General features: G+C 70.2%; 47 protein-coding genes (1 of these 47 cut by a window edge). 28 read left to right on the forward strand and 19 right to left on the reverse strand.

Translation table 11 applies throughout. The features are described 5' to 3' along the window. Positions 1-628, forward strand: the 3' end of a protein-coding gene (locus tag CLV68_RS11225; RefSeq protein ID WP_170224213.1) for a type I glutamate--ammonia ligase. The gene continues 725 nt to the left of window position 1, outside the view; only the last 628 of its 1,353 coding nucleotides appear in the window; its start codon lies off the left edge, out of view; its stop codon occupies positions 626-628. On the opposite strand, the gene CLV68_RS11230 is transcribed toward CLV68_RS11225, so the two are convergent. The 3 genes from CLV68_RS11230 to CLV68_RS11240 all read right to left on the reverse strand — a co-directional run bounded on the left by CLV68_RS11230 (position 625) and on the right by CLV68_RS11240 (position 3,290). Continuing rightward, complete coding sequence (locus CLV68_RS11230; protein ID WP_121390286.1) at positions 625-1,101, reverse strand: GtrA family protein; 477 nt, start codon at positions 1,099-1,101, stop codon at positions 625-627. The genes CLV68_RS11225 and CLV68_RS11230 overlap by 4 nt on opposite strands. Positions 1,102-1,168: 67 nt before the next feature. Further along, the gene (locus CLV68_RS11235) at positions 1,169-2,449 is read right to left on the reverse strand and encodes a hypothetical protein (RefSeq protein WP_147459939.1); all 1,281 of its coding nucleotides are present in this window, start codon (positions 2,447-2,449) and stop codon (positions 1,169-1,171) included. Next, entirely contained in the window at positions 2,436-3,290 is an 855-nt protein-coding gene (locus CLV68_RS11240) for an alpha/beta fold hydrolase (RefSeq protein WP_121390288.1), read from the reverse strand. The genes CLV68_RS11235 and CLV68_RS11240 overlap by 14 nt, the downstream gene beginning before the upstream one ends. A gap of 150 nt (positions 3,291-3,440) precedes the next feature. Here CLV68_RS11240 and CLV68_RS11245 point away from each other — a divergent pair, with 150 nt between their 5' ends. From CLV68_RS11245 to CLV68_RS11295, 11 genes are all read left to right on the forward strand, one after another. Then, entirely contained in the window at positions 3,441-4,205 is a 765-nt protein-coding gene (locus tag CLV68_RS11245) for a TIGR03084 family metal-binding protein (protein ID WP_121390289.1), read from the forward strand. Further along, a complete protein-coding gene (locus CLV68_RS11250; protein ID WP_121390290.1) occupies positions 4,202-5,830 on the forward strand; it encodes an acyclic terpene utilization AtuA family protein in 1,629 nt (542 codons plus the stop codon). The genes CLV68_RS11245 and CLV68_RS11250 overlap by 4 nt, the downstream gene beginning before the upstream one ends. After that, entirely contained in the window at positions 5,827-6,963 is a 1,137-nt protein-coding gene (locus CLV68_RS11255) for an acyl-CoA dehydrogenase family protein (RefSeq protein WP_121390291.1), read from the forward strand. The genes CLV68_RS11250 and CLV68_RS11255 overlap by 4 nt, the downstream gene beginning before the upstream one ends. Before the next feature lie 141 nt (positions 6,964-7,104). Next, entirely contained in the window at positions 7,105-7,992 is an 888-nt protein-coding gene (locus tag CLV68_RS11260; protein ID WP_147459940.1) for a polyprenyl synthetase family protein, read from the forward strand. Between the two features lie 662 nt (positions 7,993-8,654). Then, positions 8,655-10,253 (forward strand): acyl-CoA carboxylase subunit beta, encoded by a 1,599-nt coding sequence (locus CLV68_RS11265; RefSeq protein ID WP_170224215.1) that lies wholly within the window; start codon positions 8,655-8,657, stop codon positions 10,251-10,253. Positions 10,254-10,258: 5 nt separating this feature from the next. Continuing rightward, complete coding sequence (locus CLV68_RS11270; RefSeq protein WP_121390294.1) at positions 10,259-12,346, forward strand: acetyl/propionyl/methylcrotonyl-CoA carboxylase subunit alpha; 2,088 nt, start codon at positions 10,259-10,261, stop codon at positions 12,344-12,346. Beyond that, positions 12,343-13,500 carry an acyl-CoA dehydrogenase family protein gene (locus tag CLV68_RS11275; RefSeq protein WP_121390295.1) on the forward strand — a complete coding sequence of 386 codons (1,158 nt, stop codon included), beginning with the start codon at positions 12,343-12,345 and terminating at the stop codon, positions 13,498-13,500. Before CLV68_RS11270 ends, CLV68_RS11275 begins: the two co-directional genes overlap by 4 nt. Before the next feature lie 10 nt (positions 13,501-13,510). Next, positions 13,511-14,119: a TetR/AcrR family transcriptional regulator gene (locus CLV68_RS11280; RefSeq protein ID WP_121390296.1), complete on the forward strand. Its 609-nt coding sequence runs from the start codon at positions 13,511-13,513 to the stop codon at positions 14,117-14,119. A gap of 402 nt (positions 14,120-14,521) precedes the next feature. After that, positions 14,522-15,037: an ATP-binding protein gene (locus CLV68_RS11285; RefSeq protein WP_121390297.1), complete on the forward strand. Its 516-nt coding sequence runs from the start codon at positions 14,522-14,524 to the stop codon at positions 15,035-15,037. Between the two features lie 32 nt (positions 15,038-15,069). Then, a complete protein-coding gene (locus tag CLV68_RS11290; RefSeq protein ID WP_121390298.1) occupies positions 15,070-16,068 on the forward strand; it encodes a LacI family DNA-binding transcriptional regulator in 999 nt (332 codons plus the stop codon). 217 nt (positions 16,069-16,285) lie between these two features. After that, the gene (locus CLV68_RS11295) at positions 16,286-16,546 is read left to right on the forward strand and encodes a hypothetical protein (protein WP_121390299.1); all 261 of its coding nucleotides are present in this window, start codon (positions 16,286-16,288) and stop codon (positions 16,544-16,546) included. Between the two features lie 284 nt (positions 16,547-16,830). On the opposite strand, the gene CLV68_RS11300 is transcribed toward CLV68_RS11295, so the two are convergent. Next, on the reverse strand, positions 16,831-18,777 hold the full coding sequence (locus CLV68_RS11300; protein WP_121390300.1) for an EAL domain-containing protein: 1,947 nt from the start codon (positions 18,775-18,777) through the stop codon (positions 16,831-16,833). 460 nt (positions 18,778-19,237) lie between these two features. Continuing rightward, positions 19,238-19,729, reverse strand: coding sequence for a 2-oxo-4-hydroxy-4-carboxy-5-ureidoimidazoline decarboxylase (locus CLV68_RS11305; RefSeq protein ID WP_121390301.1), 492 nt, complete (start codon positions 19,727-19,729; stop codon positions 19,238-19,240). Between the two features lie 167 nt (positions 19,730-19,896). On the opposite strand from CLV68_RS11305, the gene CLV68_RS11310 reads away from it, so the two are divergent. After that, a complete protein-coding gene (locus CLV68_RS11310; RefSeq protein ID WP_147459941.1) occupies positions 19,897-20,439 on the forward strand; it encodes a lipoprotein in 543 nt (180 codons plus the stop codon). Between the two features lie 73 nt (positions 20,440-20,512). Here CLV68_RS11310 and CLV68_RS11315 read toward each other — a convergent pair whose 3' ends face one another. After that, positions 20,513-22,663 (reverse strand): 3-hydroxyacyl-CoA dehydrogenase NAD-binding domain-containing protein, encoded by a 2,151-nt coding sequence (locus tag CLV68_RS11315; protein WP_425454847.1) that lies wholly within the window; start codon positions 22,661-22,663, stop codon positions 20,513-20,515. 12 nt (positions 22,664-22,675) lie between these two features. Then, a complete protein-coding gene (locus tag CLV68_RS11320) occupies positions 22,676-23,890 on the reverse strand; it encodes an acetyl-CoA C-acetyltransferase (RefSeq protein ID WP_121390304.1) in 1,215 nt (404 codons plus the stop codon). 128 nt (positions 23,891-24,018) lie between these two features. Here CLV68_RS11320 and CLV68_RS11325 point away from each other — a divergent pair, with 128 nt between their 5' ends. The 4 genes from CLV68_RS11325 (at position 24,019) to CLV68_RS11340 (ending at position 27,504) form a co-directional block, all read left to right on the forward strand. Next, a complete protein-coding gene (locus tag CLV68_RS11325; RefSeq protein ID WP_121390305.1) occupies positions 24,019-25,203 on the forward strand; it encodes a TetR/AcrR family transcriptional regulator in 1,185 nt (394 codons plus the stop codon). Between the two features lie 105 nt (positions 25,204-25,308). After that, a complete protein-coding gene (locus tag CLV68_RS11330; protein WP_211346467.1) occupies positions 25,309-26,544 on the forward strand; it encodes a cytochrome P450 in 1,236 nt (411 codons plus the stop codon). Positions 26,545-26,839: 295 nt separating this feature from the next. Continuing rightward, positions 26,840-27,082, forward strand: a complete 243-nt coding sequence (locus tag CLV68_RS11335) for a hypothetical protein (protein WP_121390306.1) — start codon at positions 26,840-26,842, stop codon at positions 27,080-27,082. Then, positions 27,079-27,504, forward strand: coding sequence for an Imm1 family immunity protein (locus CLV68_RS11340; RefSeq protein ID WP_121390307.1), 426 nt, complete (start codon positions 27,079-27,081; stop codon positions 27,502-27,504). Before CLV68_RS11335 ends, CLV68_RS11340 begins: the two co-directional genes overlap by 4 nt. Positions 27,505-27,565: 61 nt before the next feature. Here CLV68_RS11340 and CLV68_RS33800 read toward each other — a convergent pair whose 3' ends face one another. After that, positions 27,566-27,766, reverse strand: coding sequence for a hypothetical protein (locus CLV68_RS33800; protein WP_170224217.1), 201 nt, complete (start codon positions 27,764-27,766; stop codon positions 27,566-27,568). A gap of 105 nt (positions 27,767-27,871) precedes the next feature. Between CLV68_RS33800 and CLV68_RS11345 the strand changes: the two genes are divergently transcribed. From CLV68_RS11345 to CLV68_RS11360, 4 genes are read left to right on the forward strand one after another with little or no spacing between them, the layout of a single operon-like run. After that, a complete protein-coding gene (locus CLV68_RS11345; protein ID WP_170224220.1) occupies positions 27,872-28,717 on the forward strand; it encodes a helix-turn-helix domain-containing protein in 846 nt (281 codons plus the stop codon). Between the two features lies 1 nt (position 28,718). Next, positions 28,719-28,886 carry a DUF397 domain-containing protein gene (locus tag CLV68_RS11350; protein WP_121390309.1) on the forward strand — a complete coding sequence of 56 codons (168 nt, stop codon included), beginning with the start codon at positions 28,719-28,721 and terminating at the stop codon, positions 28,884-28,886. A 9-nt stretch (positions 28,887-28,895) separates the two neighbouring features. Then, positions 28,896-29,048, forward strand: coding sequence for a DUF397 domain-containing protein (locus CLV68_RS11355; protein ID WP_121390310.1), 153 nt, complete (start codon positions 28,896-28,898; stop codon positions 29,046-29,048). A gap of 9 nt (positions 29,049-29,057) precedes the next feature. Then, positions 29,058-29,204, forward strand: a complete 147-nt coding sequence (locus CLV68_RS11360; protein ID WP_121390311.1) for a DUF397 domain-containing protein — start codon at positions 29,058-29,060, stop codon at positions 29,202-29,204. 52 nt (positions 29,205-29,256) lie between these two features. On the opposite strand, the gene CLV68_RS11365 is transcribed toward CLV68_RS11360, so the two are convergent. From CLV68_RS11365 to CLV68_RS11375, 3 genes are all read right to left on the reverse strand, one after another. Next, entirely contained in the window at positions 29,257-31,515 is a 2,259-nt protein-coding gene (locus tag CLV68_RS11365; RefSeq protein ID WP_121390312.1) for a glycosyl hydrolase family 18 protein, read from the reverse strand. A gap of 467 nt (positions 31,516-31,982) precedes the next feature. After that, on the reverse strand, positions 31,983-32,438 hold the full coding sequence (locus CLV68_RS11370) for a hypothetical protein (RefSeq protein ID WP_121390313.1): 456 nt from the start codon (positions 32,436-32,438) through the stop codon (positions 31,983-31,985). After that, on the reverse strand, positions 32,435-32,689 hold the full coding sequence (locus CLV68_RS11375) for a hypothetical protein (protein WP_121390314.1): 255 nt from the start codon (positions 32,687-32,689) through the stop codon (positions 32,435-32,437). Before CLV68_RS11375 ends, CLV68_RS11370 begins: the two co-directional genes overlap by 4 nt. Before the next feature lie 209 nt (positions 32,690-32,898). Here CLV68_RS11375 and CLV68_RS11380 point away from each other — a divergent pair, with 209 nt between their 5' ends. From CLV68_RS11380 to CLV68_RS11395, 4 genes are all read left to right on the forward strand, one after another. Then, positions 32,899-33,654 (forward strand): hypothetical protein, encoded by a 756-nt coding sequence (locus CLV68_RS11380; protein ID WP_121390315.1) that lies wholly within the window; start codon positions 32,899-32,901, stop codon positions 33,652-33,654. A gap of 807 nt (positions 33,655-34,461) precedes the next feature. Continuing rightward, complete coding sequence (locus tag CLV68_RS11385; RefSeq protein ID WP_147459942.1) at positions 34,462-37,767, forward strand: galactose oxidase-like domain-containing protein; 3,306 nt, start codon at positions 34,462-34,464, stop codon at positions 37,765-37,767. Beyond that, on the forward strand, positions 37,767-38,216 hold the full coding sequence (locus tag CLV68_RS11390) for an MTB12 C-terminal domain-containing protein (RefSeq protein WP_121390317.1): 450 nt from the start codon (positions 37,767-37,769) through the stop codon (positions 38,214-38,216). The genes CLV68_RS11385 and CLV68_RS11390 overlap by 1 nt, the downstream gene beginning before the upstream one ends. A gap of 25 nt (positions 38,217-38,241) precedes the next feature. Continuing rightward, entirely contained in the window at positions 38,242-39,942 is a 1,701-nt protein-coding gene (locus tag CLV68_RS11395) for a bifunctional copper resistance protein CopD/cytochrome c oxidase assembly protein (RefSeq protein ID WP_121390318.1), read from the forward strand. Here CLV68_RS11395 and CLV68_RS11400 read toward each other — a convergent pair. Continuing rightward, complete coding sequence (locus tag CLV68_RS11400) at positions 39,920-40,786, reverse strand: hypothetical protein (RefSeq protein WP_121390319.1); 867 nt, start codon at positions 40,784-40,786, stop codon at positions 39,920-39,922. The genes CLV68_RS11395 and CLV68_RS11400 overlap by 23 nt on opposite strands. A gap of 119 nt (positions 40,787-40,905) precedes the next feature. Here CLV68_RS11400 and CLV68_RS11405 point away from each other — a divergent pair, with 119 nt between their 5' ends. Both CLV68_RS11405 and CLV68_RS11410 read left to right on the forward strand, forming a co-directional pair. Then, a complete protein-coding gene (locus tag CLV68_RS11405) occupies positions 40,906-44,115 on the forward strand; it encodes a S8 family peptidase (protein WP_147459943.1) in 3,210 nt (1,069 codons plus the stop codon). Between the two features lie 180 nt (positions 44,116-44,295). Beyond that, on the forward strand, positions 44,296-45,525 hold the full coding sequence (locus CLV68_RS11410; protein ID WP_281274654.1) for a S8 family peptidase: 1,230 nt from the start codon (positions 44,296-44,298) through the stop codon (positions 45,523-45,525). 17 nt (positions 45,526-45,542) lie between these two features. On the opposite strand, the gene CLV68_RS11415 is transcribed toward CLV68_RS11410, so the two are convergent. The 7 genes from CLV68_RS11415 to CLV68_RS11445 all read right to left on the reverse strand — a co-directional run bounded on the left by CLV68_RS11415 (position 45,543) and on the right by CLV68_RS11445 (position 55,984). Further along, a complete protein-coding gene (locus CLV68_RS11415; RefSeq protein WP_121390322.1) occupies positions 45,543-49,796 on the reverse strand; it encodes a tetratricopeptide repeat protein in 4,254 nt (1,417 codons plus the stop codon). A gap of 24 nt (positions 49,797-49,820) precedes the next feature. Beyond that, the gene (locus CLV68_RS11420; protein WP_121390323.1) at positions 49,821-50,747 is read right to left on the reverse strand and encodes an AAA family ATPase; all 927 of its coding nucleotides are present in this window, start codon (positions 50,745-50,747) and stop codon (positions 49,821-49,823) included. 9 nt (positions 50,748-50,756) lie between these two features. Next, a complete protein-coding gene (locus CLV68_RS11425; RefSeq protein ID WP_147459944.1) occupies positions 50,757-52,607 on the reverse strand; it encodes a vWA-MoxR associated conflict system protein in 1,851 nt (616 codons plus the stop codon). Positions 52,608-52,658: 51 nt separating this feature from the next. Then, positions 52,659-54,314, reverse strand: a complete 1,656-nt coding sequence (locus tag CLV68_RS11430) for an MDR family MFS transporter (protein ID WP_281274655.1) — start codon at positions 54,312-54,314, stop codon at positions 52,659-52,661. Further along, on the reverse strand, positions 54,304-54,747 hold the full coding sequence (locus CLV68_RS11435; protein ID WP_121390325.1) for a MarR family winged helix-turn-helix transcriptional regulator: 444 nt from the start codon (positions 54,745-54,747) through the stop codon (positions 54,304-54,306). Before CLV68_RS11435 ends, CLV68_RS11430 begins: the two co-directional genes overlap by 11 nt. Positions 54,748-54,879: 132 nt before the next feature. Then, positions 54,880-55,590, reverse strand: a complete 711-nt coding sequence (locus tag CLV68_RS11440) for a hypothetical protein (RefSeq protein WP_121390326.1) — start codon at positions 55,588-55,590, stop codon at positions 54,880-54,882. A gap of 37 nt (positions 55,591-55,627) precedes the next feature. Further along, the gene (locus CLV68_RS11445; RefSeq protein ID WP_147459945.1) at positions 55,628-55,984 is read right to left on the reverse strand and encodes an RNA polymerase sigma factor; all 357 of its coding nucleotides are present in this window, start codon (positions 55,982-55,984) and stop codon (positions 55,628-55,630) included. Between the two features lie 226 nt (positions 55,985-56,210). Between CLV68_RS11445 and CLV68_RS11450 the strand changes: the two genes are divergently transcribed. Continuing rightward, positions 56,211-56,915: a Crp/Fnr family transcriptional regulator gene (locus CLV68_RS11450; protein WP_121390328.1), complete on the forward strand. Its 705-nt coding sequence runs from the start codon at positions 56,211-56,213 to the stop codon at positions 56,913-56,915. The last annotated feature ends 756 nt before the right edge of the window (positions 56,916-57,671 follow it).

The raw sequence follows: 57,671 nt of genomic DNA on the forward strand, positions 1-57,671 counted from the left end.
GGTCGCAGCCGAGCACGGAGTACGCGCGGGGTACCTGGCGGCAGAGTCAGCGGGGACCGGTGGGTCCTGCCACGTGCACTTGTCCCTGTCGGACCCGGCAGGGGTGTCGCTTGTGGCCGGAGCTAGACCCGACCAGGTGTCGACCCTGTTCGGGCATTTCCTCGCCGGCGTCCTGCGAGCCGCCCCAGACCTGACCGCGTTCTGGGCGCCTACCTGGAACTCTTACGTCCGCCTCCGCACGTCCCCGTTCTCGCCACGGTCACTGCGGTGGGGGAGCGATGACCGCACCGCCGCCGTTCGACTGGCCGGGCGCGGTCAGTCGCTACGGATGGAGGCACGGTTCGCGGGCGCGGACGCCCAGGTACACACCGTCGTCGCCGCCCTGATCGCGTCAGGCTTGTCGGGCGTCGAGGAACGGCTGGATCTACCTGCGGAGAACAGGCAGGTCGGGGATCTAGCCCGAACGCCGTGGGAGGCCCTGCAGAAGCTGAGCGGGTCGAAGCTGGCGGTAGCGCTCTTGGGCCAGGCCGTTGTGGACCACCGCTTGGCGATGATGGGCGAGGAGCTGGACGCGGGACTAGAGGCCGTGAACTCGTGGCACCGCGAGCGAGGCGACCTGCGGGTCTAGGCCCGCTCGCGGAACACGACCCACCGCATGCAGACGTACATGTAGACGGCCTCGCAGGCCCCCGCGGCAAGCCGGGCCAGGTGGTAGTCGACGCCTAGAGCCGCCAGCCCACTGCCCACGCCCAGGATCCACGCGAGGTAGTTGACCGTCACCACCACGACGTACCGCCCCACCTGGGGCCCGACGTCCGCGTGCGACCGGAAGTTGAACGCCCGGTTCAACACGAAGCTCAACCCGAACGCGATGACATACCCGATGGTGATGCTCACCGGCAGCGGCCACCCGAACCCGCTGCGCATGACCGTCAACAACCCCATGTCCACGCCGAACGTGAACCCGTTGATCACCGCGAACCCCAACAGGCTCGGCGGCACCACCCGGGACAACCCGAACGGCAACCGCCGCACCACCGCCACCATCACGGCTGCGAACCGCTCCCCGCGCTCCGCCCGCCGCACTTCCCGAACCGACATACCGCCATCCTGACCACACCGGGTGTCCGGTTGCCATCGCGCAGGCGAACACAGGGTCACCACGGTGTCACTGCGACCAGATCTGCGCCGCCGCCAGGGCGATCGGCAGCGCCACGAGGGTGAACTGGGTGAACAGCGAGATGGTGCCCATCCGCAGCGGCCGGATGTCCGCGCCCCGGCTGCGGTCGATCTCGGCCAGGTACGGCCCCATCCGCGCGATGTCCTCGCGCACGTCGACGCCGTCGCGCTCGGCGAGCGCCTTGATCTGCGCCACCCGCAGGTCGACCGCCTTCGCCCCGGCCTGCCGGAACAGCACCCACGGCGCCAGCGTGAACACCGGCATCAGCAGCACGTACAGCGCGACCAGCACCCCGATCCAGGCCACGTTGGTGACCCCGAGCGAGGCCAGGACCGTGGTCAGGCTCGTGCCGAGCACCGCGTTGGCCCACATCACCGTGCGGTAGAACCGCGCCAGTGGGGCCCATCCGAACCGACCGTCCCCGTTGAGCCAGTCGGCACTCGGCTCGACCAGGTAGTGCATGGCGATCGTGACGTAGATGGCGCACAGGCCGACCACCTGGAACGCCAGGATGATGAAGATCGCGTACCAGGCCAGCAGCAGGTAGACCAACCTGGCCAAGTGGTGCTTACCGCCCGCCCACCAGTGCTGGTAGGCGTCTTGCAACCACACCTGGTGCGCCTCGTCGGACAACCCCTGCGGCGCCACAGTCTGGAACAGGCTGTTCTCCATCCCCATCGACAGCAGGACCGCCAGCACCAACGACACCACCGCCATCGGCACCACGAGCAGCGCCCGGTGTGCCACGAGGGTCTCGTTGACGTGCCTGACCAGGTGCCCGAACGCCTCCCGAGTCGACTTGCCCGCCACGATGGCGTCGATGCGCAGCAACCGCGACACCCTGGTCGAGCGGATCTCGTGCTTGGCGATGATGGCCCCGTTCTCGGCCAGCGACGACAGGCACTTCGACAGGTACGTCCAGTGCCGGTGCAGCAGCACCGTGCCCGCCACGACGCTCGCCGACAACAACCACGTGGTGACGTCGCGGACCAGCGGGAACGAGGGCAGGCTCGGCTCGGCCACCGGGACCCGCAGCACCCGCTTGACGTCGGCGACCGCCTGGAAATCAGCCGCGGTGCCGATGGCGCCCGCCGACGCCGCCGCGATCAGGACCGCGCCGAGGTAGCCGACGCCGACGATCAACAGCCAGGCCGAGTGCCAGCCCTGGAACCACTTGTAGATCCCGGTGAACCCGAACGGGTCGAGGTCGGTGGTGGCGATCCGGCGGTCGGCGAGCGGGTCGACCTCGTCGGGTTCACACGTCGTCATCCAGTCCACTCCTGATCAGCAGGGTCGCCAACTCGGCGGGGTGCTCGAGCCAGGGCCAGTGCCCGCAGCCCGCGATGACCTCGTCGCGGTGCACGTCGACCAACCCGCGCAGCAGGCGGCGGTCCTCGTCGGTGATCAACCGGTCCGAGTCGCCGGTGATCAGGTCCACCGGCTGCCGCACCGAGCGCAGCATGGTGTCGTAGGCGATCGCCTTGGCGGTGAACAGGACCCGCAGCACCGCCGGGCTCCCGGCGCCGGTCAGGGTCTCCACCAGCAGGTCGCCCGCCAGCGCCCTCGGGTCGGCGACGAAGGGCCGCAGCAGCGCCGAGCGCAGGGTCGCCGAGCGGGCCATGGCGGTGAGCAGCGCGTGGGGGACGGGGATCAGACCCGCCAGGAACTGGGTCGCGACGGTCAGCCCGAGCAGCGGGTCCCGCAGCGCGCGGCTGGGGTGCTGGGTCAGGTCCGACGCCCGCACGAGCGCGCCGCTGACGAAGACCAGCCTGCGGAACCGCTCGGGGGCCAGCGCGGCGACCTGCGCCGCCATGACGCACCCAACCGAGTGCGACACCAGCACCGCGTCCCGCACCTGTTTCGCGGCGCAGAACCGCGCGATCGCCGCCGCGGCCGACCCGACGTCGAACGCCCCGGTCGCGGTGCGGCTGCGCCCGAAGCCGGGCACGTCGACCGCCAGCACCCTGGCCGAGCGGCCCACCTGCCTGGCGATCTCGCTCCACTGCTCCAGCGAGCCGCCCAGGCCGTGCACCAGCAGGTACGTCCCACCGTCCACTGGGCCCTGCTCGGTGTAGCGGACGTCGTGCTCGGTGTTCGTCCGGCCGTCCATGCCTGGTCTCCCCACCGCTGGTGACTTGACCGGGAGTCGACCGCGGGGCGTTCCCTGTTATGCCCAGCGGCGTGAGGGACCGAAATCCGCGCCAGAAACAATCAAGCATGACTGCTTGAAACTTGCCGCGGCGCGTGCCACGGTGGGGTGGTGATCGAGCTGTCCGTGTTGCTCGCCGATCTGCGGGCCGAGGGTGCCGAGTTGGATGCCCTCGTCGCCGAGTTGCCCGAGCGGGAATGGGCGAGAGCGACGCCCGCGGTGGGGTGGACGGTCGCGCACCAGGTGGCGCACCTGGCGTGGACCGACGAGCGGGCGTTGCTCGCCGCGACGGATCCGGTGGGGTTCGCGGCCGAGTTGGCGGGCATCACCGAGCGGTTCGTCGACGACGGTGCCGAGCAGGGGGCGCGGCTGGAGCCCGCCGAACTGCTGGCGCGGTGGCGGGACTCCCGGAGCAAGCTCGCCGAGGCGCTGGCAGGCGCGGACGGGAAGCTGCCCTGGTACGGGCCGCCGATGAGCGCGGCCTCGATGGCGACGGCGCGGATCATGGAGACCTGGGCGCACGGCGGGGACGTCGCGGACGCGCTCGGGGTGCCGCGGACGCCAACGCCGCGGCTCAGGCACGTCGCGCACATCGGGGTGCGGACCAGGGACTTCGCCTACCTGGTGCGAGGTCTGCCGGTACCCGACGCGCAGTTCCGGGTCGAACTGGTCGGGCCGGACGGCGTGTGGACGTGGGGTCCCACCGCGGCCGAGCAGCGGGTCACCGGCCCCGCGCTGGACTTCTGCCGGTTGGTGACCCAGCGGGTGCACCGCGACGACACCGGACTGGTCGCCGTCGGCCAGGACGCCGAGGTCTGGCTGGGGATCGCGCAGGCGTTCGCCGGGCCGCCGGGGGCGGGGAGGGGGAGGTCGTGATCCGGATCGGGAACGCGTCCGGGTTCTACGGGGACCGGTTCGACGCGGTGCAGGAGATGCTGACCGGCGGCGACCTCGACGTGCTCACCGGGGACTACCTGGCCGAGTTGACCATGCTCATCCTGGGGCGGCAGCGCCTCGAGGACCCGGCCGCCGGGTACGCGAAGACGTTCCTGCGCCAGCTCGAACGGTCGCTCGGGACGGCGAAGGAGCGCGGCGTCAAGATCGTCGCCAACGCCGGTGGACTCAACCCGGCCGGGCTCGCGGACGCGATCCGGGGCCTGGGGGTCGACGTCGCGGTGGCCCACGTCGAGGGCGACGACGTGCGCGGGCTCGGGTTCGACGGCGCGCTGACGGCCAACGCTTACCTCGGGGCGTGGGGGATCGCGGAGTGCCTGCTGGCCGGGGCCGATGTGGTGGTCACCGGGCGGGTGACGGACGCCTCGCTGGTCGTGGGCCCGGCCGCGGCGCATTTCGGTTGGGGGCGCACGGATTTCGACCGGTTGGCGGGGGCCACGGTCGCTGGGCACGTGTTGGAGTGCGGAACACAGGCCACGGGCGGGAACTACGCGTTCTTCACCGAGTTCGACGCCACGCGCCCCGGCTTCCCCATCGCGGAGATCGACGCGGACGGCAGTTCGGTGATCACCAAGCACCCGGACACCGGTGGCGCGGTCACCACGGAAACGGTTACCGCGCAACTGCTCTACGAGATCCAGGGCGCCGACTACCTGGGTCCTGACGTCACGACCCGGTTCGACAGCATCGTCCTCGCCGACGACGGCCGGGATCGGGTTCGGATCAGCGGCGTGCGCGGTGGGCCGCCACCGGAGACGGTGAAGGTCTGCGTCAACACCCTCGCCGGGTTCCGCAACAGCGCCACTTTCGTCCTGTGTGGACTCGATGTCGACGCCAAGGCCGCGTTGGTGCGGCAACAACTGGACCTCGACGGTGTCACGTGGACCTTGGCGCGCACCGACCACGTCGACGCCGATACCGAGGAAACAGCCAGCGCTCTGCTCCACGCGACCATCAAGACGCCGGATCCCGCTGTGGCCAAGGCGTTCTCGCGCGCGACCGTCGAGCTGGCGTTGTCGAGCTATCCGGGCTTCACGCTCACCGCGCCGCCCACGGATGGGACGCCCATCGGGGTCTATCGGCCAGAGTACGTGTCACCTGTTGCTGTCGAACATGTTGCCGTCCTGGCTGATGGGACGCGCCGCGCGATTCCGTGGACGCCAGGGGCGCCTGTCGCGTCGCGCACGGTCGAGGTGGAGCCTGCCTCGTTCGGGGCCACCAGGCGGGTGCCGCTGGGGACGGTTGTCGGTGCTCGGTCCGGGGACAAGGGCGGCGACGCCAACCTGGGTGTCTGGGTTCGCGATCCGGCCGCCTATCCTTGGCTGGTAACGGAACTCACCGCCGCCCGCCTCCGCGAACTGCTGCCGGAGACCGCTGAGTTGACCATCGACCGGCACCCGCTGCCGAACCTGCACGCGGTCAACTTCGTCATCCACGGCCTCCTCGGCGACGGCGTGGCCGCCGCGACCCGGTTCGACCCGCAGGCCAAGGCCCTGGGCGAGTGGCTGCGCTCCCGGCACCTCGAAGTCCCCGAGGAGTTCCTGTGACCCTGTTCGACACCCCCGAACGCCGGGAGTTGCGTGCCACGGTCCGCCGGTTCATGGACTCGGAAGTGTTGCCGCACTTGGACTCCTGGGAACGCGCGGGCGAGCTGCCCCGGTCGCTGCACCGGGCGGCCGCCGAGCTCGGCCTGCTCGGGATCGCGTTCCCGGAGTCGGCGGGCGGCGCGGGCGGGGACCTGGTCGACGCGCTGGTCGTGGTCGAGGAGATGCACTACGCGGGGGCGTCCGGCGGGCTCATCGCGGGGCTGTTGACCTGCGGGATCGCCGTGCCGCACCTGGTGGCGGCCGGTCAGGTGGACCGGTGGGTCCGGCAGGCGCTGGCGGGGGAGATGATCGGCGCGCTCGCCATCACCGAGCCCGACGGCGGCTCCGATGTCGCCGGGATCCGCACGACAGCGGTTCGGGATGGCTCGCACTACGTTGTCAACGGGGCCAAGACGTTCATCACCTCCGGGGTCCGGGCGGACTTCGTGACCACGGCCGTGCGGACCGGCGGCCCTGGGGCGCACGGGATCTCGCTGCTGGTCATCGAGAAGGGCACGCCGGGGTTCACTGTGGACCGCCAGCTGGAGAAGATGGGCTGGCACTGCTCGGACACGGCATCACTGTCCTTTGTCGACTGCCGGGTTCCGGCGGAGAACCTGGTCGGCGCGGAGAACACCGGCTTCGTCCAGATCGCGGTCAACTTCGTCGCCGAACGCCTGACCCTGGCGGTCCAGGCATACGCGACCGCCCAGCGCGCCCACGACCTGACCGTCCAGTGGTGCCGCGACCGGCAGACCTTCGGCCGCCCCCTGATCTCCCGCCAGTCGATCCAGATGACCCTGACCGACATGGCCCGCCGCATCGACCTCGCCCGCACCTACACCAGGTCCATCGCCGCCCGCCACCTGGCAGGCGAGGACGTCATCACCGAGGTCTGCTTCGCCAAGAACACCGCCGCCGAAACCGCGGACTGGGTAACCCACCAATCAGTCCAACTCCACGGCGGCGCGGGCTACCTCCGCGACTCCGAGGTGGAACGCCACTACCGAGACACCCGAATCCTCTCGATCGGCGGCGGCACCACCGAAATCCTCACCCTCCTAGCCGCCAAACGCCTCGGCCTCACCCCCTGACCCACTCGGCGTCCCACGCTTGCCAAGACTCGGCCATGGGGGGAGTTCGTGGGGTAACCCTCTCGATCGGGTGGTCTTGCTCGACTGGTGGGGGGTGGCGACTGAAGATCGGGGCATGACGTCGTGGGTGGGGGTGAGGTGGTGATCACTGATGCCGAGGTGGCTGAGCGGTTGCGGGTGGGGATCGCGGGTCGGTGGGTGGGGGATGACCCGGTGTCGGCGGCGGCCAGGTACGCGATGTTGCCGCCCGGGCGGTTGATGCGGCCGTTGTTGTTGGTGCGGAGTGCGCTGGCGGTCGGCGGGGTGCTCGACGAGGCGGTTCCGGCTGCGGTCGGGCTCGAGTGCGCGCACGTCGGCGGGCTGATCCACGACGACCTGATCGACCAGGGCGAGTCGCGGCGGGGGCGGCCCGCGGTGCACAGCGTGTTCGGGGCGGAGACGGCGATCGTCACCGGGAGCGCCCTGTTCTTCACCTGGTTCGAGGCGTTGGCCGACTCCGGTGTACCCGCCGAGACCCTGGTCGAGGTGATGCGCGTCCAGGCCGATGCCGGGCGGCTCGCCTGCCGGGGTGCCGCGATGGAGGTGGCGATGGCCGAGGGGGTCGACACGCCGGTGTCCACCTACCTGGAGATGGCCCACTACAAGACCGCCGCGATGACCTCGGCCGCGTGCCGGACGGGTGCCCTGCTCGGCGGCGCCGCCCCGGAGCGCGTCGTGGCCCTGTCCGGGTTCGGCGAGGCGCTCGGCATGGCCCTGCAGATCCGCGACGACCTCGCCCCCCACCGCCAGCACTCGGACATGGCGGGCAGGCGCGCCGTCCGCAGGCCCACCCTCCCCGACCTGCTCGCCCAACGCCGCTCCCAAGTCCTGGTCGACGTCGTCCACCAGGCCACCGACCTGGCCGACCACTACCTCGACCGCGCCCACGCCCACCTCGCCCAACTCCCCGACACCCCCCACCGCCGCGCCCTGGAGTCCTGGACCCACTCCGGCCCCGTTCCCACCCCGCGCTCGAACCAGGACAACTGACCCGAACCGCAACGGCAGCCGCGCCCACCTCGCCCAACTCCCCGACACCCCCACCGCCGCGCCCTGGAGTCCTGGACCCACCCCGGCCCCGTTCCCACCCCGCGCTCCAACCAGGACAACTGACCCGAACCGCAACGGCAGCCGCTCCCACGCCCACCCCCCAGCAGCATCGGCGCACGCCTGCCGGCACGAGCACGGCCGCCACCGCACCCACACCGAATGCCGCTGGCGCGCCGGGTAGCCGGCGCTCGGTGCAGTCGCCCACCCCGAGCCCGCACCAGCAGCATCGGCGCACGCCTGCCGGCGACGAGCACGACTGTCGCGGCACCCCACACCGAAGGCGCCAGCGCCCCGGGTAGCCAGCGGTCGGAGCGGCCTCGCCTGGGCCGGGTCCGAGCCGCGATCAGCCGGACGTGCTGCTCCGCGCCTGCCTCGAGCCCGTGCCTCACCTGGAGTCGCCTGGACGGCGATCAGCGGTATCCGAGCCGCGCGGTTGCCGACCGGCGCTCAGCCCGCGGCCACGCCTGGACACCCCAAGAATCGCCTGTCAGCCGCACTCCGTCGCCCAGCCTGCTCGTGCACGCCCCGGCATCCGCCACTACCGATAAAACAATCAAGCGTGCATGCTTGAAAAGCGGCACCCAGCGTGCCACGGTGGGGTGGTGACGGTGCTGCGCTCCTCGGTCGATCCCGGTGCGGCGGACTTCCTGGCCAACCGGGACGGCATGCTGGCCAAGATCGCCGAGCTCGACGCCGAGCACGCCAAGGCCGTGGCCGGGGGCGGCGAGAAGTACGTCAGCCGCCACCGGGAGCGGGGCAAGCTGCTGGCCAGGGAGCGGGTCGAACTGCTGCTCGACCCCGACTCGCCCTTCCTCGAACTGTCCCCGCTGGCCGCGTGGGGCACCGACTTCCCGGTCGGCGGCAGCCTGGTCACCGGCATCGGCGTCGTCGAGGGCGTCGAGTGCCTGGTCAACGCCAGCGACCCCACCGTCAAGGGCGGCGCGATCAACCCGTGGGGCATGCGCAAGGGCTTCCGGGCCGCCGACATCGCCGCGCAGAACCGGCTGCCGACGATCACCCTCGTCGAGTCCGGCGGCGCGGATCTGCCCACCCAGAAGGAGATCTTCATCCCCGGCGGCCGCACCTTCCGCGACCTCACCCGCTCCTCCGCCGCCAAGGTCCCCACGATCGCCCTGGTCTTCGGCAACTCCACCGCGGGTGGCGCCTACCTGCCCGGCATGTCCGACCACGTCGTCATGGTCCGCGACCGCGCCAAGGTGTTCCTCGGCGGTCCGCCCCTGGTCAAGATGGCCACCGGGGAGGACGCCGACGACGAGTCGCTCGGCGGCGCCGAGATGCACGCCCGCGTCTCTGGCCTGGCCGACCACCTCGCCGAGGACGAGCGGGACGCCATCCGGATCGGCCGCAGGATCATCGCCCGCCTCAACTGGCGCAAGCAGGGCCCGGCGCCCGCGACCGACTACACCGAGCCGGTGCACGACCCGGAAGACCTCCTCGGCATCGTGCCGACCGACCTCAAGATCCCGTTCGACCCCCGCGAGGTCATCGCCCGCGTCGTCGACGGGTCCGACTTCGACGAGGTCAAACCGCTCTACGGCACCAGTCTGGTCACCGGCTGGGCCCAGCTGCACGGCTACCCGATCGGCGTCCTGGCCAACGCCCAGGGCGTCCTGTTCAGCGACGAGGCGCAGAAGGCCACCCAGTTCATCCAGCTGGCCAACCAGACCGACACCCCGCTGCTGTTCCTGCACAACACCACCGGCTACATGGTCGGCAAGGAGTACGAGCAGGGCGGCATCATCAAGCACGGCGCCATGATGATCAACGCGGTGGCCAACTCGCGGGTGCCGCACCTGTCCGTCCTCATCGGAGCGTCCTACGGCGCGGGCCACTACGGCATGTGCGGCCGCGCGTACGACCCGAGGTTCCTCTTCGCCTGGCCCAGCGCCAAGTCCGCGGTGATGGGGCCTGCGCAGCTGGCGGGCGTGCTGTCGATCGTCATGCGCCAGGGCGCCGAGCGCCGGGGCCGGCCCTACAACGAGGAGCACGACGCCGCGATGCGCGCCATGGTCGAGGGCCAGGTGGAAGCCGAGTCCCTGCCGATGTTCCTGTCCGGCATGCTCTACGACGACGGCGTCATCGACCCCCGCGACACCCGCACCGTGCTGGGCATCGCCCTCTCGGCAGTCCACTCAGGACCGGTCGAGGGCGCCACCGGCTACGGCGTCTTCCGGATGTGAGCCCAGTGCGACCGATCACCTGCGTCCTCGTCGCCAACCGCGGCGAGATCGCCCGCCGCGTGTTCCGCACCGCCCGCGCGCTCGGGCTGACCACCGTGGCCGTGTACTCCGACGCCGACGCGGACTCCCCGCACGTGGCCGAGGCCGACACGGCCGTCCGCCTGCCCGGGACCGCGTCGGTCGACACCTACCTGCGCGCCGACTTGCTCGTCCGGGCCGCTGTGGCCGCGGGCGCCGACGCCGTGCACCCGGGATATGGCTTCCTGTCGGAGAACGCCGCCTTCGCGCGCGCCGTCCTCGACGCCGGGCTGACGTGGATCGGGCCCGCGCCGGAGGTCATCGAGCAGATGGGCTCGAAGATCGAGTCCAAGCGCCTGGTCGCCGCTGCAGGGGTTCCTGTCCTGTCTGAAGTGGACAACCCGACTGCCGCGGATCTGCCCTTGCTGGTGAAGGCATCCGCGGGTGGCGGCGGACGAGGCATGCGGGTCGTGCGCGATCTCGCCGAGCTGGCGGGCGAACTGGAAGCGGCCCGCTCCGAGGCGCTGTCCGCTTTCGGTGACGCCACGGTGTTCTGCGAGCCGTACCTGGAGACCGGGCGCCACATCGAGGTCCAGATCATGGCCGACCAGCACGGCACGGTCTGGGCGGTCGGCGAGCGCGAGTGCTCCATCCAGCGGCGGCACCAGAAAGTGGTGGAGGAAGCGCCATCACCGCTGGTCGAACGCACGGAAGGCATGCGCGACAGGCTTTTCGCGGCAGCCAAGGCCGCCGCGGGCGCCGTCGGGTACACCGGCGCAGGCACGGTCGAGTTCCTCGCCGACGAGACCGGCCGGTTCTACTTCCTGGAGATGAACACCCGCCTCCAGGTCGAGCACCCGGTCACCGAGTCGACCACCGGCCTCGACCTGGTCGCCCTGCAGTTCAGCGTCGCTGAGGGCGCCCGGCTGCCGATCGAACCGCCGCCGTCGCGCGGGCACGCCATCGAGGTCCGCCTCTACGCCGAGGACCCGGCCAACGACTGGCGCCCGCAAACCGGGACGCTGCACCGCTTCGAGATCCCCACCGACGGCGTCCGGGTCGACTCCGGCGTCGAGACCGGCTCGGTCGTCGGCGTGCACTACGACCCGATGCTCGCGAAGGTCATCGCCTGGGCGGTGGACCGGTCCACCGCGGCCCGCGTCCTCGCGGGCGCCCTCACCCGCGCCCGGATCCACGGCGTGCGCACGAACCGCGACCTGCTGGTCCGGGTCCTGCGCCACCCCACCTTCCTGGCGGGCGACACCGACACCGCGTTCCTCACCCGCCACGACCTCACCGCACCCCTGCTGGACGCCGAACCCCCCGCCGCCCTCGCGGCCGCCCTGGCCGACGCCGCCGCGAACCGCGTCGCCGCCCGGGTCCTGGGCCGACTCCCCAGTGGGTGGCGCAATGTCGTCTCCCAACCCCAGACCAAGGTCATCGGTGACCACACCGTCCGCTACCTGCTCGGCCGCGACGGCTGGCTCGGAGACGGCGTCCGACTCGTCGAGGCCACGCCTGACCTGGTCCGACTCGCCGTCGACGGGGTCGTCCGCCGGTTCGAGGTCGGCCGCGCACCCGGGTGGTCCTTTGTGGACACTTCGGCGGGCTCTGTCGCGTTCGAGGTCCCCGAACGCTTCCCCGACCCAGCAGCCCGGGTGCCAGCGGGCTCGCTTCTGGCCCCGATGCCGGGGACAGTGGTCCGAGTGGCCGCCGCCGTGGGCGACCGCGTCGACGCCGGACAGGTCCTGCTGTGGCTGGAGGCGATGAAGATGGAACACCGCGTGGTCGCGCCGATCGCCGGTGTGGTCGCCGAACTGCCGGTGGCCGCGGGCGACCAGGTCGACGTTGGCCGCGTACTGGCGGTCGTCCGCGCGGAGTCGGCAGGCGAGCCGGACCAGGCTGTGGCCGACGAGCGGGGCGGGTCGATTCCGGCCGATACCGCCGTGCGGAGGCACACGGAGCAGGCCGAACGCGACCGCGACGAGCCGGGTCCGAGCGTGCGTGATGCGGGCGCACGGATCGGCCCAGTGGGAGACGAGTCCGTGCTAGGGGAACCTGTGGAGGGGTCGTGAGCTTCGTCGAGTCCGAGGAACGGCAGGCGCTGCGCGAGGCGGTGGGGGATCTGGGGCGCAAGTACGGGCACGAGTACGTGCTCAAGGCCGCGCGCTCCGGTGGGCACACGACCGAGCTGTGGGACGAGGCGGGCGGGCTCGGGTACCTGGGCGTCAACGTGCCCGAGGAGTTCGGCGGCGGTGGCGGTGGCATCGGGGACCTGGCCGCGGTGTGCGAGGAGTTGGCGGCGGCCGGGGCGTCGTTGCTGCAGATGGTCGTGTCGCCCGCGATCTGCGCGACGATCATCGCCCGGTACGGCACCGGCGAGCAGAAGCAGCGGTGGTTACCGGGATTCGCCGACGGCACGGTGCGGATGGCGTTCGCGATCACCGAGCCCGACGCCGGGTCCAACTCGCACCGCATCACCACCACCGCGCGCCGCGACGGCGACGGGTGGCTGCTGACCGGCCGCAAGACCTACATCTCGTGCGTCGACGAGTCGCAGGCCGTGCTCGTGGTCAGCCGCACCGAGGACGCCAGGACCGGCAAGCTCAAGCCGGTCCTGTTCATCGTGCCGACCGACGCGCCCGGGTTCACCTACCGGCGCATCGAGATGGACATCGTCTCCCCGGACCACCAGTTCCAGCTGTTCCTCGACGACGTCCGGCTCCCGCTCGACGCACTCGTCGGGTCGGAGGACGCCGCGCTGATGCAGCTGTTCGCCGGGCTGAACCCCGAGCGGATCATGGCCGCGTCGTTCGCGGTCGGCATGGGCCGGTTCGCGGTGGACAAGGCTGTCGAGTACGCCAAGACCCGGCAGGTCTGGAAGGAGCCCATCGGCGCCCACCAGGCCGTCGCGCACCCGCTCGCCCAGGCCAGGATCGAGCTCGACCTGGCCAAGCTGATGACCCAGAAGGCCGCCTGGCTCTACGACTCCGGCGACGACATGGCCGCCGGCGAGGCCGCCAACATGGCCAAGTACGCCGCGGGTGAGGCCGTGGTCCGCGCGGTCGACGCCGCCGTGCAAACCCACGGCGGCAACGGCCTGGCCAGCGAGTACGGTCTCGGTGCGCTCGTCGCGGCGTCCCGGCTGACCAGGATCGCCCCGGTGAGCCGCGAGATGATCCTGAACTTCGTGGCGCAGTTCACCCTCGGGCTGCCCAGGTCCTACTGAGAGGAACGGCATGGGCGAGGCAGTCCGCGAACCGCGCCAGGACCGCAGCCGGGCCACCCGGGGCCGCCTGCTCGCGGCCGCGGTCGACTGCCTCGCCGAGGTCGGCTGGACCGGCAGCACGGTCTCCGTCGTCGCCGAACGCGCAGGCGTGTCCCGGGGCGCCGCCCAGCACCACTTCCCGACGCGCGAAGACCTCTTCACCGCCGCCATCGCCTACGTCACCGACGAACGCGTCGAGTTCCTCCGCGCAGCGCTGCCCACCCTGCCCCCGGGCCCGGACCGCACCCGCTTCGTCGTCGACGCGATCGGCGAGATGTACGCGGGCAAGCTCTTCAAGGCCGCACTGCAACTGTGGGTCGCCGCCGCCTCGGACGAGCAACTGCGCGTGCAAGTGCTCCCGCTGGAAGCCCGAGTGGGCCGCGAAGCCCACCAGCTGACCGTGGAAGCCCTGGGCGCCGACGAATCCCACCCCGGCGTCCGCGAGGCCGTCCAAGCCACCCTGGACCTCGCCCGAGGACTCGGCCTGGCCAACCTCCTCACCGACGACACCAAACGCCGCCACCGAGTCCTGGCCGAGTGGACCACCGCCTTGTCGGCCAAACTCGCCACCCTCGCCTGACGGGGGGCCGTTCGGGGCGGTCCGATCTTGTCAGTCGTGGCCGATGAATCCTCTGTGGACAGACAGAACCCGCCAGTGGGATTCGGTGAAGTGCGCCTGGGGGCACGGGTCCGGTGCGTCCGGGCGCGGTGGTGTGGAGTGATCCTCATGTTTTCCTCGCGCGGCCGTTCGGGGTGTCGCGGGCGGACTCCGTGGAGTCGGGGGGGTCGACTGGGTACGGTCAGGCGGAGAACGTGACGCGCGGCGTTGTGGTCCCCATCGGCGCGGTGGTGGGCGGCGGCGGTGGGTCACCACGTGACCGGTTGTGTGCACTCTCCGTGAAGGAGACGACCTGGGGTGCCGCTACCAACGGGTGACGTGGCACCATCTGCGCACGCGCGGGGACCGGGAAGGACGCACGCGATGAACGACCGGACCGAACAGATGGACGACCTGCAACTGGTCGCCCTGCCCACCGCTGTCGGGTGCACGGAGATGTTCGTGCGGTTCTCGGCGACCGAGTGGAACCTCAGGCCCATGCGCGACGCCGCAGCTCAAGCCGGGCGTGCCCTGGCCGCGGCGGTGGTCGGCGCGGTGGACCAGTCCAGTGCGGGCATGCTCACCGCCCGGATCAGGGTCGCCGGTCCCGATCTGGTCATCGAGATCGAGACGCCCAGGGTCGTGCGGACCCCGGCCATTCCGGATGGTCCACGAGTGGGCGTCACTGAATTGGGTGACGGGCGTTATCTGCTGTGGGCGAGCCTCCCGCTCCCGGGCGGGATGAACGCGTCAGCGGTGCCGCTGCCCCGGCGGCAACGCAGGCCCTCGCCCGCCGCGGCGATCGAGGCAGCGCGCGAGCCGGTCAACGACGACGGCGACGACGTGATGCAGCGGATCCTGTTCGGCCTGTCCAACACCCAGGACCGGCACCGCCGCTGACCAGTCGGCCGGGGCACGGGATCGGAGTGAGGATGCGAGGATCGCACGCCCCCACCTTGGAGGCGGTCGCGCGGGTGGCCGGGGTGTCCCGGTCGACGGTGTCGCGGGTGATCAACAACCTGCCGGGGGTCAGCAAGCGGGCCAAGCTCGCGGTGGACACCGCCATCGCCGAGTTGCGGTACGTGCCGAACCAGGCCGCCCGCAACCTGGTGACCCGCAGGACCAACTCGATCGCGCTGGTCGTCTCCGAGCGCGGCGACCACGTCTTCAGCGACCCGTTCTTCGCCAAGATCCTGCGCGGCGTCTACGCCGGGATGACCGGCAGCCGCAGGCAACTGGTGCTGCTGATGGACCAGGACCGCGAGGACGGCGCCCTGGAGTCGTACCTGTGCGGCGGCCACGTCGACGGCGCCGTCGTGGTCAGCCTGCACCGCGGCGACCCGCTGCCCGCGCGCCTGGTCGAGGCCGGGCTGCCGGTGGTGCTCGTCGGCAGGCCGCTCTCGGGCATCAAGGTCCCCTACGTCGACTCGGACAACTTCACCGGCGCCGCCGCCGCGGCCAGGCACCTCATCGCCACCGGCCGCCGCGCCATCGGCACCATCGCCGGACCGCAGGACATGGCCGCGGGCGTCGACCGGCTCAACGGCTGGCAGGCATGCGTGCCAGAACCCGGCGAGCGCGTCGCGTACTCCGACTTCAGCGTCGAGGGCGGCGCGCGCGCCATGGCGGAACTGCTGGCCGAATTCCCGGACATCGACGCCGTGTTCGCCGCCGCCGACATTATCGCGGTCGGCGCGTTAAGGACCCTCGCCGAACACGGTAAGCGCGTGCCCGACGACATCGCGTTAGTCGGCTTCGACGACTCCGTGCTCGCGACCACGACAGCGCCACAACTGACCACCGTGCGTCAGGACGTCGAGGAGTTGGGGCGCACCACCACTTGGCACCTGCTCGCGCAACTGTCCGGTGACCAGCCGTTGCCGCCATCGGTGTTGTTGCCCACGGAGCTGGTGGAACGCTCGTCAACCTGATCGCACCCGGCATGCGTACCCAGTTGCCACTTATCCACACCGTGAAATTTCACAGTCACCGGTATGAGTGGTATCTGTGCGCCACGCCGCTGCCTCTTATCTCACAATGAGGTCACGTTCATAACATCGGTGGGGGTCGAAACCGATGCAACCTCGTGCAGGGGTCGAGCATCCAAGTAGATGACCGACACACCACCGAAGAGGGGGATGACCGACCATGAGTGAGCCTGCCGATCAGCTGAGCCACCGGGCCCGCGCCATGCTGCGCGCCGTCGCCGAGGGCAGGGCGCACCTGGCCAGCGGCGCCGAGCCCGACCTCTACATCGACGGCGTCCCGTGCTGCGACCAGTTCGCCGCGCACCTGCTCACCCACGACGGCCTGGTCACCGCCACCCACGGCCGCTTCGGCGAGCTCGTCCCCGCGACCCTCACCGAGGCGGGCACCACCGCCCTCGGCGCGGCGATCCTGGCAGCCTGAGCCACCCGGACCGGCCCGCTCGACAGACGGGCACGGTGCTCGACGCGGCTCCAACTGGAGTGCTCGGCCGCCACGGGCCGCCAAGCCCTGGCCGACTGGGTCGAACCTGACCGGGCTCGCCAGATCTGCCCACCAGGCTCAGCCGGGCACGGGCACCGCTCGACGCCACTCTCCGCGCATGCCAGGCGACTCGACGCTTTCTCCGCGCATGCCAGATGACAGGTGGCTGCCGGGCAAGGCGCCGACTGTTCCGGCGCACGCCCGGCGACGAGCAGCCACCACGGCTAACCGAACAGCGGCCCCGAGGCGAGGTCCGCACCGGCGTCGGCCCACCACGTGGCCTGGGCCGGGTCGGTCAGGCCGGTGACCAGGACCGAGATGCCGACCTCGCGCACCATCGGCACCAGCCCCAGCGTCGCCCGGGTGAACAGCGCCGCCGGGTCCGGCTTGGCCAGGCGGCGGACCACGTGCTCGGACATCCGGACGGTCTGGATCGGCAGGTCCTCCAGGCAGGCCAGGTCGCCGCGGCTGCGGCCGAAACCGGTCAGGACGGAGCGGACGCCGATGTCGACCAGGACCGTCAGGTTCTCCTCGGCGGGCATGTCCGGCGAGCACAGCGACTGCACCGGCATGCCCAGTTCCAGCCGGTCGGCCTCCAGCCCGGTCTCGGCGAGCACCCGGCGCACCACCATGACCAGGTCCGGGTCGGCGGCCTGCTCGGGGGTCAGCTCCAGGTACAGCGCGGAGTCGGCGGCGGCGGCGTGCTGGGCGGCGTGGCGCAGCGCCCAGTGTCCCAAGGGGACACCCAGGCCGGTGTCGCGCAGCACCTGCTCCAGCCGGTCGCAGCCCAGGGTGCCGAACCTCGGGTGCTCCCAGCGCAGCAGGGCCTGGGTGGAGATCCTGGTCCGGTCGGCCAGCGTGACCAGTGGCCACCGGTCCAGGTCCAGCTCGCCGTTCTCCCACGCGCCGGGGATACCGGCGGCCAGGCGGTAGTGCTCGCGGTAGCGCAGGTTCTGCTCCGGGTCGACCGTGCACCACTGCCTGCGGCCCTGCAACCGCAACCGGCGCCTGGCGATGTCGGTCGCGCGCAGCAGCTCACCGGGGTCGCTGGTCGGCGAGGGCAGGCTCATCACCGCGATGGTGGCCGACGCCGCGACCCCCTCACCGTCCACATAGGTCGCCTCGGCCAGCACCTCGTTGATCTCGGCGGCGATCGAGCCGACGTCGAGCCCGCCCGGCCCGTGCACCAGCATGATCCCGAACTCGTCGCCGGTCAGCCGGGCGATGACCCCGGGGTGGTCGCCGACGACCTCGCGTAATCGCTGGGCGACCGCGCGCAGCAGGTGGTCGCCCGCCTCGCGGCTGATGCCGTCGTTGACCACGGCGAAGTCGTCGAGCCCGAGGTGGAACACCGACACGTCCGCGCCAGCGCCGAGCGCCTCCTCCAGCCTGCTGAGGAACGCCTGCCGGTTGGGCAGCCCGGTGAGCGGGTCGTGCGTGCCCTGGTAGCTGAGCCGGTTCTCCAGCAGGTACAGGTCGGAGATGTCCTCGACCATGGTCACGTGGTGCGCGGGCAGGTCGTCGCGGTCGCGCAGCAGCGACACCCCGATCCGCACCCAGGTCGTCTCGCCGTCGGCCCGCACGAACTGGGTGCGCTCGTGCAGTTGGTCGCACAGCCCGGCCGCGAGTTCGTCGTAGCGCTCCCGCAGGTACTCGCGCTCCTGCGGGTGGAACAGCTCGTCGACCGCGGACACCAGGAGCGTGCCCTCGCGGTGGCCGAGCATGGTCTCCAGCGCCTCGTTGGCCCGCACCGAGCCGCCGTCGAGGTCGGAGATCACCATGCCCAGCGCGGAGGTGGTGAACAGCTCGCGGAACCGGGCCTCGCTGGCCCGCAGGTCGCGCTCGAAGTCGGCGACCACCAGCGCGTCCGACGGCCGGACGGCCAGCGCCTCGGCGAACCCGGTCGCCAGCGCCGCGATCGCCGCCGCCGTCTCGTCCACTGTGGTCAGTCGGAGCAGTCCGGCGGCCAGCACCGAGGTGCTGACCCGCAGGCAGTCCGCCGCCCGGTACCCGGCCTCGACCAGGCGCGCGCCTGCCCTGGCCGCGCGCGAGGGGTCGGCGACCACCGAGGCGATCAGCTCGTCGAGCTCGCGCGCGGGCAGCGGGTGGCCCGCGTCGACCATCCCGGTCAACGCGGTGGCCCACTCGGTGGCCAACTCAAGCCGGTCCACGCCAGAGAAGTCCTCGCCGCATTCGTTTTCCGACTGGGGGTGGCGGCCCCGGATGTGCTGCCGGGTCTGTGCCGCCGGTGCTGCCTGAGAAATGCCGTCCTGCCTGAGAAGTACTGTCCGCGCAAGAGGTACCACTGTGCACCCGAACGTGGAGCCCGCGCCACCCCATCAGTCCAAGTCGGCCCGGAGTTGGCTAGGCCGAACGGGTGGCATTTGCCGTCTCAGGGGACTTGGGCCGCGATCGACGACACGCACGGTGGTTCCGGCGGTCGTCCCGGTGCGCGCTGGCGGCACGCGTGCGGCGATGCGGGATGGGCAATCGCGTCAAGGGCAACCCATCTGGCGGATTCGACCACGGAGCGCACCTCTGCTTCGGCGTTGGTGCCATTCAGATTACTGACAAACCCCCACGTCCGTTCGGGTCATCCTGCGACGGTGCGTGATCTACCCAGAGTGATCATCATCTGCCACGTGGCAGATCGCCACCTGGCCGTCGGTGCCACTGTGGACACTCCACCCCGGCCGGTCGGAGCACCAGGCCGCGCAACCGGATCGCCACCACCCTGGCCAGTTCGCCGACCGCCGCCGCTCGCTCGACCGCCCGGTCGTTGCCGGAGCGGTGCCGCAGCAGCGCCAACACCTCGTCGCGCCCCAACCCCGCCGCGCACAGCGTGAACGGGTGCCCGACGCGCTGCTCGTAGATCAGCTCGGCGCGCCCGAGGTCCGGCCACCGCTCGCGCACCCGGGGCACCTGGTCGAGCAACGGCAGCACCTCGGCCCAGTCCAGAGTGGCCAGAACGGCGGCGGACACCTCCTCCACCTCGCCCAGCGACCGGAACGGCCGCTGCGCCACCACCTCCCGCGCCCACCTGGCCGACCCGCAGCAGCGCGACAGGTCGGCCACCGCGGCCGCCTCGGCGGCGCCGTTGAGCAGGTCGAGCAGGGACGGCATCCCCCCAGTACACCCCGTCGAGCCCGCGCGGCGATACCCGCGCGCGACCGGACCGGGCCAAAGCGGTCCACCGCGATCGCGTTGCCGCGCTTGGGGTCCGCTGGGATCTGTGCCTTCGGCCGGATGCCCGCTGCCGCTCGCGATCTTGGTGCCCTAGGGTCCGGTCCATGCGTAGGGGAGTCGTGGCGCTCGCGGTGGCGGGCTTGGTCCTGGCGGGATGCGGCAGTTCGAGCACCGACCCGTGGCGGGAGGTGGACATCCCCGCCGCCGCGGGGGACACCACCAGCCAGTGCGGTCCGGTCGGCGTGATGGACGTCCCCGCGGGCTGGCGGGTCGAGGCCCCGAACCACACGTACAAGTCGGGCGCGCTCTACATCAAGTGCGTCATCACGACCGGCAACTCGGCGGACGGCACCATCGAGGTGTACGACTCGACCTCCGACACCGTCCCGTCCCCGCGCCAGGTCATCCAGGACAGCATCAACCCGGCGAACGACCCCACCAACATCGACATCCGCGACACCACCCTCGGCACCGCCAAGGGCGTCGAGGCCACCTGGACCACCGGCTACCAGAACCGCGCCTTCGCCTACCACGTCGAGTCGACCGACCGCACCATGCTCGTCATCGCCACCGGCGCCAAGGCCGAGAAGTACGACGAGGTCCTGCTCCCCGCATACCTGCTGGCCAGGAAGAGCATCCACGACTGAGATCTGCCCTTCACAGCGTCGAAAAGCGACTGCCCGCCACCGGGGTACCGGTGACGGGCAGTCGGAGTGCTGATCAGGCGTAGGTTTCGCCCTTTTCGGACTTCTCCACCAGCGACGCAGGCGGCTGGAAGCGGTCGCCGTAGGCCGCGGCCAGTTCGCGGGCGCGGGCCACGAAGCCAGCCAGGCCGCCGTCGTAGCCGTTGATGTACTGGATGATGCCGCCGGTCCAGGCCGGGAAGCCGATGCCGAAGATGGAGCCGATGTTGGCGTCCGGCACCGTCCGCAGGACGCCCTCGTCGAAGCACTTCACGGTTTCGAGTGCCTCGGCGAACAGCATGCGTTCCTGCATGTCCGCGAACGGGATCTCCGTGCTGCCCGACCCGAACGCCTCGGTCAGGCCGGGCCACAGGCCGGTCCGCTTGCCGTCCGCGTACTCGTAGAAACCGGCCCCCGCCGAGCGGCCCTTGCGGTCGAACTCGACGACCATCCGGTCCAGCACCTCGGTGGCCGGGTGTTCCGGCCAGGTGCCGCCCGCCGCCTCGATGGCCGCGCGGGCCTCATCGCGGATCTTGCGCGGTAGCGTAAGAGTCAGCTCGTCCAGCAGTTGCAGCGGCGGCGCGGGGTACCCGGCCTGCGCACCGGCCTGCTCGATCGACGGGATCGCGATGCCCTCGCCGACCATCGCCAGGGCCTCGTTCATGAACGTGCCGATGACGCGGCTGGTGAAGAAGCCGCGGCTGTCGTTGACCACGATCGGCGTCTTCTTGATCTGCTGCGCGTAGTCGAACGCCCTGGCCAGCGCCGCGTCCGAGGTCTTCGCGCCGACCACGATCTCCAGCAGCGGCATCTTGTCCACCGGGGAGAAGAAGTGCAGGCCGATGAAGTCCTCCTGCCGCTTCACCCCCTCGGCGAGCCCGGTGATCGGCAGCGTCGAGGTGTTCGAGCCCAGCAGCGCGTCCGGCGCCACCAGGTCCTCGATCTCGGCGAACACCTTCTTCTTCAGCTCCGGGCTCTCGAACACGGCCTCCACGACCAGGTCCGCGCCAGCCACGTCGGCGGCGTCCGCGGTCGGCGTGATCCGTGCCAGCACCTCGTCGGCCTTCTCCTGCGTGATCTTGCCGCGCGACACCGCCTTCGCGAGGATGCCCGCCGAGTACGCCTTGCCCTTCTCCGCGCCTTCGAGGGTGACGTCCTTGAGCACGACCTCGATCCCGGCCCGCGCGCTGGAGTACGCGATCCCGGCGCCCATCATCCCGGCGCCGAGCACCGCGACCTTGCGAGCGGTGTAAGAGGGCTGACCGGCCGGGCGGCTGTTGCCCTTGGTGATCGCCTGTAGGTCGAAGAAGAACGCCTGCGTCATGTTCTTCGCGACCTGACCCACGGCCAGGTTCACGAAGTACTGGGTCTCGATCCGCGTCGCCGTGTCGACATCGACCTGTGCGCCCTCGATCGCGGCGGACAGGATGTTGCGCGGCGCGGGCATGGGGGCGCCCTTGAGCTGCTTGCGCAGGTTCGCCGGGAACGCGGGCAGGTTGGCCGCGAACTTCGGGTTCGACGGTGTGCCACCGGGGATCCGGTACCCCTCGACGTCCCACGGCTGCTGCGCGCCCGGGTTCGCCTTCACCCAAGCCTTCGCGGACGACAAGAGCTCCTCCGGCGTCGACACGACCTCGTCGACCAGACCGAGCTCCTTGGCCTTGAGAGGCTTGTGTCGCTGCCCTTGCAGCAAGACGTTGAGCAGCGCGTTCTGGATACCCAGCAGCCGCACGGTCCGGGTAATGCCACCGCCACCCGGCAGCAGACCTAGCGTCACCTCGGGCAGACCGATCTCACTGCCTCTTACGTCCAACGCGATCCGGTGGTGCGTCGCGAGCGCGATCTCGTAGCCGCCACCGAGCGCCGCGCCGTTGATGGCCGCGACCACCGGCTTGCCCAACTGCTCAAGCCTGCGCAGGTAGGACTTCATGGTGTTGACCGTCTTGGTCATCTCGGCGGCGTGCTCGGGACGCGCCTGGATGAGCTGGTTGAGGTCACCGCCCGCGAAGAAGGTCTTCTTGCCCGAGGTGATCACGACGCCGGTGATGCTGTCGCGCTCGGTCTCCAGTCGCTCCACGGCCTCGGCGAACGAGGTGCGGAACAGGTCGTTCATGGTGTTGGCGCCCTGGTTCGGGTCGTCCATCGTCAGCGTGACGATGCCGTCGCCGTCGACGTCCCAGCCGATCATGCTCATGGCTCCTCAGACTCGCTCGATGATGGTCGCGACGCCCATGCCGCCGCCGATGCACAGGGTGACCAGGCCGCGCCGGGCGCCGCGGCGCTCCAGCTCGTCGACCACGGTGCCGGTGATCATCGCGCCGGTCGCGCCGAGCGGGTGGCCCATGGCGATCGCGCCGCCGTTGACGTTGATCTTGTCGTGCGGGATGTCGAGGTCCCGCATGAACTTCAGCACCACCGCGGCGAACGCCTCGTTGAGCTCCCAGACGTCGATGTCGTCCGGGGTCAGGCCCGCCAGGCGCAGCGCCTTCTGCGCGGCGGGGGTGGGGCCGGTGAGCATGATGGTCGGCTCCGCGCCGGTTACTGCTGCCGACACGATCCGCGCGCGCGGGGTCAGCCCGGCGGCAGACCCTGCGGCCTCGTTGCCGATAAGAACCAGGGCGGACCCGTCGACGATGCCGGACGAGTTCGCGGCCGTGTGGACGTGATTGATGCGCTCCACGTGGTGGTACCGCTGCAGGGCCACGGCGTCGAACCCGCCGAAGTCGCCGATGCCCGCGAACGACGGCTTCAGCTTGGCCAGGCTCTCCACGGTCGACTCGGGCCGCATGTGCTCGTCGTGGTCAAGCAGTACGACGCCGTTACGGTCCCGCACCGGTACGACTGACTTGGTGAAGTACCCCGCCGACCATGCGGCCGCCGCCCGACGCTGCGACTCGACAGCGTAAGAGTCGATGTCGTCGCGGGAGAAGCCCTCGGTGGTGGCGATAAGGTCCGCGCTGATGCCCTGCGGGACGAAGTACGTGTCGTAGTTGGTCTCGGGGTCGTTGAACCACGCGCCGCCGTCGGAGCCCATCGGCACCCGCGACATCGACTCCACGCCGCCCGCCACGATCAGCTGGTTCCAGCCGGAGCGGACCTTCTCGGCGGCGATGTTGACCGCTTCCAGGCCCGACGCGCAGAACCGGTCGATCTGCAGGCCCGCGACGCTGTCGGGCAGTCCGGCGGCCAGCGCGGCGCTGCGGGCGATGACCGAGCCCTGGTCGCCGACCGGGGACACGACGCCCAGGACGATGTCGTCGATGGTCGCCGGGTCGAGTTCGGGGTGGCGGGCCGTGAGCTCGTGCAGGAGGCCGACGACCAGCGAGATGGGCTTGACCCCGTGCAAGGAGCCGTTCTGCTTGCCGCGACCGCGCGGCGTGCGGATCGCCTCGTAGATGAAGGCTTCGGTACTCACTCTGCCGATCCTCTCCCGAGCTGACTGGCGCTAATGCCCATTAACATACTCGCCGGTATCAACTGGTTGTCAACGTGCTGGGTTCCGCCTACCGTTGTAACTCCGCTCTCACCCCAGGAGGCTGTCGAGTGACTCGCGGTGTCCAGGGGGACCGACAGGGCGGGCGGCGCAACCGCAAGGCTGAGCTGGCCGCTGCCGCCGCCGAGCTGTTCGGCCGACGCGGGTTCCACGCCGTCGGGGTCAACGACATCGCGGCCGCGGCCGGGGTGACCGGCCCCGCGCTGTACCGCCACTTCCAGAACAAGCAGGACGTCCTCGGGTTCGTCCTGCTCAACGGCATCGATGCCCTGGCGGAGCGCCTCGCGGGCCCGGTCGAGTTGGCCGAGGCGGACCCCGCCGCTGCGCTGCGGCCCCTGCTGGTGACCGCCGCCGAGGTCTCGATCGAGCAACGGGCGCTCACCGCGCTGTGGCGGTGGCAGGGCAGGCACCTGCACCAGGGCGACCAGAAGGAGATCCGCCGCCGGGTGGGCGCACTGCTCGGCCAGTGGATGACCGGCCTGCGCCGGTTGCGCCCGCCGCTCGACGCGGGCGAGGCCGACCTATTGTGCTTCGCCGTACTGAGCGTGTTCGGCAGCGTCGGGGATCACCGGGTGGGGCTACCCGCGCCGGAGTTCGCCTCCCTGTTGGCGTCACTGGCCGAGTCGGTCGTCCGCGCCCCGATCGCCACCGGCTCCGCCGCACCGGCCTGGCGCGGCGGCCCGGCCCAGACCCGCCGCGAGGAACTCCTGACCTCCGCGACCCGCCTCTTCCGCGAACGCGGCTTCCCGTCCGTCAGCATGGAAGACATCGGCGCCGCCACCGGCATCGCGGGTCCTAGCGTCTATAGGCATTTCGCCTCGAAGTCCGACATCCTGCTAGCCGCAAGCCGCCGCATGTCCGACCGCCTGCGATGGGGTCTAGAGGAGTCGCTGAGTAGCGCAGTCGACGCCTCCGACGCCCTAAGACGCCTCGCCCGCTCCTACGTCGACACAGTGATGCGGTCAGACGACCTTATTGCTGTCTATACGACGGAACTGGTGAACCTGCCCGAGCGCGACGCCAAGGAGTTGCGAGCGCTCCAACGGGGCTACGTCGCCGAGTGGGTCCGACTGCTGCAGGAAGCCCGCCCTTCCCTGTCCGAACCAGCCGCCCGCGTCACCGTTCACGCCGCCCTCACGATCGTCAACGACCTACCGCGCACCGGCCGACTCGCCGGACGGCCTTGCCTGGCAGCAGAACTCGCCGGATTGGTCTCGGCCGTACTCGGCGTCTAGTAGGCGTTCGGCAGCCTGGTCCGGTGCTAGGTTCGGATAGTGGTGCGAGAGCTGGCGGTAGCGCCGACGGGTTTGAAGCCGGTCTTGGGTGACAGTGGCTGGCCGGTGCTAGGGCACACGGTGCCGATGTTGCGGCGGGGTGTGGATTACCAGCTAGAGCGGTACAGGAGGTTCGGGCCTGTCTCGTGGGTGAACGTGTTCGGGACGAAGATGGTCGCCGCCGTTGGGCCTGACGCCGCGCGGGAGGTGTTCGTCAACAAGGACAAGGCGTTCTCGCAAGACGGGTGGGCGTTCTTCCTGGAGAAGTTCTTCCCCCGAGGTCTGATGCTCCTCGACTTCGACGAGCACCTGTTCCACCGGCGGTTGATGCAAGAGGCGTTCACCGCTCCACGCATCGACGCTTACACCGCGCGGGTTGCGGAGGTCGTGCGCCGTGAGATCCCCAGGTGGCCCGAGCAGCTTGATGTCTATCCCGCGCTCAAGGCGCTGACGCTGGACGTCGCCGCCGAGGTGTTCATGGGGGAGCCGAGCGACCCGCAGTTGAACGACGCGTTCGTCGGGGTGGTGCGGGCGGGGACCTCGATCGTGCGGTTCCCCGTGCCCGGCGGTCGGTGGGCGGCCGGGATCCGGGGTCGACGGCGGCTGGAGGAGTACTTCCGCGCGGGCGCGAGCCAGGACCGTGTGGGTGATGACCTGTTCACCGCCCTGTGCCACGCGCGCCTGGCGGACGGGTCGGCGTTCAGCCAGGAGGACGTGGTCAACCACATGATCTTCCTGATGATGGCCGCCCACGACACCGCCACCATCACCACCACCGCCGCGCTCTACCACCTCGGCCTGCACCCGGAATGGCAGGAACAGGCCCGCGCCGAGGCCCGCGAGATCGGCCCCGGCCCCCTGTCGACCGCCGACCTGGACCGCCTGGTGGTCCTCGACATGGTCATCCGCGAATCCCTGCGCCTGGTCACCCCGGTCCCGTCCCCCGCCCGCCGCGCCATCGCCGACACCGAGATCCAGGGCCACTTCGTCCCCGCCGGAACCATGGTCACGGTGACCCTCTGGCTTAACCACCTGCTCCCAGAGCTTTGGCCGGACCCGCACACCTTCAACCCACTCCGCTTCGAAACCGACATCCCCCGCTACAACTGGCTCCCTTTCGGCGCGGGCGCCCACAAGTGCATCGGCCTGCGCTTCGGGATGTACGAGGTCAAGACCCTCCTGCACCAGCTACTGCTAACCCGAAGCTGGGCCCTACCCCCGAACTACCGCGTCCGCTGGGACCCGACAGCCCTACCTGTCCCCGTCGACAACCTGCCGATGACGCTCAAGCGCCTACCGTGACTGTTAGCGCTCACGCCACGCAAGCGGCGACACGGTAAGGCTTCTAGGGTGCGAACATGGCGATCGAGGACGAGGTGGCTCGGCTGCGCGTCGTGCTCGATGATCTCCGTGCGGTGCGGGGCGTGTTGCTTGCCGTGGCGACCACGCTGGACGAGATCCTCCAGACGGTCATCGACGTTCTAGGGCGACGAGGACGCACCCGATCGGCGTCACGAACTCCCACGGGGATCGCTACCCGGAACAAGCCACCCCGTACCACGATGGCCTTCCGCCGAGGGTGCGTCGGGCCAGCGGCATGCCCATCGTCGGTTATGTCCAGCTCGACGGTGTCGACATCGGGGAAGTGACCGCTATCCGCACTGATCCCTGGGCGCAGGCCGCTGCCAGGCGGATGACCGACCTCGGGCACCGGCGCGCCCCTCGGTTGTACTTCCACATCGAGATGAAGGCCATCGCCATGATGATCGCCAACGGGACGCGGCACGGGCAGGTCATCATCAATTTTGCCGTCACCTATCACGGGAAGGCAACCAGGTGAGTGATTCGGTCCTGCACCACGGACAGATAGTGATGGATCAGCTCCCGCCGGGGTTCGACTTGGCTGCCGCTGTGCGTGCACGCCATGACGCGGGAGTCGCGATCGGATGGATGTGGGACCTGGTCGCGAGTCGCCCCCCGGCAAGCGTCGATGAGCAGCCCGCGCTCACGGTGGGTGTCAAGGATGGCATCGGCATCCTGGAGTGGAATGACGGCCAAGTGGCTTACGTCCCCGCCGGCGGTACCGGCGCGGACTGGACTGAGTACTGGATCGCTGGGCTGCATCCCGCCGACGTGCCGCCGAATGCCCATGTTCCGCTCGACACGGTGTACGCCGCGATCGTCGAGTTTGTGAGCGTTCGGACTCGGCCTGCCTGCGTCGACTGGGTGGAGGCGGCGACGTTGTTGGCCAGGTTCGAATAGGGCAGGCGCGAGCAGCGGGTGGTACCGGCGATATCGCCGGTACCCGCCGGGGGCCGGTTGCTCAGGCGGCGTTCTCGTACTGGGTGAGGGCATCCTGGACGCTGGTGACAAAGCGGGACAGGGCGCCTGCTTCGATGATCAGGTGGAAGCCGTCGGAGTGGCCGCCGAAGCGGAGTTGGACTTCGGTCCTGGTCACCTCACAGCTGATTTCGGCGCCGGGGCGAATGGTGGCGTAGACATCGATGTCCGGATTGCGCGTCACGGGCGAGACCCTTCACTATTTGCCACGAGCGCGGGCCGTTCCCGCGCCGGTAAGGCGAAGCTAGGGCGTTGCCCACCCTGGCAGAAACACCAAAGGAGGACCGCCGTGCCCAGCGGCACCCACAAACCCGCGTCCCCGAAAGACCGCGCGCTGGGCGCGGAACTCCGCAAGCTCCGCAACGCCGCAGGTCTCAGCCTCGCGGCCGTGTGCGAAGTGATCGACTGGAAGGAGTCAACCCTCAGTCGGGTGGAACGCGGCCAGCGCAGTCTTTCACCCGAAACGGTGATGGCCCTTGCGTTGATCTACAAGATCCCGCATGAGCAACGGGAGAGGTTGATCGCCTGGTCCAAGGAGACTCCCAGCGTCGGCTGGTGGGACCGACCACCCGCTGGTGTTCCGCGTGAACTCGGCGCCTTGGCGGCCTATGAGAGTGAAGCGATTCGCTCGACGGACTGGAGCCCGACGATAATCCCGGGGCTGCTGCAGACGCCCACCTACGCCAAGGCCACCTTGCGCGGCTGGGAGATCGCCGAGCGGGAGATCGCGCCGCGACTGGCCGCGCGGGAGCACAGGCAAGACCTGTTGTCGCGCGGCAACTTCGAGTACACGGCGCTGATCGGGGTTGCTGCTCTCCGCAACTGCCTCTGCGGACAGGCCGCCTTCGCGGAGCAGCTTTCCCACTTGCTGCGGGTGTCTAGGCGGGACAACATCACTCTCCGCATCGTCGAGGAGCCGACAGTCCTGATGGTGTCCGGTTGGTACTTGATGGACTTCGACTACGTCGGATCAGCGTTGCTGATCGAGCACTACGACTCGTCAACCTTTCTCTTCGACCACGAGGTCAAGCCCTACACCGAGGCGAAACGGTGGTTGATCAAGCATGCTTTGTCGGCCGAAGAGAGCAAGGATAGGCTGAAGAGCGAGATCGACCGCCTGCCTCTTGGAGATTGACATGTCCGCTGAACCCCTGCGGTTCAAGAAGTCCAGCCGTTCCGCCGCCAACTCGAACTGCGTAGAGGTAGCCCAGACCCTCGTCCACCTGCGGGACAGCAAGAACCCGACTGGGCCGTCGCTGGTGGCTGACGCCGCCGCGCTGATCAGGTTCGCCAAGACTCGCTAGGAGCGCGCCATGCGGTTCAAGAAGTCCAGCCGGTCTGGCCCACACACGAACTGTGTCGAGGTTGCCCACACGCTGTCCCACCTGCGAGACAGCAAGAACCCGGCAGGGTCATCTCTGTCGGCCGATGCTGCTGCGTTGATCCGGTTCGCCAAGACTCGCTAGGAGCGCGCCGTGCGGTTCAAGAAGTCCACCCGATCCGCCGCCAACTCCGACTGCGTCGAGGTGGGTAGCACCCTCCGCCACCTCCGGGACAGCAAGAACCCCCACGGCCCAGTCCTCACCGCCGACATCGCCGCCCTGGTTCGTCACGTCAGGTGACAAGCGGAATGGGGCTCCCCGCGTGCGGGGAGCCCCATCCGGTGGTGGTGCGTTACTTCAGGTTGGTGTCGACCGCCGTCATCAGGACGCCGGGGTCGCCGGACATCTCCCAGGCCATGATGCCGAGGAGGCGCTTCGACTTGAGCCAGGTGATCTTCTGTTGGATCGACCAGGTGTCGTCGAAGGTCCACCACTGGCCGTTGGTGCCGCCGGTGTGGCAGGCGGTGGCTATAGAGGCCGTGTCGTGGTAGATCGTGCAGTTGGGGACGCTCGCGAGCAGGTTGCTGTACCCGCGTGTGCCCGCCTCTTCGGCGAACTGGCCGGGAGCGGCGCCTGTCGCCGACTGCCACTCGCCCTTCTTGCCGTTGTCGGGCACGCCCTGCCAGCCTCGGCCGTAGAACGCTAGACCCAACGTCAGCTTGCGTGGGTTCGCGCCCTTGTCGGTGTAAGCCTTGATGGCGCCTTCGACGCTGAACTTGTTGTTGTACGGGTCGTCCGCGTCCGGGTACAGGTTGCCCTGGTGGCCGGTGCGGTTGGGCTCCCACGAGTTGTCGCTACCGGAGCCGTGGAAGTCGTAGCCCTGCACGTTCGCGACGTCGAGGTAGTCGAAGATCTTCGGGACGTCCCAGCCTGCCTCGACCTTGCCGGGGTCGGCGGGGGTGAACGCCTGGAGCTCGTACCTCTTACCCGTGGTCTTGCTCTTGGCGTCGAGCTGCTCGCGGAACTCCTTGAGCAGCGCGGTCAGGTTGTTCTTGTCGTTGGGCGACCAGTGGTTGCCCGGGTGACCGTCAGCGCTACCGGGCCACTCCCAGTCGATGTCGATGCCGTCGAAGATGCCCGCCGCGGTGCCGGGGCCACCCGCGCCGCCGTATGCCTTGATGTTGCCGTTGATGTACGTGTCGATGCACGAGGACACGAACTTCTTACGGGAAGCATCGGTGGCGGCGACGTCGGAGAAGTACTTCGAGTAGGTCCACCCGCCGAGGGAGATCAGGATCTTGATGTTCGGGTACTTCACCTTGAGCTTCTTGAGCTGGTTGAAGTTACCGCGCAACGTCTCCCAACCGGTGTCGCCGACGCCGTCGACGGACTGGCCCGCGGCGAACGGCCGCGAGTAGTCGGCCTCGGCGTCGCCCGCGCCGTCACCCTGGCTCGGGTCCTGCGGGTTGGCCGTCGTGCCCTTGGTGACCCCGGTGAGGCAGGTGAGGTTGACCGGGTCGATGTTGCCGAACGCGTAGAGCAGGTGGGTCAGCTTCGCCGCTGCCCCGTTGGTGACGAGGTTCTTGACGAAGAACTGCCTGCCGTAGATGCCCCACTGCACGAAGTACCCGACGCGGGCGTACCCGTCGACGATGTCCTTCGTGGTAGCGGAAACAGCCGCGCTCTGAGCCGACGCGTTGTCGTAACTGTCGCGCGCCCGCACCGTGAAGCTGTAGGCGGTAGAGGGCGACAGACCGGTCACCTTGGCCGTGGTGGTGGTGGCCGTGGGGCCCGCTGCGCCGTTGACGAAGATGTCGTAGGCGACAACGCCGGTGTTGTCCGTAGAGGCATTCCAGGCGAGGGTGACGCTGCCTGAGTCGGTCGCGGTGGAGCGCAGACCGGTGGGCACGGTAGGAGCCTGGGTGTCGTCGGACGGGTTGCTGGTGGTCACGGTCAACGGCGCGCTAGCGGCCGACGAGAGACCGTTGGTGTCCTTCGCCTTCACGGTGAACGTGTAGGCCGTGTTCGGCGTGAGGTCCTTGACGTTCGCCGTCAGGTCCGGCGTGGTGGCGACAAGGGCGGTGCCCTGGTACAGCTCGTAGTTCGCGACCGGCAGCGAGCCGATCACCGAGGCGTCCCAGGCAAGGGTGATGGTCTTGGTCGTCTTCACCGTCGCGCGCAGGTTGGCCGGGGGTGCGGGCGGTGTGTCGGGGGTGCCATCGCAGTTGCCGTTGTCGACGCGGCACTTGCCGGGGGTCGCGGCCGCGCTGAGGCGGAACGACGGGCTGTACGGGTACGTCGAGCGACCCGGCTGGATCGTGTTGATGTAGTAGGCGGGGGTAAGCGTGACCCGAGTACCGGTCTGGCTCACGGTGGCGTTGGCATTGGCGGTCGCGGTGACACCAGCAGGCAGCTCGAACTGGATGGACCAACCGGTGACGGCAGCACTACCGGAGTTGGTGACGGTGTACTCGCCACTGGTCCCGGTCAGCACAAGAGCAGCGCGCAGCGAACCCGCCGCCGAGGCCGGTTGGTTCACGACGATCAGTGCGGTGGCGGCTAGCAGGAGGCTCACCGCCGCGGTGGACAAACGACGAAGGGTGCGTCTCATGGGGATGGCTCCAGGGGATGACGGAGTAGGCCCTGTGTGGTCTAGACCACACTCGAATCTAGCGGGTGGATCGGTTTAGGTCTAGACCAATGGTCCGGCGGAATTCACCAGTTGACCCTGGTCGCGCTCCCCGTCCCCGGCCCGCTCCGAATTCGGCGCCTGCTCGCTTGTCCGCCCGGGTTGTCCACAACCTCCGCGGTTGTCCACAGAATCGGCGCATCCGCTGTCCGCCCAGCTCAGCGCTCGATACGTTCGTGGTGTGACTCGAACCAGTGGGAACGCCCCCGATAAGTGGCAACGCGCCGATGACCCCTCGAATCCGACCATTCGGACCTCGACCGCCAAATTCCGCACCCGACTACCTCGACGACGCGGGGTAGTGGACCTCTTACCGCCATGACCACATCTGGGGCGCCCATGGTCCAGCGGCGGTGCGAGAAGTCCGCACCGCCGCCGGCGGGAGTGGCTCAACTGGCAATCGGTGCCGCCCGCGTGCGGACCTGGGGGCAGACCGCACACGCGGCGGGGCCTTCCTGGGACCACCAGCGGCAGGTGTCGCGGATGCCGCAGTGGGGGAGGTTCTCGACTGAGTGACTCGGGTCCGCTGGAGCGCGGTGGCCGCCCGATGAGTTGCTCGACGCTGGGGTGTCCGGGGTCGGGTAGGTGTCGTGGGCGGCGTCGAGGGCGCGGCAGGTGCCGTCCCAGAAGGCGCAGCCCTTGGTGGCGCACGGGGTCGCGAAGCGGTAGCGGGACTCCAGCGGTGCGCCCGGGTGGGATTGGTCGACTTGGGATTGGAGGTGGGTGCGCAGCGAGGGAGTGAGGGTCGGGCCGTGCGGGGTGAACACGACCCGGCCGCCGGGGCCCATGATGCCGAGCAGGGTGGCGCCTGGGGTGGCCTGCCCGCTCGGGCAGGTGTGGGTCACTGCTCCCGCTTGCCCAGGTAACCCTGCACCTGCTCCGCCAACTCGAGCGCGCGCGGCCCTGCGAGCAGGTAGCGCCCGATCAGCTCCCACTTGCGCAGCCGGGTGCCGCCGAACTCGAGGTAGGGCACGTCGCGCCCGATCACCCGGTCGACGGCGGCCGTCCCCGCCTCGGCCACCGCCTGGGCGATCAGCGCCTGCTGCGACTCGGACAACTCCAGACCGTCGACAACGAACTTGAACTCGGTCGCCATCGGGGGGCTCCTTCCCGAAAGGGGGTTTTCCCGGTTCGTCGCGACGGCCGGAGCGGGTGTGATGGCCAGGTGCGCAGCCCTGCCCCTTTGGGCAATGCCTATCTGGGCAAGGGGGAAGGCGAGAAAGCGACCAGGTTCTGTCAGGCGTGACGAGGGGGTGGCGGCAGTACGGTGGACGGGCATGCGCGACACCGGCTGGGGAGGTCTTTGTGAGCGAGGAATTGCCGCCGTACCTGGGTGTGCTCGTGGTCGATGCCGAGCGGTACGGGTCGAACAGTGATCCGGGGCAGCAGAAGCTGGCCGAGGCGATTCCCGAGGTGGTGCGGGTCGCGTTCGCGGACAGTGGGCTTGAGCACGTCTGGGATGGGCGACTGTTCCCCCAGGACACCGGTGACGGGCTGGGGCTCGGGTTCGACAGCAGGCACCTGCCCGCCGTCACCGAGTCGGTGTTCGGGGCGTTGCAGGAGGCGCTGGTGGCCAGGGATGTGTGGATGCGCAAGGTCCACCGCGGGCTGCGGCTCCGGCTGCGGGCGGCGCTGCACGTCGGGCCGGTCCGGCCGCTCGGGGGTGGTCGGGCGTTGGTCACCGCGCACCGACTGCTCGACGCCGCCCCGCTGCGCGACGCCCTCACGCGTTCGGATGAGGACCGCACCTTCCTCGCCGCCCTCATCTCCGACCGCGTCCACGACGACATCATCGACGCCGGGTACGCCACCCTCCCGACCGCCGCGATCCCGGTGCACATCAAGGAATACCGCGCCACCGCCCACCTCCACGTCCCCACCCCCAGCGGCGACCTCCTCACCACCGGCCTGGTCCCCGCACCCACCGCGTCCCCCACCCCCGACACCCCACCCACCTCCCACCCCGACACCCCCGGCTCCGTCCACAACTCCATCTCCGGCACCCACAGCGGCACCGCCATCCAGGTAGGCCACCTCCACGGCGGCCTCACCAACCGCTGACCCACCCCAGCCGTCCCGGAATCAGGTGCCGTCACGGCGGGACACCGCGATCGCTGACCTGCCCGCCCGGTCCGGAGCCAGGCGCCGTCACGGCGGACCGCCGCGACCGCTGCCACCTTCGGGCGCGATGGCACCAGGCAAACGCCCACACTGTCGGCGACGCCAATCACCCGTCTGCCGCCGTCGAGCGCGCCTACCACCCCGCCTGCCGCCGTCGAGCGCGCCTACCACCCCGCCTGTCGCGTCGAGCGCGCCTACCACCCCGCCTGTCGCGTCGAGCGCGCCAATCACCCGCCCGCCGCCGGATCGCGGCGGGGAAGAGCAGCCCGCCGTCGCCGAATCCTGGCTTGTGTGGCTTGCCGCGCGGCGCTCGCCGAGAGGTGCGGCCGAATGGATGATCTTCAGGATCACCCCGTCTGCCGTCGATTCCCGGGTTGTTCTCGCGCGTGACTGTTTGTTGTCGTTGAGGTCGGCGAGTCACCGAGTGGTTTCTGCAGGTAACCGGTTTCCGCCAGGGGCGTTGATTCTGCGGTTGGCACCGGCAGAGGTGCCGGAATCGGCCATGCTGGTGGGTTTTGTCCGGTTTTCGGTGACTGGGCGCGTCAGGGGCTTCGGGGCTGGTGAATTCCCATCACACAACGGGATTCGTGGCCAAACGTGCCGGGTGGAGTAATTTTGGTGACTTGGGGGTTCAGGCGAAACGTTGGCGGGGGTGGGGCGATGTAAGCGACGCCGGCGTGGTCGGTCTTGAACTGCGGTCGAGGACGTGACATGGGATTTCTCCGCCCCCGTCGGGCGCGTGTGCTGGTGAGCGCGCTCCTGGCATTGGTGCTGGTCGCGCTGGGTCTGCCCGGTTACGCGGCCGCTGTGGCTCCCGCGTTCGTGCAGAAGGTGAGCGCCAGGGCGATCGCGGCGAGCAAGGCCGTGACGCTGCCGGGCAACGTGACCGCCGGGAACCGGATCGTCGTGCAGGTGGGCGTCTGGAGCAGCGGTAACGCCACCGCCAAGACCGTCAAGGACGCCGCGAACAACACCTACACCAAGCTCACCGCCGTCACCGCGTCCGACGGCACCGAGTTGAGCGTGTGGAGCGCGCCGGTCGTGAACGGCGGCGGCACCAAGCCCGCCATCACCGTCACCGCGACCGCGAAGGCCGACCTCGGGATCGCGGCCGTCGAGTACTCCGGCCTGTCCCAGGTCGCCGACGCCACCGTGGTGGACCAGAAGTCGCAGGCCACCGGGACCAGCACCGTCGCGGGTGTCGTCACCTCCGGCCCCACGCCGGTCACCACCGGTGACGGGCTCGCGCTCGGCTTCTACGCCGACTCCGGTTTCGGCAAGACCCTCGCCGCGGGTGCCGGGTTCACCGAGCGGGTCAACGTCTCGCCGACCTCGGACATGGAGTTCGTGCTCGAAGACAGGCCCGTCGGCATCGGTGAGCAGCCGAGCGCGGGTGTGTCGACCGGTGCGGGAGTGCCGTGGTCGGTGGTCACCATCGTCTTCAAGGCAGCGCAGGGCGGCGGCAATGGCCCTACCGCGCCCGGTTCCCCCACCTCCGTCACCGCGCAGGCAGGCAACGCGAGCGCGACCGTGAACTGGACTGTCCCGCCCAACGGCGGTAGCCCCATCACTTCCCTCGCCGTCACCCCTTACGCGAACGGCGTCGCGCAGGCACCCATCGTCATCAGCGGTGCGGTGGCCACGCTCGCCGTGCCGGGTCTGACCAACGGCACCTCTTACACGTTCACCGTCACGGCCACGAACACCATCGGCACCAGCGCGCCGTCCGCCCTGTCCAACGCCGTCACGCCTACCGCGTCCCCTCAGGGCCAGTGGGCGCCCGCGATGACCTGGCCGTTCGTCGCCGTGCACATGGTCGCGTTGAACAACGGCAAGTACTTGCTGTGGGACGGCTGGCACCAGCCCGAGCCGACCTACCTGTGGGACCCGGCCACCAACACCTTCACCACGATCATGGCGCCGGACAGCATCTTCTGCGCCGCCAACGCCCACCTGCCCGACGGCCGCGTGCTCGTCGTGGGCGGTTACGGCGTGGTCTCCACCGGTGAGCTCGGCATCAAGGACACCACCATCTTCGATCCGGCCTCCAACACCTGGAGCCGCGGCGCGGACATGCACTACCCCCGGTGGTACCCGAGCGTGACAGAGCTACCTGACGGCCGTTACGTCACCATCAGCGGTAACACCTCTGACGCCTACACCTGGGCGGAGCACCCAGAGGTCTACGACCCGGCGAACAACACCTGGACCGTCCTGTCCAATGTGAACACCTCGCAGATCCACGAGGTCGAGTACCCCTTCGCCTACCTGGCCCCCAACGGCAAGGTGTTCACGATGGGGCCCTCCGAGGACGTCTCCTACTGGCTCGACGTCAACAACCAGACCTGGACCCCGGTCGGCGCCAGCGGCGTCATCAACGGCTCGTCGACCATGTACCGGCCGGGCAAGATCCTCTACAGCGGCGGCTCCACCACGGTCTCCGACGGCGCCCCCGCGATGGCCAACACCTCGGTCATCGACCTGACCGCGCCGACCGCGGCGTGGCGGCAGACCGCGCCGATGAAGACCGCGCGCGACTTCCACACGCTGACCACCCTCGCCGACGGCAAGGTGCTCGCGGTCGGCGGCGCCCCGTCGAGCGACCAGAGCAAGCTCAACACCAACATCCTGACCACCGAGATCTGGGACCCGGCGACCGAGCAGTGGTCGACCGCCGCGTCGATGTCGGTGCCGCGCCAGTACCACCAGACCGCGCTGCTGATGGCCGACGGCCGGGTGCTCGTCGCGGGCGGCGGCCACCACATCAGCGCCACGGTGCCCGGCCAGTTCTCGGCGGAGATCTACTCGCCGCCGTACCTGTTCAACGGCGCCCGCCCCACCGTCACCGCCGCGCCCGCGAGCACCGCGTACGCGCAGACCATCTCGGTGTCCACCCCGGACTCGGCGGACATCAGCGCGGTCAACCTGGTCTCGATGGGCGCCAACACCCACCAGAGCGACATGGACCAGCGGTTCGTCCCGCTGCAGTTCACCAAGGGTGTCGGCAAGCTGGACATCCAGACCCCGGCCGGGGCGACCCTGGCACCGCCGGGTGATTACATGTTGTTCGTGGTGAACTCGGCTGGCGTGCCGTCGGTGGCCAAGACGGTGCGGATCCTGCCGTCGATCACCGCCCCCTCGGCCCCGTCCGCGGTGGCCGCCGTGGCGAGCAACGCCTCGGCGACGGTCACCTGGTCCGCGCCCGGCGACGGCGGCAACGCCATCACCGGCTACACCGTCACCCCGTACATCGGCTCGACCCCGCAGACCCCGGTCGCCGTGACCGGCACGTCCGCACAGGTCACCGGCCTGACCAACGGCACCTCTTACACCTTCCGCGTCACCGCGACCAACGCGATCGGTACTAGCGCCCCGTCGACCCCGTCGAACGCGGTAACCCCCTCGGCGACTCCTATCCCCGGCTACGTCCAGCAGGTCACCGGGCGCGGTCCCGGCGCGGAGCGGGCCGTCACCACGCCGTCCGCGGTGCAGGTCGGGGACCGGATCGTGGTCCAGGTCGGCGTGTGGAACACGGTGGGCTCGCGGGCGACCGGCGTGCGCGACTCGGCCGGGAACGTCTACACCAAGATCTCCAGCACCGTCGCGACCGACAACACCGAGCAGAGCATCTGGACCGCCCCCATCACCTCCGGTGGCGGGCAGAAGCTGACGGTGACCGCGTCGGCCTCGGCGTCGGCCGACATCGGGGTCGGTGTCGTCGAGTACTCCGGCCTCTCGCTGGCCGCCGGGCTCGGCGCGGTGGACACGACCGTGTCCAACAAGGGCACCACCGCGGTCGCGTCCTCCGGGCAGACCGCGGCCGTCACCGACGACAACCACCTGGCGGTCGGCTTCTACGTCGACTCCGGGTTCTCCAGGAACCTGACCGCGGGCGCCGGGTTCACCCCGCGGCTCAACTCCTCGCCCGCCGGTGACATGGAGATGCTCATCGAGGACCAGCTCGTCGTGCTCGGCGCCCGACCCAACGCGACGGTCAACACGGTGGCCAACACGCCGTGGATGGTCACCACCGTCGTGTTCAAGCACGGCTGATGGACACCGACGTCACTCCGGGGACCCGGCCGTCGCCAGTGCGGCGGCCGGGGGTCCTGGCCGGGGCGGCCGTCGCGGTCGCCGCTGTGGTCGGCGCCCAGTTCTGGCTGTTCGGCACCGCCGACGACACCCCGGCCGCCGCCGTCGACGGGTACTTCAAGGCCGCCATCGACGAGGACTGCCCGGCGGCGTTCGACCTGCTGACCGACCCCGTGCGGGGCAGCTACGGCACCGTCGAGCGGTTGTGCGAGCGGGCGAGGGCGGACACCATGGTCTCGTTCCAGGTGGGTGACACGGTCACCACGCCGGAGGGCGCGAAGGTCACGGTGACCCTGGTCCGACCCAACCTGACCCTGGTCGACGCGGTGACGATGGTCCAGGTCGACGGGAAGTGGAAGATCGCGTCGTTCGAGGTGCTGTCGTCGGACCGGGGCCACGGCCGCCCCTGACCGGGTGGTTGGCCAGGAGGATCTGATGGAACGCAGCAGGCTCACGCCGCTGGTCGGCATCGGCGCGGTCACCGGGGCGGTGATCGCCGCCGGGATCGCCGCGCTGGCGCCCGTGCCGGTGCTCGGGCTGCCCAACCCCGGCGCGGTCGTGCGGTACGGGCTGCCCTCGGTCCGGGTTCTGGCCGAGGTCGCGGCCGTGTTGGTCGTCGGCGCGCTGCTGGCCGCCGCCGTTCTCATGCCGCAGCGGGACTCCGGGCGGGCCACGCGCCTGGCCGGGACCTTCGCGGGGTGGTGGGCGGCGCTGGCCGCCGCGATGGTGGTGCTGACTGTCGCGGACGCGCTAGGTCAGACCGTGACGGGCGTGCTTCCGCTGCTAGGACCTGCGGTGGGACGTCTGTCGGTCGCGCTCGCCTGGCTCGTAGTGGCGAACCTGGCCGCGTTGGTCTGGGTGGGTGTTCGGCTCCAGTTGAAGCCGTTGCCGCTGTTGGTGCTGTCGCTCATCGGTGTGGCGCCGGTAGCGCTGACGGGACACTCGTCGGCCGGTGGTGACCACGACATCGCCAGCGACAGCCTCATGCTGCACGTGGTCGCGATGTCGTTGTGGGTCGGTGGGCTCGTTGCGCTTCTAGTCCTGCTCAATCGCTCTTACGCTGCCACCGCCGCGCGGATGTATTCGGCCGTGGCGCTGGGTTGCTGGTTCATCGTGGTCGTGACCGGCGTGGTGAACGCGTCGCTGCGGCTGTCGCTGGGTGACTTGGACACGCAGTACGGACTGCTCGTAGTGGCCAAGACGGCTGCCGCGCTGCTCCTCGGCTTCTTCGGCTACCTCCACCGCACCCGGACCTTGCGCCTGGCCGATGCGGGACGTCCGCGTGCGCTCTTGCAGCTGGGTGCGGTTGAGATCCTTCTTATGCTGGCGACGATCGGCCTCGCGGTAGGGCTGAGCCGGACACCTGGGCCTATCGGCGAGCGTCGGAAGCTGTCGGCCACGGAGGTGCTGATCGGGTTCCCGCTGCCGGAGCCGCTCAGCGTGGTCAGGGCTGTCCTGGACTGGCGCTTCGACCTGGTCTTCGGGTCGGCGGCTGTCGTTGCTGCCGTCTGGTACCTCGACCGGCTGCGGCGTAGGACCGAACCGTGGCCGGCCGAGCGAACGGCCTCGTGGCTGGCAGGGTGTGCGCTGTTGCTCGTGGCGACCAGTTCTGGGCTGGGGAAGTACGAACCGGCCCTGTTCTCCGCGCACATCGACGTGCAGCTGATCTTGGGTCTTGCCGTACCCGCGCTGTTGGCCCGGGGCAAGCCCAGAGCGCTGATAGGACCTGTCGCGGTCTGGTTGCCCCGCCCGATCATCGCCGCCCAGTTCGCCGCAGCGATCCCACTGGTGACCTACGCGCTCGGACTGTACGACTCCGCCGCTGGGCTTCACTGGGCCCGGTTGGTCATCCTCGGGGCGTCTCTAGCGACAGGGTTGGTGCTGTTCGCCCGCGTTAGCCGCGGCCCCGTGCTGCTCGTCGCCGCTGCCTACGGTCTGACCGGCGTCGTGTTGTTGTGGCGGGATACCGCGCTGGGTGCCGGGTTCTATGGCCGACTGGCACTGGGATGGCAGAACGACGTTCTGGCCAACCAGACCACCGCGGCCTGGACGTTGCTCGTGGTCGCCGTGCTCCTCGCCGCCTATGCCGCACTGACCACGCGGAAGACCAAGGTCACCGAACTCGTTGCCGCTTGACCCCTTCGACCAACGCGAACATCCCCACAGTCGCCAAGACCACGACAGCCACAACGGATGCGATGGCAGCGGCAACAGGTGGCGCCAACGGTGACACCCCGGCGATGGACTCGACGGCGACGAGCGCGATTAGAGCCGCGTAGGCCACAACGGTCGACCACACCAACTTCAGGCCAAGGTCAGCCCGCACGGCTGAGCGGTCCAAGAGCCACGCCACCACAGGGACCACCAGGATCGCGTGCATCGCGACCGCGTGGAGAGGCTTCAACGCACCAGCTGTCGTGTACGCGAGCTGCGGATCCCCACTCCGACTGGCGATCACCCCACGCGCGATCATCGCCGCCCCTGTCGCCAACGCGACCAATAAAGCGATGAGACCGAACCGGATGGCAACGCGCATGCCCGGCGCGGATTGTCTGGTTCCGGCAACCGCCGCCACTGTGAAAGCGATCGTGGTCAGGATGAGCACCCCGCCGCCTGCCGCGAGGGTCATCGAGACAGCCGTGTCGAACCCGGTCTCGAAGTTGAAATGCGATGGAACACCCCGCCACGCTTGCATGCTGACCAATACGACCTCGCCCGTGCTCGCCCCCGCGAACAGCCCTAAGAGCAGCCTGCGAGCGCGCATAGCCACAAACGAGGTAGCCCAAGCGACCGTGACAAGGGTGAGGCCGAACGACAGGCCAAACGTCGCCGCCTTGCGCAGGGACAAAGGCCCCATCCACGTCCACCCGGTCACCAACAGGACTACGACGTGCACCAGCCCACCGGTGAACAGCGCAGCCCCCAGCGCATAGGACAAACGCTCCACGGGACGGGCATCGCGCCAGATTCCCATCAGCATGTGGCAAGTGTCGCGCACCTCCGCTTAGAACCCTGTCAGGCTAACCGGACCGGAGGTGGGAATGGCAGCCTACGAACGGACCCTAGACGGTGTCGTCGGGCGTCGAGTTGGTTTGGGAGATGCGCCCAGCCCTGGTCCTCCTGACCGTGACAGCGTCCGCGCTGCTCGGTCTTGCTGTTCCCGCCGCACATGCGAGCACGGACGCGCAGCGGCCCACCTACCTCGGATCGCTCACCCTCATCACGGGCGATCACGTGACCCTGCACAAGGTCGGCCAGCGGCTCGTGCCCGCGGTCGAACCGGGACCCGGGCGGGTCGGCATCCAGTTCGCCACCGCTGGAACCGGGGACAGCCTGTCGGTAGTCCCGTCTGACGCATGGGCGCCGTTGCAGGCGGGCAGGGTGGACCGGCGGCTGTTCGACGTCGCCGCCCTGCTGCGCGACGGATACGGGGACGAGGACCGGGCCGACCTTCCCCTGATCGCGCCCGCCGCCGCGCCCGGCACCGGCATGGCACTGTCCAGTGTGGACGCCAAGGCGGTGCGGGTGCCCAAGGCCGAGACGGGCGCGTACTGGACGCGGCTGAGCCAGAGCCGGGCCGCGGGGAAGGTGTGGCTGGACGGGGTGCGCAAGCCGAGCCTGGACGTGAGCGTGCCGCTGATCGGCGCGCGCGGGGCGTGGGGCGCCGGGTGGACCGGCAAGGGCGTGCCGGTCGCCGTGCTCGACACCGGGATCGACGGCACGCACGCCGACGTGCGCAAGAGCATCCAGGCCAGCCGCGACTTCACCGGCGAGGGCGGCGAACTGGCCGACGCGGACGGGCACGGCACCCACGTCGCCTCCACGCTGGCGGGCAACGGATCGGTGTCGGCGGGCAAGTACGTCGGCGTCGCGCCCGAGGCCAAGCTGTTGATCGGCAAGGTGTGCGGCGGGTGGGGCTGCGCCGAGTCGGCCATCCTCGCGGGTATGCAGTGGGCGGTCGACTCCGGCGCCAAGGTCGTGAACCTGAGCCTGGGCGGCACCGACACCGCGGACGTCGACCCGCTGGAGGAGGCGGTCAACCGGTTGAGCGACAAGGCGTTGTTCGTGATCGCCGCGGGCAACGACGGCGGCTACGGCGCGGAGACCGTCGCCTCGCCCGCCAGCGCGGACGCCGCCCTGGCGGTGGGCGCGACCGACAAGTCCGACCGGTTCGCCGGGTTCTCCTCCCGTGGTCCGCGCGTGGGCGACGCCGCGCTGAAACCGGAGATCTCCGCGCCGGGCCTGAACATCGTCGCCGCGCGGTCGAAGTACTCCAACCTGGGCACGAAGAAGGACCGGTACACCTCGCTCAGCGGCACCTCCATGGCCACCCCGCACGTCGCCGGGGCGGCGGCGATCATGGTGCAGCGCCACCCGGACTGGTCACCGCGCCAGATCAAGGCCGCGCTCATGGGATCGGCCAAGCAGCTGGACGGGCCGACCGCGTTCGACCAAGGTGCCGGGCGCGTGGACATCGCCAGGGCGGTCAACCAGGTCGGCGTCACCGACCCGCCCGCGGTGTCGATCGGCAGGCAGCCGTGGCCGCACAACGACGACCAGACGGTCACCAAGAAGCTGTCCTATGTGAACACCGCGGCGGTCCCGCTGGTGCTGCGGCTGTCGCTGGCGGGCGGCGCGCCCGCGGGGATGTTCCGGTTGTCGGCCACCGAGGTGACCGTGCCCGCCCGGGGACGTTCCGAGGTCGAGATCACCGTCGACACCAAGGTCGAGGCGCCGGACACGGTCCACAGCGCGTGGGTCGTCGCCGAGGGCGGTGTGGAGCGGATCACGACCCCGGTCGCGGTCGACCGGGAGCCGGAGAGCTATGACCTCACCGTGCACACCGTCAACGCCTCGGGCGAGCGGTCCGACAGCAACTTCAGCCTGCTGTTCGGGGTGAGCGCGAACCGGTACCGTCCGATCTGGACAGTGGGCGGCGAGGGCAAGGTCCGGGTCCGCAAGGGCACCTACCACCTCGACACCGTGATCTCCGCGCCGACCGGGGACGGCCGGGTCACCTCGCGCAAGGTCGTGGAGCCGAACGTGGTGGTGTCGGCCGACACGACGGTCGAGCTGGACGCGGCGGACGCGAAACCGATCGTGATCGACTTCGACCGGGCGGACGTGCGCTCCCGGGTGGTCGGCACCGGCTACGGCCGTCGACTGCCGTGGGGCACCCTGTACGCGGGCGTGCTCGGCGACACCTTCGAGCGGATCTTCACCACCCAGCGCGGCGGCCCCATCCCCGATGTCGTGGCCGATGTCGGTGGCGCGTTCTACGTGCCGGACGCCGCGGGCGGTGTCGAAGGCGCTCCGGTCACCTACAACGTGGCCTGGTTCCAGGGCGGCGCGCTGCCGGACGGGTTCACCCGGCACGTCGCCGACGACTCGCTCGCCCGGGTCGAGACGACCTACCGGCAGGTCCAGACCAAGCGCAGCGGCACCAAGCTGTGGTTGGTGTCCGAACCCGAGTTCCAGACCGGGTCCGGCTACGGGCTGCCGATCACGCTGCCGCTGACCAGGACCGAGTTCCACGGTGCGAGCGGCGAGGACTGGTCGGCGGAGTTCCAGCAGTGGCGGGTGGTCAAAGGGCAGGTGATCACCGAGTCGGTGTCCTCGGGTGATGTCGTCAAGCGGGCCCCGGGTCAGACCTACCGCGAGGAGTGGAACACCGCGGTGTTCGGCCCCTCGCTGCCCAAGGACGGCTTGGCCGTTCGGGTGAACGACACCATCTCCATCGGGGTGCCGATGCTCACCGATTCGGCGGATCGGACCGGCGCGTCCCTTGTGGACTCGGCGGAGACCTCGCTGTACCGGGAGGGCGAACTCGTCGGCACCTCGACCGAGCCGGGGCAGGGGGTGTGGGACGTGCCGGAACAGGCCGCCCGGTACCGGATCGACGCGACAGTAGAGCGCAGCACCACGCTGTCGCCGCGCGTGCAGACGTCATGGTCGTTCACCTCCGTGCGTCCGCAGCCGCAGTCGCGCAAGGGCGGGGCGATCCTGCCGCTGCTGGCCGTCCGGTTCGCGCCGGTCGGGCTGGACCCGCGCAACCACGCCGTCGGCCGGACGACACGGGTCGGCGTGAGTGTGGCGCGGCAGCCGCAGTTGGGGAAGGTGACGCTGACCCAGCTCACGTTGTCCGCCTCGTTCAACGACGGGATCACCTGGGTGGACGTACCGGTTGTGGACGGCGCGGGATCGGTTGTGCGGCCGGCCGGTACTGCGTTCGTGTCGTTGCGGGCCAAGGCGATCGACCGAGAGGGGAACGAGGTTGAGCAGACAGTGATCCGCGCCTACGGCGGATGACGCGGTCGGCCGGACGGGCGCCACCAGTGGGTGAGCCCGTCCGGCCCGGCGCGTGGTTGCGCCGAATGTCGGCTACGCGCGGGTCGCAACCGAACCACAACCCCGGTGCGGTGTGCTCAGCCTCCCTGTCATTCCCTGCTCCAGTGGAGGCTTCACGCAATGAACGCCAGGTTCAGGAAGGTGTCCCGACGCTTCGCGTTGTTGGCGGGCACAGTCGTCGTGGTCGCCGGGTTCGGCGGCGCGGTGCCCGTTGCCGCGGCGCCCGCGCCCGCCACCAAGCCCGCGCAGATCCTGTTCGCCGACACCCCCACCGCCGTGCCGGACACCTACATCGCGGTACTCGCCGACCAGCAGGCGTCGCCGGACGTGGTGAAGCGGCGCGCCACCGAGGCGACGCAGAAGTACGGTGTGACCGTGCAGAACTCGTACTACACGGCGCTGCGCGGGTTCCAGGTCAAGGCCAGCGTCGAGCAGGCGCGCCAGCTCTCGACCGACACCGCCTTCGAGTACATCGCGCAGGACCAGGAGTTCGCCACCCAGGCGCTCGGCGTGCAGACCGCGCCGCCGTCGTGGGGGCTCAACCGGATCGACCAGCGCTCCCTGCCGCTGGACACCAAGTACCACTACCCGCAGACCGCGCCGAACGTCTACGCCTACATCATCGACACCGGGATCCGCTACACCCACCAGGAGTTCGGCGGTCGCGCGATCTACGGCATCGACACCGTCGGCGGCGTCTTCCCGCCCGGCAACGACTGCCACGGCCACGGCACGCACGTCGCGGGCACCGTCGGCGGCAAGACCGTCGGCGTGGCCAAGCAGGTCCAGCTGGTCTCGGTGCGCGTGCTCAACTGCGCGGGCAGCGGCACCGGCGGCGGCGTCATCGCGGGCGTCGACTGGGTCACCAACGACGCCATCCTCACCGGCCGCAAGGGCGTCGCGAACATGAGCCTCGGCGGCCTGAACTTCCCGCCGCTCAACACCGCCGTCACCAACTCGATCTCCGCGGGCAACGTCCACTACTCCGTCGCCGCGGGCAACTCCAACGCCAACGCCTGCGGCTACTCCCCGGCTAGCACCCCGGCCGCGACCACCGTCGGCTCCACCGACCCCAACGACACGCGCTCGTCGTTCTCCAACTTCGGCTCCTGCGTCGACCTGTTCGCCCCCGGCCGCAACATCTACTCCGCCCACCACACCGCCGACAACGCCTACACCACGATGAGCGGCACCTCCATGGCCGCCCCGCACGTCACCGGCACCGCCGCCATGTGGCGCCAACGCTTCCCCGGCGACTCCGCGTGGCAGACGGCGACCTCGCTGACCGCCAACGCCACTCCCGGCGTGGTCCTGAGCCCCGGTGCAGGTTCCCCGAACCTGTTGCTGTTCGCCAACCACATCCCCGTCTAACAGTCCACTGTGACCAGTCAGACCCCGGCGGTTCCGTCGCCGGGGTCTGACCGGCGAACGTATTCGTAGATCCTCTCGGTGCGCTCCAGGGCCTTGGCGTGACCGGGGTCGTGGCGGGCCAGGTTCTGGAAGATCGCCAACGCCTCCTCGGCGGCGGTGTGGGCTTGCTGGGACGGGCCGTGCGCGAGGGCGAGGTTGGCGAGGCAGATGGCCAGTTCGACGCGGTAGGCGCCGCGGTTCTCCCCGGCCAGTTCGCGGAAGAGGGCTGCCGCTTCGGAGTGGGCGGTGATGGCGCCGGGGGTGTCGGCCATGAGGTCGAGGGTGATGCCGTGGTTGTTGAGGCAGGTGGCCAGGTCTGAGCGGAGTTCGGGCCTGGTGGGGAGGAGGTTGTGGTAGATCGCGATGGACGTGCGGTGGCAGTCGTCCGCGCTCATCAGCCTGCCCATCTCCCGCTGCACGGCGGCCCGCGCCTCGAACGCCTCGGCCGTGGTGGTGGCCCTGGGTTGGCTTGACGCCAGCGACACGGCTTCCTCGGCTGTTTGCAGGGCGGCGTCGAGGTTGCCGGTGGCGCAGTGGGTCAGGGAGAGGATGGTCAGACTGTGGGCGAGTACGGCGGGGCCGCACAGCCTGGAGGCGCGCAGTGTCTCGACTGCCTGCTGCGCCAGCTCGGGGGCTGGATCGTCCGAAAGGGATAGTCGGGCGACGATGGTCTGGATGTGGGCCAGGTTGGTACGGTGCGCGTCGGGGTTCTCGGCTGCGAGCACGACGGCGTCGTCTAACGCGGTCTTGGTCCTGTGGTCGATATAGCCGCGTTTGCCGACGGCGTACTCGATCGTCGCAAGGTTGATGAACGTGGTGGAGAAGTTGCGGACATCGTGGCTGTCATTGCCCACCATGAAGCTGTCGCCGATGACGTCCAGAGCGCGGTTCGGGCGGCCAAGTGCCAGCAAGGTGACAGCCCGGTTGTTCAGGCTGACCGAGTGGTTGTGCCAGGAGAGGTCGGAGGGATCACGATTGGCGAGATACAGGTTGGCCGCGTGTTCGGCCGCGCGCACGGCCTGCTCGATGTGCTCCTCCGCGTAGTAGGCGACAGCGAGTTCGTTGGCCATGGCGGCGTCGAGGTGGGGGGTGGTGCCGATGTGGATGGCCTCGTCGTACCTGCCTGCCCGGTTCAGTCGGATCATCATAGCCGCGTCGTCCTTGGTCACGGCCCGGGTGAGCTCGACCGCGAAGTCAGCCAACACCTCGCTGTAGTCCGGCACCAGCGCGACGAACCGGCGGCGCCTGGCCCTTGCCTTGACCTTGCCCAAGGCGTCGAGGAACGGCTGCGGATTCGCCAGTGACGGAACCAGGGCGAGGATGAGTTCGGCCCGATGCGTGTCCTCCACGAGCAGATCGATGAGTTCGGTGAACTCGCCTGAGCCGGATGCCTTGTCCAGGAGCAGCAGGAGCCGAACCCGTTCCACGGCGGTCATCATCCGGAAGAGACGGCCAACACCAGCTTTCCCGAGTACGTCGAGGCAGCCTTCCCGCAGGAAGCGTGGTGCCGAGATGAAACCGTGTTCGGACGGGTAGAAGCGGGCGACTGTGTCGGCCACCGCCTCGTTGGCCGCGATCTCCAGTGCGCGGGCTCGGTCGGCAGGGTTCAACGCGATGAGCCTTGCCGTGTCGTCGAGGGGAAGGTCGTGGACCCCCTGCCACATAGTTGTCTCGTGGCGCAGCAGCGCGGTGACATCGCCCGGTGGGTTGCGGTGGGCGCGTTCGAGGTCGTGTGCGAGTTCGTATATCCCCAGCCGGATTCCCTGCACAATCCGACCGGTTCTTCGCAGTGGGACATCGGGGGCGCCGGTGACGACGGGGGTGATCACCGAGATCGCGGCGGAGGGGAGTGGGTGGTCGGAGAGCAGGAGAAGGTGGGTTCCGCCTTGTGGGAGCGGGATTGTGGCGTCGGGGGGCGGGTTGGCGCAGACAATCAACACTGGGTCGTGCGGGGAGAGGGCGAGGGAGTCGAGGTGGGGCCAGTCGAGCCAGGCGACTGTCCACTCACGAGGGAGGCCGTTGGCCAAGCGGGCGGTGAGAGTGGGGTGTGCGGGGAGATCGGGGTTGGCGAAGTTCAGGACCGGATTGCTGGTGTGGAGGGTGTCGAAGGTGTCCAGCCAGGGTTGTTCGGTGGGGGTGGGGAAGGCGCCCAGGGCTGGGTTGAGGAGGGGGGCGGGGGTGAGGACGTGGCCGAAGGTGGGGAGGGTGGGGGGTGGGGTGGAGAACTCGGCCAGTTCCAAGGGTTCTGGGAAGCACGCGCCTGCGTGCGCGGCTACTACTTCGCGGAAGTTCTCGCGGTCCAACAGGGTTCGCGTAGTGAGAACGGCGTGGTGGGCGGGGCTTCGCGGGGTGAGGGTGGGGATCACGCCCACGACCAAGCCCTCGTGGAAGACTATCGCGCCGCCGGAGAAGGTGTAGCCGTCGGCGTCGCGGATGTGGCGGGGGTATTCGACGGCGAGGGAGTCGGCGAAGGGGAGGGTGGTGGTCCACACCAGGCGGGACGGGGCAAGGGATCGGCCGATGACCTTGTGCTCGCCCTCGGCGCCCCTGGTGATCGGGGTGCCCCAGCGGACCGGCTGGAGGTCGGGGACGACGTCCTCGGTGGTGGTGAGCAGGGCCAAGCGCCCGGAGCGCCAGATGACCGTGCCGGTGGTCGTGGTGGATTCCCCGATGACGCCAATCTCCACCTGGTCGGGGAGTGTGTCGCCCGCGGCGAGGAGCAACGCCAGGCGCGAGGTGATGAGGAGGGCAGTGCGGTCGCCGACAGCGACGACCCGGGCGAGGGTCTCGTCGACCTGCCTGGTCGTCGGGGTCGCGATGGGAGCCGCGGCGTCGAGGGTGTTCAAGAGGTCTGTGGCGGCGGTGGCGAACTGCTGGGATTCGGCGGGGAGGGTGGCTCGGGCGGCGGGGTCAAGGATCAGGGCCGAGACGCCGGCGGGGGTGGGGGTTTGGGTGGCTATGTGGGCGGTCAGGGTCTCGACCAGGTCCCAGGCGTCCTGGTGGGTCAGGTGGGCCTGGATCAAGGGGGCGGCGGTGGGGCGGAAGGCGAGGACGGGGTAGCGGGGGTCGGGGGTGACGACGGTGAGCAGGCCGCTGGAGAGGAACTCGGCGATGTCCGATAGGTCGGCGTCGGGGACCATGGTGTGTCGGATCAGGTGCAACAGCGGCAGACCGAAGCGGCTGAAGTGGGAGCAGAGTACGGCCAGGCGGACAGCGGCCGGTGTCGCGGTGTGCAGAAAGGACTCGGCGACCTCGGTGATCGTCGCGGGGATGCTGGGGCGGACCGGGGAGTCCACGAGGATGGCGTCGCAGCCGGGGTGGGCGCCGCGCATGAGGGTGTGCGACCAGCGGGCGATCGAGGCCGGGGTCAACGACACAGTGGGGACGCCTGCGGTGAGGCGGCCAGGAGTGAGGGCGTGGGCCCGGACGCGGCGTTGGTTCAGGGCGGAATGACGCCAGAGTCGTTGCGGCAGCGGGTCGATGATGACCGTGGGAGTGGTGGCCGCCGCAGAGCGCACCAGGTTCCACAGTGGACCGGAGCGCCACTCCGGGGCGGTGAAGTCCGACAGGAACATGACCAGGCGGCGAGCACCTGGGGTGCGCAGGCGCCGGGGGAGCGACGTGATCGGGCCGTCGTCGTCGCGCACCGTCGCGGTGGCCGGGGTGAGGTGCCAGGTCCGGACCTGCCGGAACGCGCCCATCCGGCGCAACAGGGCCACGAACGCCGACACGTCGTCGTGCCACACCGACATCGTGGTGCTGGTGTCGACGACCACCACCACGTCGAACCAGCGCTCCGGCTCCGGCGCGACCACCGGCACCAGGATCCCGTCCGCCGCGTAGCGTTCGACGGTCGCGTCCACGTCCAACCGGTCACGCACTCCGGCGCGCCACGGCTTGAGGAACGGCCGCAGCGCGCGCCCCATGGCCAACAGGTCCACCGACGCGCGGGTCACCGGCACGGTCGTCGGCTTGCCCTGCCTGCGCTCCGGGCTCGACGACGTCCGCTCCACCACCGGCCGCCGCTCGACGGGTGCGGGCGGGTCGACGCGCGCGGGCATGGGAACGACCGGCGGCGTGACGACAGGAGCCTGCGGCGGCACGACCACCGGCTCGACCGGCGGCAACACAACCTGCCCCGCCAGCCACACCGCGTCCGCCACCGCCCAGACATCCAGTTCCGGCACCGCGGCCGAGATCGCCGCGACCACTCCCGCCAGCGCGTCGGTCATGACTCGACGGCCTCGGTGCCCGGGTCAGCCATGGTTCAGCGATCGCAATAGGAGGTCCCGCAGGCTTTCGGTGTCCGCGCCGCCTGGACCCGTGACCACGTGGATGACGTTGAGCAGCTGGTCCACGGCGAGGACGTCGTTGTCTTCGAGGCGTTGGGCGAAGGCCGCGACCAGCTCCGACACCGGCTGGCTCAACGGGTCCACATCCAGGTGCGCGGCGACGATCCGGCGCAGCTCCACCACCCCCGGCTTGGGCATCGTGAACCGCACGCAGCGCCGCAGGAACGCGGGTGGGAAGTCGCGTTCGTCGTTGCTCGTCAGGACGATGAACGGGAACTCGGTGCAGGCGACCTTCCCCGAGGACACGACGCTCGTCTCAGTGCTCTCCCAGTGCCGCACCGCGATCTCGTCCACCGCGTGCCGGGTCAGCTCCGGGATCTCGAACTCGCCGCGCTCCAGCACGTCCAGCAGATCGCTGGGCAGGTCAAGGTCGCTCTTGTCGATCTCGTCGATCAACAACGCCCGTGGACGGTCCGAGGGCAGCAGGGCCGTCCCGAGTGGACCGAGCCGCAGGAACTCGGCGATGTCGTCCTCGCCGTGGTCGATGCCCTCCCGCCGCAGGTTCTGCGCGTGCACGCGGCCCAGGGCGTCGTAGCGGTAGAGCGCGTCGCGCAGGGTGCTGCGGGAGGTGATGTGCCAGCGCAACACCTGGCCCAGGTCCAACTCGTGCGCGACCTGCTCGATGATCGTCGACTTGCCCGACCCCGCCGTCCCGGACACCAGCAGCGGCCTGCGCAGCAGCACCGCCGCGTTCACCGCCTCCACCAGCCCCGGCGGCGGTTGGAACCGCGCGTGCGACGACCGACGCGGGAAGGTCCGCCACGGCGGTGGGTCGGGCAGCACCTCGCGCCGCTGCTCGCCGTCACCCCGGTAGTACCGCGCCCAGGTCATGTCCACCTCTCAGCTCGCCGTCGGGGGGTTCATCTCGCGCCTGGCCAGCCGTCGGCCGAACACCAGCCAGTCCTCGTCGTGCCACACCGACCGCAGGCAGCGCAGCGGGGACCCGTCGCGGTACGCCGACGCGAGTCCCTCCGGCAGCGACCCCCACCGCTCGTACAGCGCGGTCAGCCAGCCCTCGCCCTCTTCCCTCGGCCACAGCAGGATCGGGCAGTACGGCAGCAGCAGGTCCAGCACCGCGGCCAGGTCGGCAGGCCGGTGGTCGATGGCGATGGCCCCGGTGAACTCGCTGTTGGCCAGCCGCTCGTCGAGCACGTCGAGGTCGCCGAGCGCGTCGGCGCCGAGCGGGTCCAGCGGCACCCCGGCCGTCGCGCCCACCCGGTGCAGCACGTCGTGGGCGTTGTCGTGCAGGTCGGCGCGGTAGGTCGTCGGGTCCAGCCAGCCGGTCCACTGGGTCAGCACCTGGTGGCGGGCGCCGAGGAAGAACCGGCCCGGCCTGCTGCGCTCCGGGTACCAGGTGGCCAGCAGGTGCGCGGGCGCGGCCAGGTCCAGGTGGCGCAGCCGCTCGCCCGGCCGCAACCGCCCGTCCGCCCACGCCAGCGCCTGCCCGATCGCGGCCTCGGCGCCCGCCTGGGTCCGGTCCGACTCGAACACCGTCTGCGGGGTCGGGCTCTGGCCGGGCCGCAGCAGGTACGCCTCCACCGCGTCCGGCCACAGCGGGGCCTCGGCGGCAAGGCTCACCACCAGCCGCAACTCCTTGCGCCCCGCGAGCGGGACGTGCACCTCGCTCGCCGCGTCCCGCAACTCCGGCTCCGCGTGCGCATCCGCCGCCCAAGTCCGCAACGCCGGGTGCTCGCCACCCGCACCGACCGCCTTGGCCAACGCCACCAGCAACCGTGCGACCGCGGCCTTCGGTTTGCCCCGCGCCGACCCGTTGAGCGCAGCGTCCTCCAACACCCGCACCAGCAGGCCCGATCCGGACCCGTCGCCGGTCAACCCGACCGCTGTTGCCGCCGCGCGGATCGCGTCCGTCGACAGGTCCAACTCGCGCGCGCACTCGGCGGCCCGCACGGCGTAGAACAAGGCGGAGTGGGTGTGCAGGATCCGCCGCGTGCCCAGGGTGTCCTGCGCTGACTCGACGGCCGCGCGCAGTTCGTCGAACCGCTCCCGCGTCCAGACCGGCGGCACCGGGAACTCGCCCCAGGCGTGGAGCAGCCGGTCGACCGTGGCGCGGCCGAGCGGTCCGATCACCTCGCCGAGCAGGTGCGGGACCCAGACCCGGTTGGGCACGAGGGGAACGGGGTCGCCGGTGAGGGTGGCGCCGATTGTCGCGGCAAGCGCGGGGTCCAGGGTGATGTGTTCGTCACCGGCAGGGTCACCCGCGGTGATCACGGCGCTGAGGGCGAAGGTGGCGCGGAGGTCGTCCGTCGCCGCGGTGAGGACCGTGCCGCCGTCGACGGTGACCGGGTGCGCGGCGCCGTGCAGGTCGAGCAGCGCGGTCAGGGGAACGATCTCGGCGCAGTCTTGGAGCAGTTGCCGCAGGTCGACCATGGCGCCGTCGGCGGTGACGTAATGGTTGCCGCGAGCGGCCCCCAGGACGGCCAGCACGAGCGTGGCACCCGCCCTCCCCGCGGTCCTGGCCGCGGTCATCACCCGCAGCCGGGCGTCGGCCGGGTCCGCGAACGAGACTACCGGCGGCCCGGACATCGCCTTGAGCGCCGGGTCGGTCAGCGCGGCGTGCAAGGTGGACGCGGCCCGTTCCAGGGCATCCGGCTGCCCGACCGCCCCGCACCGGGTGGCGACGACGAGCAGGTGCCGCGTCATGGTCATCCGCTCGCTCGCCGCTCCTGTCACCGGGCAATGATCACAAGGCTAGATCGGTGCCGGGAGCGGTGGCGTTTCGGCTCAGACCGCGGCCCGTTCCCCGGCCAAGCGCTGGGTGCCGGACTGGGTGCGGAGCGGGACCTCCCTGATGGCGGCGACGCAGACCACCGTCGCAATGGACAGCACGGCCGCCACCAGCAGGATCGTCGCCGTCGCGTCGCCATAGGCGGTGCGGACGATGGTGGCCACGGCGGGCGGGAGTTGGTCCAACGAGCCGATGCCCGCGCCGCCGGAGCCCGCGGGGATCCCCGCGTCGGCGAGGCCCTGGGTGGTCAGGGTGCCCACGCGGCCGGCGAGGATCGCGCCGAGGACGGACACGCCGACCGTGCCGCCGAGGGAGCGGAAGAAGGCGACGGTGGAACTCGCGGCGCCCAGGTCGGCGGGGGCGACGGTGTTCTGCACGGCCAGGACCAGGTTCTGCATCGTCATCCCCATGCCGACGCCGAGGACGAACAGGAACGCGCCGAGCAGCACCATGTCCGTGGTGTGGTCGATCGTGCCGAGCAGGCCGAAGCCCGCGACCATCAGCGCCGAGCCGACCACCAGGAACGCCTTCCACCGGCCGAGGCGGGTGATCAGGATGCCGGACAGGGTGGACGAGAGCACCGACCCGATGATCATCGGCAGGGTCAGCAGCCCGGCCGCGGTCGGCGAGTAGCCCCTGGCGATCTGGAAGTACTGGCCGAGGAAGACCGCGCCGCCGAACAGGGCCGTGCCGACCGCGATGCCGGCCACGGTGGCGAGCGCGGTGGTGCGATCGGCGAACAGGCGCAACGGGATGATCGGCTCGGCCACCCGCGACTCCACCCACACCGCCAGCGCCAGCAGCACCACACCGGCACCGGCCAGCGCGAACGACGTGCCGGAACCCCAGGCGAACTCGCTGCCCGCGAGCGTCACCCAGATCAGCAGGACGCTCACCCCAGCGGTGATCAGCGCGGCACCCCAGTAGTCGATCCGCACCCTGCGCCGCACGACGGGCAGGTTCAGCGTCCGCTGCACGACCAGCGCCGAGAGCACCGCCAGTGGCACGCACACGAAGAAGCACCACCGCCACCCCAGCCAGCTCGTGTCGACGATGACCCCGCCCAGCAGCGGACCCGCGACCGTCGCCACCGACATGACCGCCGCGATCGGACCGGAGTACCGGCCGCGCTCCCTGGGACTGATCATCGCCGCGATCACGATGACGACCAGCGACTGCAGCCCCCCGAGCCCGAGGCCCTGCACGACGCGCCAGACGATCAGCACGTCCATCGACTGCGCGAAGCCCGCCAGTACGGAACCGGCGGTGAACACGCCGATCGCCAGCTGCACCAGCAGCTTCTTGCTGACGAGGTCCGAGAGCTTGCCCCAGATCGGGGTGCTCGCGGTGGACGCCAGCAGCGCCGCGGTGATCACCCAGGTGTACTGCCGCTGCGAGCCGTGCAGGTCCCGGATGATCGTCGGCAGCGCGTTGGACACGATGGTGGAGGACAGGAACGCGGTCAGCATCGCCAGCAGCAGACCGGTCAACGCCTCGATCACGCGGCGGTGCTCCATCCGGCCGCTCGCCTCGGCGCCGGTCTCGGTTCCGGTCTTGGCCTCGGCCTCGGCTTTGGTTCCGGTTCCGGCTCCGGCTTTGGTCTCTGTCTCGGTTCCGGGCTCGGTGGGGAGCGCTGTGGACTCAGTGGGCACGGGGGGACTCCTTGGTGGACAGGCCGCGCACGTCGTCTTCGAGCCTGCGCAGCAGGGACAGGAGGGTGGCCGCGTCGTCCTCGGACCAGCGGTCGAGTGCCGCGAGCAACCGCTGGGCCTCCTTGTCGCGGTGTCCTCGGAGCCAGTCGGCGCCTTCGTCGGTCAGGGAGAGCAGCCCCGCCCTCCCGTCCTCCGGATCGGGCCGCCGCCTTATCAGCCCATCGCGCACCAACCCGACGACCTGCCTGCTGACCACGGACGGATCGACCGCCAGCCCACAGGCCAACTGCCCAAGCCGCTGCTCGCCCGCGTGGTCGAGGAACGCCAACAGGGCAGCGGCGGACCGCTGCTCCTCCTGCCTGAACCCCCGCCCAGCCCGCACGACCGCCCGGAACACCTCGATCAACGCACTGGCCGTCACCCCGGCGACCATGACCGCCTCCTGTGGTGGTTGGGATGGCCAACTATAAGGAGGTTGGTTGTAGAACGCAACTACTGGGTGGTGGGAGTCGCCGGACGGTCAGGTCGGCATCGGGATCGCCCCCTCGCCACGCCTTGATCGACATCAGGACCGGGAGATCGCGGCCGCTCTTGCCAGGGTGATGTCGCGGGTGAGGGTGAGGAACCGGGTGAGCAGTTCATTGATCGTCACCCGGGAGACCCCGCGCCCGCAACGGGCCGACTCCGCCGCCTGCTCCAGGGCGCGTCTCGCAGGGAGCAGGCGCGAGAAGATCCCGTCAAGAGGTTCCTGGAGCGCCGCACACGCCAAGCCGGTGATCTCCCCGGCGGCGGCGACAAGCGCGCGACCGGCCACCGCACCGCACCTCGACGCGATCGACACCTGCCCCGCGCTTGCCGCGAGATCCCGTTCCGCAGCGGCCATACCCGCGCGCAGGAGCGAATCGCAGAGTTGTGCGCCGAGGCGAGCGGCCCGACCGGTGTGGTCAGTCGGGAACATGGTCGGGATCAGGGATCCGGTCACGGGGTTGTCCGCGGTGAGCAGGCGGGTCAGGGCGTGCGCACTCCTCAACGCGTGCAGGGGGAACCACGACCGAGCGATGAGCCGCTCGGCGGCGGTGCGAGCCGCGAACCGCGCGGCGTGCTCGGTGATCGACTGCCCGTGCGGCACCGATGGGGTCACCCGGTGGGTCGTGGGCAGGATGGCGTCCAGCCCCGCCTCGATGTCGACCACACCGGTCAGGGCGGTGGTGACGGTGTCGTGGAGCAAGGCGTCGGCGATCTCGGCCTGGGTGTGACCGCTCAGGCTCCAGGCCATGACCTGGCGTTTGGCGCGGGGTGAGCGCGGTGAATGCCTACCTGAGTTCCCAGCCCTCGATGTCACCTGCGCGCAGCAGCAGGGAGTGCGGCAGCGGGTCCGTCGGGGTCTCGGGCTGGTTCACCCGGTGGCGGATGACGGCGCGGGACGCCACCCGGCGGGTCCAGGCGTGGGGGTGGGCGATGGTGTGCCAGTGGTGGTAGGCGCTGATCATCGTGTCCTGGGCGATGTCCGCCGCCTCGGCGAGGGTGGCGCCCTGCAGGATCAGGAAAGCCACCAGGGGCTTGATCGACGCCCGGTAGAACTCGGTGAAGGTGGCGTCCGTGGTGCGTCTGGCTTGCCACCAAAGGCGTAGGGCGGTGGTGACCAAGCCGCCTGCTGTTAGGACTAGCACCTCGGTCGTGGTCTTCGCTCCGTTCGGCTGATGTGGGTAAGAGGCTGGGCTTTGCTGTCACGAGGGTTCACCCGGGTGGCCCACCAGGGCGTGGAACTCCGCACCGGTGCGGGATGGTGTTTGTGGACTGTGCGCCGTTCAGGGGACGTGGGGGCGTTTGGTGTACGGGGGCGGGACCTGGTGGGACAGTGGGGCGACACTGGTGCGACCAGGGAACGGTGGGCTGATGACCACTGCGAGCCGGTGGCCTCCGGCGAGTTTGCTCGGCGGTCTCGACGAGCGGGTTCGGCGGGAGTTGCTGGGGCTCGGGCAGTCCATCCGGGTGCGCGACGGCGACCGGTTGTTGCGGGCGGGGGATCCGGCGACGCACGTGTACCTGTTGCTGCTCGGGTGGTTCAAGGTCCACGCCAACCGGCCCAGCGGGGACGAGGCGCTCATCGCCGTGCGCTCCGGTGGTGACCTGGTCGGTGAGCTCGCCGCGTTCGAGGGCCGTCCCCGCACCGTGTCCGTTCGCGCCTGCGGCCCCGGCGTGGTCCGCCGCATCGACCGCGAGGACTTCCTGGCCTTCCTCACCCAGCACGGCCCCGCCCTCCGCGCCGTCCTGCGCGCCGTCTCCGAGAAGCACCGCTGGGTGACCCGAAGACTCACCGAGTTCGCCGGGTACGCGGTCCGCCGCCGGGTCGCGTGCGTCCTGGCCGAACTCCTGGAGAAGGACCTGCGGCACCAGACCGCCACCGCCATCCCGGTCCAACTGAGCCAGGCAGAACTCGCCGCCCTGGCCGGGACCTCGGTCCCCTCCGTGCAACGGGTCCTACGCCAGTTCCGCGCCGAGGGCCTCGTGGAGACCCGCTACCGGCGGGTGGTGGTGACCGACGTGGCCGGTGTCGCCCGCTTGGCCGGGACCGAGCAGGCCGTCGAGTGCGTGTGGTGAGTAGGCACACGCGTAGGTGCGGCAGTCGCGGGATGGCTCGCCGAGAAGGAGCGCCGCGCGGAGCCGCCGATTCGGAGGGCGCGGGGGCGTGCGGGATGGCTGGGGGTGCGGCCCGACACGCGAACCGGGCGGGCCGTCGAGGACTTGGTGGGTGGGCGCACGCGTAGGTGCGGGTGTCGCGGGACGGGACGTCGAGTGGGAGTGCCGTGTGGGGATGCCGATTCGGAGGGCGCGAGGGTGCGGCCCGACAGGTGAACCCGGGCAGGCCGTCGAGGACGTGGGCACACGCGCAGGCGCGGCAGTCGCGGGACGGGGCGTCGAGCGGGGGTGTGGTTTTGAGGGGCGCGGGGGTGCGGCCTAATAGGCGGACCGAGCTCGGCTGTCGAGTGTGTGTGGTGATCGGGCGCATGCGCGGCAGTCGCGGGATGGGGCGTCGAGTGGGAGTGCTGTGTGGGGATGCCGATCCGTAGGGCGCGGGGGCGCAGCCCGACAGGTGATCCGGGCAGCCCGTCGAGGATGTGGCACACGCGTAGCTGCGGCAGTCGCGGGATGAGTTGCTGGGAGGGTGCTGTGCGGGGATGCCGATTTGGGGGGCGCGGGTGTGCGGTCCGATAGGCGGACCGGGCTCGGCTGTCGAGTGTGTGTGGTGATCGGGCGCATGCGCGGCAGTCGCGGGATGGGGGCGCCGAGTGGGATTGGTGCACGGAGACTTTGGTTCGGAGGGCGCGGGGGCGCGGACGGACAGGTGAACCAAGC

The sequence above is a fragment of the Actinokineospora cianjurensis genome, from assembly GCF_003663795.1.
GTDB lineage: Bacteria > Actinomycetota > Actinomycetes > Mycobacteriales > Pseudonocardiaceae > Actinokineospora > Actinokineospora terrae.

Bases quoted from the DNA above. Each gene is read 5' to 3' on its own strand.
- CLV68_RS11230 (WP_121390286.1), bottom strand. From the start codon at position 1,101: ATGTCGGTTCGGGAAGTGCGGCGGGCGGAGCGCGGGGAGCGGTTCGCA.
- CLV68_RS11235 (WP_147459939.1), bottom strand. From the start codon at position 2,449: ATGACGACGTGTGAACCCGACGAGGTCGACCCGCTCGCCGACCGCCGG.
- CLV68_RS11240 (WP_121390288.1), bottom strand. From the start codon at position 3,290: ATGGACGGCCGGACGAACACCGAGCACGACGTCCGCTACACCGAGCAG.
- CLV68_RS11280 (WP_121390296.1), top strand. From the start codon at position 13,511: ATGGGCGAGGCAGTCCGCGAACCGCGCCAGGACCGCAGCCGGGCCACC.
- CLV68_RS11285 (WP_121390297.1), top strand. From the start codon at position 14,522: ATGAACGACCGGACCGAACAGATGGACGACCTGCAACTGGTCGCCCTG.
- CLV68_RS11290 (WP_121390298.1), top strand. From the start codon at position 15,070: ATGCGAGGATCGCACGCCCCCACCTTGGAGGCGGTCGCGCGGGTGGCC.
- CLV68_RS11295 (WP_121390299.1), top strand. From the start codon at position 16,286: ATGAGTGAGCCTGCCGATCAGCTGAGCCACCGGGCCCGCGCCATGCTG.
- CLV68_RS11305 (WP_121390301.1), bottom strand. From the start codon at position 19,729: ATGCCGTCCCTGCTCGACCTGCTCAACGGCGCCGCCGAGGCGGCCGCG.
- CLV68_RS11310 (WP_147459941.1), top strand. From the start codon at position 19,897: ATGCGTAGGGGAGTCGTGGCGCTCGCGGTGGCGGGCTTGGTCCTGGCG.
- CLV68_RS11315 (WP_425454847.1), bottom strand. From the start codon at position 22,663: ATGATCGGCTGGGACGTCGACGGCGACGGCATCGTCACGCTGACGATG.
- CLV68_RS11335 (WP_121390306.1), top strand. From the start codon at position 26,840: ATGCCCATCGTCGGTTATGTCCAGCTCGACGGTGTCGACATCGGGGAA.
- CLV68_RS11350 (WP_121390309.1), top strand. From the start codon at position 28,719: ATGTCCGCTGAACCCCTGCGGTTCAAGAAGTCCAGCCGTTCCGCCGCC.
- CLV68_RS11355 (WP_121390310.1), top strand. From the start codon at position 28,896: ATGCGGTTCAAGAAGTCCAGCCGGTCTGGCCCACACACGAACTGTGTC.
- CLV68_RS11365 (WP_121390312.1), bottom strand. From the start codon at position 31,515: ATGAGACGCACCCTTCGTCGTTTGTCCACCGCGGCGGTGAGCCTCCTG.
- CLV68_RS11375 (WP_121390314.1), bottom strand. From the start codon at position 32,689: ATGGCGACCGAGTTCAAGTTCGTTGTCGACGGTCTGGAGTTGTCCGAG.
- CLV68_RS11390 (WP_121390317.1), top strand. From the start codon at position 37,767: ATGGACACCGACGTCACTCCGGGGACCCGGCCGTCGCCAGTGCGGCGG.
- CLV68_RS11395 (WP_121390318.1), top strand. From the start codon at position 38,242: ATGGAACGCAGCAGGCTCACGCCGCTGGTCGGCATCGGCGCGGTCACC.
- CLV68_RS11400 (WP_121390319.1), bottom strand. From the start codon at position 40,786: ATGCTGATGGGAATCTGGCGCGATGCCCGTCCCGTGGAGCGTTTGTCC.
- CLV68_RS11405 (WP_147459943.1), top strand. From the start codon at position 40,906: ATGCGCCCAGCCCTGGTCCTCCTGACCGTGACAGCGTCCGCGCTGCTC.
- CLV68_RS11415 (WP_121390322.1), bottom strand. From the start codon at position 49,796: ATGACCGACGCGCTGGCGGGAGTGGTCGCGGCGATCTCGGCCGCGGTG.
- CLV68_RS11420 (WP_121390323.1), bottom strand. From the start codon at position 50,747: ATGACCTGGGCGCGGTACTACCGGGGTGACGGCGAGCAGCGGCGCGAG.
- CLV68_RS11435 (WP_121390325.1), bottom strand. From the start codon at position 54,747: ATGGTCGCCGGGGTGACGGCCAGTGCGTTGATCGAGGTGTTCCGGGCG.
- CLV68_RS11440 (WP_121390326.1), bottom strand. From the start codon at position 55,590: ATGGCCTGGAGCCTGAGCGGTCACACCCAGGCCGAGATCGCCGACGCC.
- CLV68_RS11450 (WP_121390328.1), top strand. From the start codon at position 56,211: ATGACCACTGCGAGCCGGTGGCCTCCGGCGAGTTTGCTCGGCGGTCTC.